Genomic DNA, 56,953 nt, shown 5'->3' on the forward strand with positions numbered 1-56,953 from the left:
GTTGCCGGCTCCAAGGTGTCGACCAAGCTCGACGTTCTGAACAGCCTGAGCCAGATCTGCGACCAGCTGATCGTCGGTGGCGGTATCGCCAACACCTTCCTTGCCGCCGCAGGTTTCCCTGTAGGCAAGTCGCTGTACGAGGCTGATCTGGTTGAGGCCGCCAAGGCCATCGCCGCCAAGGTCAGCGTGCCGCTGCCGGTTGACGTGGTCGTCGCCAAAGCCTTCGCTGAAGACGCCGAAGCCACCGTCAAGCTGGTGGCTGATGTGGCTGAAGACGACATGATTCTAGATATCGGCCCGCAAACTGCCGCGCAGTTTGCCGAGTTGCTGAAATCCTCGAAAACCATCCTGTGGAACGGCCCGGTCGGGGTGTTCGAGTTCGACCAGTTCGGCAACGGCACCAAGGTGCTGGCCCAGGCCATCGCCGAAAGCCCGGCGTTCTCCATCGCCGGTGGCGGCGACACCCTGGCGGCCATCGACAAATACAGTGTTGGCGCTCAGATCAGCTATATCTCCACTGGTGGCGGCGCCTTCCTCGAGTTCGTCGAGGGCAAGGTATTGCCGGCTGTTGAAGTGCTGGAACAACGCGCTAAGGCATAAGCAGCCTGATCATGGAGCGAGCCCCGATGATGAAGCGGATTACCCTGCTGACGTTGCTCAGCCTGCTTGGCGCCTGCGCCAGTCAGCCGGCACCGTCGGATAACTGGACGCGCTGGGTGTGCGACAGCCAAACCGAAGTGCTCTGGCGTTTTGCCGACAGCAGCCGTGAGTCCGTTGATGTGCGTTTGGGCGGTGGCGATATCGTCTATCGCCTGACCCAGGAGCCTGCCGGTTCGGGTGCGTTGTACAGCGACGGCCTGTTGTCCTTTCATACCAAGGGCGAAGAAGGGCTGGTCTACTGGACGGCCAAGGATGACCTGATCGGCCGCGGCTGCAAGGCACCCTGACAATGACTTGAACACAGGCCGGGTTCACCCCCGGTCTTAATGACTTGAATAGCGCCTGCCCCTGCGGCAGGCTTGCACGATTAACGAGCCCCACCGGGAGAAAGAACACCATGGCACTTATCAGCATGCGCCAGATGCTCGACCACGCCGCCGAATTCGGCTACGGCGTGCCGGCCTTCAACGTCAACAACCTCGAGCAGATGCGCGCGATCATGGAAGCGGCCGACAAGACCGATTCTCCGGTGATCGTCCAGGCTTCCGCCGGTGCCCGCAAATACGCCGGTGCGCCGTTCCTGCGCCACCTGATCCTGGCGGCTATCGAAGAATTCCCGCATATCCCGGTGTGCATGCACCAGGACCACGGCACCAGCCCCGACGTGTGCCAGCGTTCGATCCAACTAGGTTTCAGCTCGGTGATGATGGACGGCTCGCTGAAGGAAGACGGCAAGACCCCGGCCGACTACGACTACAACGTGCGCGTCACCCAGCAGACTGTGGCGTTTGCCCACGCCTGCGGCGTGTCGGTGGAAGGTGAGCTGGGTTGCCTGGGCAGCCTGGAAACCGGCATGGCCGGCGAAGAAGACGGCGTCGGCGCCGAAGGCGTGCTGGATCACAGCCAGATGCTCACCGACCCGGAAGAAGCCGCCGACTTCGTCAAGCGCACCCAGGTCGATGCCCTGGCCATCGCCATCGGCACCAGCCACGGCGCCTACAAGTTCACCAAGCCGCCGACCGGTGACATCCTCGCCATCGACCGCATCAAGGAAATCCACAAGCGCATCCCCAACACCCACCTGGTGATGCACGGCTCGAGCTCGGTGCCGCAAGAGTGGCTGGCGATCATCAACCAGTACGGCGGCGACATCAAAGAAACCTACGGCGTGCCGGTCGAGGAAATCGTCGAAGGCATCAAGTACGGTGTGCGCAAGGTCAACATCGACACCGACCTGCGCCTGGCGTCCACCGGTGCCATGCGCCGCCTGATGGCCACCAACCCGAGCGAGTTCGACCCGCGCAAGTTCTTCGGCGCCACCGTTACCGCCATGCGCGACATCTGCATCGCCCGTTACGAAGCCTTCGGCACCGCCGGTAATGCCTCGAAGATCAAACCGATCTCCCTGGAAGGCATGTTCCAGCGTTATGCCAAGGGTGAGCTGGCCGCCAAGGTCAATTAACCCCAGACGATCAGCTGCGCGTCGGCGCTACGGCGTTGAAAGCAGCCTCGGAATGCTCATGTACAACTCGTACACTCCGCTTCCTCGGCTGCTTTCGCCTTGTATCGCTCTAGCTCGCAAGATCGTGCGTAATTTGTACTGAGAGCCCCGCCGATGCGGGGCTTTTTGTTATTCGGGGGGAGATTCATGACGAGGTTGATCGCGCTGTTGGTCGTACTCATGGCATTAGCCGGCTGTGCCAGCCAGCCGCCGGTGAACGAGCCGACTGCGCCAGTGGTTGTGCCGAGTGATCCGCAGCAATGCCTTACTCGCGCGGAGTGCACCACCAAGCTGTCGCGCACGCTGCTGTTCATCTTCGACTACGCCGCAGCTGGCGCGCCGCTGGTGCAGCGCGAGGGGCGGTTGCTGTTTACCCCGGCCGATGCGCCGGTCAGCGACTGGCCGGCGTTGTATGTCCGCCTGGCCGAAGCCGAGCGGAGCGCCTTTGCCTTCAATGCGCAGTGCCGGACAACGGCTTGTCGCCTGACGGCCGCGCAGCTCTTGCAGGTTTACCGCAGTTATTTGCGTGGGCAACCCTGTGAGTTTCATGCCGATGCTCGGCCTTGTGTCAATAAAGCGAAGTAACCCGAGGCAGATGCCTCAAGGGTTGCGGCACGAACGAGTTGGCAGTTGAGTTGCGAGCAGTTGCGCAAATTCGGGATTTAACTGGTAAAAGCCGGCTAAGTTGCAGGCAACGTGCGGTGATTGGCGTCTTCGCAGTAGGGGGGTAGATAGAATCCGCGCCCCTTACTATTCATCAAGATGATGACGCTATGTTCAGAAAAATAATCAGAAAAGACCTGTACGTCTGCGCGCTAGCCCTGGCTTTGACCCCGCTGAGCGCGGCGGTTGCTGAGGTCAACCAGGCCCCTGAAGTGCGTGGCCACAGTGAGCACATCGCAGCTGGCAAAGTGAATGCCAGCTGGATCTGGGCACGCGATGCAGAAGGCGACCGGATCACTTTTGCGATTACCAAGCAGCCCAAGTACGGCCGTATCCAGCTGGACTGGAACACTGGGCGTTATGAGTATCAGCCGACGGCCAACGCTACTGGCCATTACGACGAGTTTGAATACCGCGCCACCGATGGCAAGAGCTGGTCGGCACCTGCCGTGGTGCAACTTAACCTGTTGCCTGTTGCCTGTTGCCTGCTGACGGCGGGGCCGGTAACCGTGCCCCAGAGGCCACCAGTCAGGTTCTAGCAGTGAACGCGGGTACGCTGTTTGAAGCGACTTTGCTGGGCCGCGATGCGGACCGCGATCCGCTGACGTTCAGCATCATTGATTACCCACGCTTGGGTAGCCTAAAACTGGATGCTAAAACCGGTCGTTATAGCTATCGGGCCTATCGTGATCAGAGCGCCCAGGACAGCTTCAGCTACCAGATCAGGGACAGCAAGCATGCCCACTCCGGCATTACCAAGGTTCGCCTGGAACTGCGTAGCGCCGCGCAACCGCCTGTTACGCCTCCCGTTACACCACCAGTGCAACCCCCTATAGAGCCGCCTGTTGTACCGCAACCACCGGTGCAGCCAACGCTGCCGCCGCTGGACCCCTTGCTGCGGACTAAAGCGGATTTCTCGCCAATGGTCCGTGAGGTGCTGGATAACGAGTTCTTCGTCGAGCATTTCCAGCATGCCAAGGCTGGTCGTCTGGAGGCGGTATTGGCTTCCATCGACTTTCTGGCCCGCCAGCAACAGATTCAGGACCCTGACCTGAACAAGCTTCTGTACTACGTGCGTGCCTATAACTACTTCCTGGGTTTCAGCAAGGCCACGCCGACGCAGTTGAGCATGCTGGAACACGCCCTGTTCCAGGTAGCGAACATGCGTGAGTTGCTGACCTACCAGAAAGCTTCCGGGCAAGTGATAGAGGGCTATGTTGTCGGTCTTGGTGCGCTGATGGCCACGCCGCAATCCAGTGCCAGCATCGTGCGGCACCTGCCGCGCTTGCAGTCGCTATTGCAGCATTTCAGCAACACCGCACAGCTGAGCAAGGAGCGCAGTTACGGTGATGCGGTATTCGAAACCCTGAACCTGTTTGACCGTTTTGGCTGGGCTGAAGGCGCATTGCGCAGTGCCTTGATCCAGGACAACCGCTTTGCCGATGCCATCGCCGAACTGGCCAGCAGCCGCAATGCGCTGTGGCTCAATCGCGATGGCTTTGTCGTGATGAACGCGATTGAGGCCTTGGGCAAACTTGCCCAGTTGAGTGATGGCGTCTGGCGCGAGGGCAACAACCGTGCCGTGCGTCAGGTGATGCAGGCGCACCTTGGACAAGGGGTGCTGGATGATTTGGAGCTGAAGAGCAACTTCCGCAGTTATTACGTGGACTACGCCTACCGCGCAGATGTCGACGGTGCCTGTAGCAGTCTGTTCAACGGGCTGTGCTACAAGTTTGAAGTTGCTCAGGTGTTGCCACAAACGCACGTTTGCGGTCCCACGCTTAAGGTGCGCTCGCAGCCATTGAGCCAGACGCAAATGCTGGAAATCTGCCAGAGCCTGGGCAGGCAGGAGCAGGACTTCCATCGCATCATGCAGACCAACTGGACGCCGGTAGCCGATGACCTCAATGCGACGTTGGAGCTGGTGATCTTCTCCAGTCGCGAGCAGTACCAGAAGTTCGGTGGGCTGCTGTATGGCTTCAGCACCGACAATGGCGGCATGTACCTGGAAGGTAGCCCGTGGCTGGCGGGTAATCAGCCACGTTTCTTCGCGTATGTGCAGGCGGGGCAGGTGTGGAACCTGAATCATGAGTACGTCCACTACCTGGACGGTCGCTTCAATCAATACGGCGCCTTTGGCCACTATCCATTGAATCTGACCACCTGGTGGGCAGAAGGGTTGGCAGAATACCTGGCCTGGGGAAGCCACTTCGAGCGTGGCATGAATGACATCAGTCGAGTGGCAGCCGCTCAGCGCCCGAGCCTTGAGGCTATTACCAAGCTGAGTTACGAGAGTGGCAGCAGCATGGTCTATCACTGGTCCTACACCCTGCATCGCTACCTGCAGGAGCGCGATCCAGCACGCCATCTGGCACTGGCTGCGCACCTGCGCCGCAATGACCTGGCTGCTTATCGGTTGGCGCTGGATGAGCTGAATCGGTCGCATGGCGCCCAGTATCCGCAGTGGCGCGACCAGCTACTTGCCAGCTGGCAGCAGCAACCGCGCAGTGCCGCGCAGCTGAGTGACGTGCAGGATATGCCTGAGCATGCCACGGCGCATCAGCGTCAGCTGGACACGCGTGCCAGCTTGGCTCGCCCGCCGCGTGACTGAAGCGCAGCTGGCATAAGGCCTATGGTTTGATCGGTAACGCATGCCCGTATCCTTGGATCGGGCATTTTTTATGGGCTTGGTTGCAGCTGGGCCGCGTTGTGCGCCGGTAATGACGCCGCACTTGGCAAGGCTTTTAGGAACTGCATGATCGCCAGGCTTACCCGTACGGTGTCTCTTGGCGAAAGGATGTCGCCGGCCAGCACGTGGTGTGACGGATCCTGGGTATCCTTGAGGGCGATCAATTGCTTGTGCGCCGAGCCGAAGCGGGTGAATGCGGCCTTGATCTCGTCTGGGCTGACCACCTGATCGTCCGCTGAATAAATAGTGAGAATCGGCGCGCTGATCTGCTCCAGCGGCTGCTCGCGTACGTATTTCACCAGCGCCATCATCGGCAGCAGCGCCTGTACCGGGTAGCGGTGAGTCCAGAAACGCGCCTGTTCGGCGTTGCGCGGTTGCCATTGATGTTCCGGGCCCAGCAGCAAGGGCACAAAGTGCGTGGCCCAGGGCCAGGTGAGCACAGTGGCGGCCGGGTTTTTGGGGGCAAAGTTCGGTGACACCATGACATAGGCCAGCACCTGCGGGTTATCACCCTGCAAGGCCAGCCAGGTGGCGAGGGTAGCGCCGGTCGAGGTGCCGATCACCAGCACCTGTTTACCCAAACGCTGACCGATCTGCAGAGCCTCCTGGCTGTCCTGCAGCCAGTCGTGCACGCTCGCTTCGGCCATCGCGGCGCCACTGCGGCCGTGACCGTTAAGGCGGGTGTAGAACAGGTTGGCGCCCAGTTGCTTTGCCAGCTGGCTGCTAAGCGGCGCAGTTTCCTGGCGGGTAGCCGAGTAGCCGTGGAGGTAGATGATCGCGAGATCGGTCTGGCGCTGATCTGGATGGGCCCAGACGACGGTCTTTTCCGCGCCGGGAGTGATGTCCGGATAGCGCGCTTCTGTCTCGGCCAGGTATCGGTCGAGGTCAGCAGGCAGCTGGATCGGCGTGAGTTGCGTATCGACTGTCGGTACGGGGCCGAGGCTGAATGCTACGGCTAACAACGCCAGAGTCAGTGCGCAGAAGGGCAGGGCTTTTCTCATCGTGCGGTTCTTGTATGGGTTTTTGTCGGCAGGATGGCTGCTGGCATTCTGCTACAGCGCTTTGATTGCGCCTATCGCCCATTTGTGGGCTTGGTAAAACCATGTAAAACACCGGCCACATGCAGCGCGGCGCGCTGGTCCATACTCGGGCCACCGCCGTCTCTGGATATCTGTCTGCATGCCAAGCAAATTGCGCACTCTGTTGTACTTCTTTCTGGCTGTGCTGCTGGCGAGTGTGATGGGCACTGTGCTGCAGACCCAGTTCAATCTGGCCAACCTGCAGGCTCTTGGCGCGCCCATGCCGCTTGGCGTCCGGGTGCAGACTACCTGCCTCGACCTGCTGGGCTTTAGCCCGACCTTCGCGGTGCTGGTGATCCTCGGTTTTACCTTCGCCTTGCCGGCGGCTAGCCTGCTGGCGCGTGTCTGGCCAATGGGGCGCTGGCTGCTGTTTATCCTGGCCGGAGCCATCGCGGTGCTGGCGGCGATGGCGCTGGCCAATGCGCTGCTGCCGATGCCGACGCTGATCGGCGCCAACCGCAGCCTGGCCGGCACCCTCGGGCTGATGGCCTGCGGCAGCCTGGGCGCGCTGTTATTTGCTGTGCTGGTGCGGCGCTCATCGCCTGCGCAATCCTGATTTATCCCTCTGCAAGCAAAAGGCCCGAACCATGTTGAATACATCCCGCGCCCTGTTGTTGCTTGGTCTGCTTGGCAGCAGCCTGGCGCACGCCATGGATTACCGCATCGAAACCGTGACCGCAGGCCTGGAGCATCCCTGGTCGCTGGCCTTCCTGCCGGATGGCCGCATGCTGGTCACCGAACGAGTCGGTCGCCTGCGCATCATCGAGCAGGACGGCAGTCTGAACCCGCAACCTGTCGGCGGAGTGCCCGAGGGGTTTGTCGCGGCCCAGGCCGGGCTGATGGAGGTGCTGCTTGACCCTGAGTTCGCCAGCAATCAGCAGCTTTATCTGAGTTACGCCTACGGCACTGCCCAGGCCAATAACACCCGTCTGAGCAAGGCGCGGCTGGTCGATGGCCAGCTGCAGGACGTGCAGGTGATGTTCAGCGCACAGCCGGCCAAGTCCGGTGCCGCGCATTACGGTGGGCGCATGGCCTGGCTGCCGGACAACAGCCTGGTGCTGACCCTGGGGGATGGTTTCGACTGGCGCGAGCAGGCCCAAGATCCGAGCAACCACCTCGGCAAGATCGTGCGCCTCAACCGTGATGGCAGTATTCCCAAGGACAACCCGCTGGTGGGCCAGGCCGGCGCGGCGGCGGAGATCTACAGCCTGGGCCATCGCAACGTGCAGGGCATCGTCTATGACGCCGCATTGCCGCGTCTATACAGTCATGAGCACGGCCCACGCGGAGGCGACGAGCTGAACCTGATCGAGCCCGGTAACAACTATGGCTGGCCGCTGATTACCTTCGGTGTGGATTACACCGGTGCGCAGATTTCGCCCTACACCGAGCTGCCCGGCTTGCAGCAGCCCTTGCTGCAATGGACGCCCTCGGTCGCACCGTCGAGCCTGACCCAGTACCGCGGTGCATTGTTCCCCGAGTGGCAGGGTGACCTGTTCGCTTCGACCCTGGCCGAACGCAGCGTGCGTCGCATTCGACTGCAGGACGGTAAGCTGGCGGGTGAAGAAATACTGTTCGAGGAACTCGAGGAGCGTATTCGCGACGTGCGCGCCGGCCCGGATGGTGCGCTGTACCTGCTCACCGACAGTGCTGATGGTCGCCTGCTACGGGTGCTGCCGAGCCAGTAACCGCTCCGCCGAATGGCGCTATAAGCCGCACCCCGTTGCGTGCGGCTTGCGGCATAATCCACGGCCTTATCGTGCCCACGCCATTCGACCATGACCCCGCTTAAATACCTGCAAGGTTACCCGGCCCAGCTGCAAGACAAGATTCGCCAGCTGATTGCCGAGCAGCGCCTGGGTGATTATCTGGCGCGTTCCTACAGCGGCAAGCACGCGATTCAGAGTGACAAGGCGCTGTACGCCTATATCCACGGGTTCAAACAGGAGCACCTGCGCAATGCCCCGGCCATCGACAAGGTGCTCTACGACAATCGCCTCGACCTGACCCACCGTGCCCTTGGTCTGCACACGGCGATTTCGCGGGTGCAGGGCGGCAAGCTCAAGGCGAAGAAGGAAATCCGCGTGGCTTCATTGTTCCGTGAGGCCGCGCCGGAGTTTCTGCAGATGATCGTGGTGCACGAGCTGGCGCACCTGAAAGAGGCCGAGCACAACAAGGCCTTCTACAAGCTTTGTGAGTATATGCTGCCAGGCTATCACCAGCTGGAGTTCGACCTGCGGGTGTACCTGACCTGGCGCGAACTGCCGGGCTCTGCCGGCGCGCTGTCAGCCCCGCAGCAGTAGGTTGAGCTGGTCGACCACCTCGGCCCAGTCAGCATCTTCAAGAATTTCTTCGTACAGAAAGGCTGCTTGCGCCTTGTCCCAGAACGGCGCGTCGGCCAACCGGCAGCCTTCCGGTAAAGGCGAGTGCTGTTTGATAAAACGGTCGATGCTGGCCTGGTCATGGTCCAGGCCAAGTTGTTTGAACAGTGACGGCAGGCTGTGGGTATGTGCTTGCATGGGGGCTCCTGAGGTTGGATGGCGAAGGAATACACTGACTATCAAGTGATAGCAGCTTTATCGACAGGCAGGCACTCGAACCGCTGCATGCTGGTGTTTTACCAAACGGGCTTGGGCATTGCTGCGTGCATCGGGGCTGACCTGCTAGTGAATTGTCTGTAAAATTCGTTAATCCAATGCCGGGCCAGTATACTGCGCGCTCTATCGTCATGAATTGAGCTCCCATATGGCCCGGCCAGCAGCCCCATTCTTCTTGAGTCCCAGTGATGCCGACATGCTGCAAGGCTGGTTACGCATGGGATCGCTGCCTCAGAGCATCGGCCAGCGGGCCAGAATTCTGTTGCTGCTGGCCAACGGTCTCACGCCCAAGGAGATCAGCGAGCAGCTGCAAGTCTCTGCGCCAGTGGTCTTCAAATGGCGTAAACGCTACCAGGAGACCGGTCTGGAGGGGCTGAGTGACCTGCGGCGCAGTGGAGCGCCTCGCAAGCTCAACGAAGCGAAGATCAAGGAAATCCTGACGCTGACGACCCAGCGAGTCCCGCGCGAAGCTACCCACTGGAGCCTACGGTTGATGGCCAAGTACGCTGGGGTCAGCATCTGGCAGGTCGCACAGGTGTGGGCTGCTGCCGACCTCAAGCCGCACCGGTTGAAAACCTTCAAGATCAGTAACGACCCGCACTTTGCAGACAAAGTGGTCGATGTCGTCGGACTCTATTTGAATCCGCCCGACAACGCCCTGGTGCTATCTGTTGACGAAAAAACACAGATCCAGGCGCTGGACCGCACACAGCCCATGCTGCCGCTCAAGCCCGGGCAGATTGAGCGGCGGACGCATGACTATAAGCGCCACGGTACGGCCAGTCTGTACGCAGCCTTTGACATCCTGACGGGTAAGGTCATCGGCCGTATCACCCAGCGGCACAGGGCCAAGGAGTTTTTGGAGTTCCTTCGACAGATCGACCGCAGCACCCCCGCCGAGCTGGACCTGCATGTAATTCTGGACAACAGCTCGACTCACAAGACCGCTGCCGTCAGGGAATGGCTGGAGAAGCATCCCCGTTTCAAGCTGCACTTCACACCGACCAGCGCCTCGTGGCTGAACGCCGTGGAGGGCTGGTTTGCGCAACTGGAAAGACGGGCGCTTTATCGTGATGCCTTCAGCAGCGTGGCTGACCTGAGAGCGGCGATACGTCGCTTCATTGAGGCTCATAACGAACATTCGGCTAAGCCGTTCCGCTGGAGCAAAACGGCTGAGTCGATTATCAGCTCCGTGCATCGAGCAAAGCTGGCTGTAATTCGGAATGAGTTATTGGATTAACCAGACAGGCCACTAGGCTGGCAGATACCGCCATCCCATGGCTGAGGCCACTCCCCCCATGTGTTCGAGTTTTCTGCGCAGGCTGTCGCTTGCATGTTGCTGCGTGCTGCTGATCGCGCCTCTGGCGGCGCGCGAGTTGTTGGCTGTCGGCAGCAATTTTCCCGGTGTATTCGAGCAGCACGGCAGCGGCCATAGCGGCCTTGCCACAAGCGTGTTGCGTCAGACACTGGAGCCGTTGGGCTATCAGGTTCGTTTCGAATTGCATCCCTGGGCTCGCGCGCAGCACATGGTGGCGCGCGGGGAGGGCGATATCCTTATCGGGCCCTATAAGAACGCCGCGCGTGAGCAACTCTTTGCCTTCTCTGCTCGGCCTTTTTACCGCGACCACATCGTCTTCTACTGTCAACGCGGCAGCGTGTTGCGCTGGCGCGGCGACTATCAGCAGTTGCTCGGTCGGCGCATCGGGGTGGTACGTGCCTGGGCTTATGGGGCGCATTTCGACAGCCGGCGTGAACAGCTCGAGTTGGTCACCGTGGAAAGGGTCGAGAATGGCCTGAAGATGCTCGTCGCCGGCCGCCTGGATCTTCTGGCCAGCAATCAGCGCAATACCCAGCCGGAGCTTTTGGCGCTGGGGCTGGCTGACAAGCTTGAGCAGCTAGCAACGCCGATCGACCTGCAGGACGGCTACTTCGCCTTCCCCCGTGATGAGCGTTACCGGCCTTTGCGTGAGGAGTTCGATCGGGCGCTGCAGCAGATGATTGAACAGGGCCGGCTGGCGCAGTTGGCTGCCGACTGGCAGGTGGAAATTCCTTAAACGACTCGCACAATTTCCAACAGCTGTGCGCCACTTGCCAGCCGCAGGGTCACTTCGTCGCCGACGCTCTTGCCAAGCAGGATCTGCCCGAGAGGTGCTTGCGGGCCAATCACCTGCACGGCCTGGCCATCCTGCAGCAGTTTCATCGCCGCGCCGTCCGGGCCGAGGAACAGGCATTGGCGGCGCTCTTCATCGTCTCTCAACTCAATCAGTGCGCCGAGCTGGATGCCCAGTAGTGGGTCAAAAGTGCGTAACACCAGCTGCTTCCAGTTGGCCAGGGTCTGACGAATGGCGGCGGCGCGACGGGCCTGCCCTGTAGCCAGGTAGGACGCCTCCAGGCCGAGGGTGTCGTATTTGTTTTCGGCGATATTTTCTTCATGGGTCGCCGCTTCATAGGCGGTCAACGCCGCCTGCTGGGCCTGCAGCAGATCATCTTCGAGGCGGGCGATTACCTGTTGCAGCAGCTGGGCTTTGTTCATGTTTGCTTCTTCAGTAGATGCGCCGCCAGGGTGCGCAGTGCCCCGAGCTGGCGGCAGATCAGCGCCAGCTGGGTTTGTACCAGCCGCTGCGAGTCATCCAGGTCGTCGCTGAGGCGTTCAAGCGCGGCTGCCAGTTGCTCTTCGGCGTCACTGTGGATGGCCACCGGGCGCTCGTCGTCGAGGCAGCTGGCAATCTCGTCCAGGCTGGCGGCCAACTGGCTGGCGCTGGCCAGCAGTGGGTTGTCGCTGCCACTCAGGCTGGTTTCGCCACGGTGTGCGCCAAGGCCCGAGAGGTAGCTCAAGAGAGTGTGCGAGAGCACCAGAAAGCGAAAGCCGATATCCGCTTCCTTACGAAAGTGCCCCGGCTCCATCAGCATATTGCCCAGGGTGGTCGAGAGTGTGGCGTCAGCGTTGTGTGCGTTACGCCGGGCCAGGCGATAGGCCAGGTCGTCACGCTTGCCGCTGGCGTACTGGGCAATGATCTGTTGCAGGTAGCGGCTGTTGCAGCTCAGGGTGCTGGCCAGCAGGCGATTCAGGCGGCGGCCCTGCCAGTCCGGCAGGATTAGCAATACGGCCAGGCCGGCGATCAGGCTGCCGAACAAGGTGTCGACCAGGCGTGGAATAAACAGCCCGTAGCCATCGCCGACCTGGTTGAAGCAGAACAGCACCAGCAGGGTGATGGCGGCGGTGGCCAAGGTGTAGCGGCTGCTGCGCAGGGCAAAGAACACCACCCCGGCGACCACCGCGAACAGCGCTTGCACCAGTGGATTGGGGAACAGGTCGAACAGCGCCCAGCCGAGCAGCAGGCCGAGCACGGTGCCGCTGATACGCTGCACCAGCTTGATCCGTGTGGCGCCGTAGTTGGGCTGGCAGACAAACAGGGTGGTCAGCAGAATCCAGTAGCCTTGGGTCGGGTGAATCCAGTGCAGCACGCCGTAACCCGCCGCCAACGCCAGGGACAGGCGCAGTGCGTGGCGAAACAGCAGCGAGGTGGGCGTCAGTTGCAGGCGCACACGCTCCCACACCTCGCGCAGCGACTGCGGCTCACGGTCGAGCAGGCTGTTGTCCTGCTGCTCCGCCATGGCGTCGGGGTTGCTGGCGTTGCCCAGCAGCGCATCCAGGCTGCGCAGGTTGCCAGCCAGGGCACCGAGCGAGCGCAATAGATGACGCCAAGCCGGGTTGCTCTGCACGCGCAGGTGTTCGAGGGAGTCGTGCAGGTCGTCCAGCGCCTGGCGGCACAGCTCGCGGTACTCGAAGGGCTGGCGTAGCTCGATGGCCTGGGCCAGACGCTGACAGGCTTCGCCATGCAGGCGCAGCAGACGCTGGCAGCGGAACAACACATCGCTGTGAAAGAACGCCTCGGCCAGCTCGTTGTAGGGGTAGTGCGAGGAGCTGGCGCGTTCGTGAATGTCCTGGGCGAGAAAGTACCGTTTCAGGTAGCGGCTGACCTTCGGCCCCGGCCGGCCATTGCCGACCCGGTGCAGAATGATTTCCTTGGCCGCATTCAGCGCGGCCACTACGCGACCGTTCTGTTTGGCCAGGGCCAGGCGGCGTTCTTCCACATCCAGCTGACGCAGCGGTTCTAACAGTGCGGCCTTGAGCTTGAGGTACTGGCCCAGCTCGCGAAACAGCCGCGCCAGGCTGTGCTGTACCGGCTGGTTGGCGAACAGCGCATTCCACAGCACCGACAGCAGGCCATACCAGGCCGCGCCGGCCACCAGCAGCAACGGCTCTTGCCACAGCCCGGCCGCGCCGCCGCGCTGCTCCACGCCGATCATGCTGTACACCGCGAGAATCAGCGTGGCCGCACCGAGGGTGGCGTAGCGTTCGCCCAGTGCGCCGAGCATGGTCAGGGCAAAGCTCGATAGCGCCAGGGCGCAGACGAACAGCCAGGGGTAGGGGAAGAGGAATTCCACCGCATAGGCCGCCACGCTGAAGCAGCCGAGGGTGACCAGCAGCGCGATCACGCGGCCCTGCCAGCCGTCGTCGGTTTCCGCCAGGGCGCTGGCGATGACGCCGAGAAACAGTGGAATCAGCGCATGCATCCAGCCCTGCGACCAGCACAGCAGCAGCGCCCCGCTCAGGGCGATAAACACCCGCAGGCTGTAGCTGAATTTGTCCTGGGCCCAGAGGCAACGAAACGAGTGGCGCAGCGCAGTGGACGGCATAGCCCGACCTTGATCAACCGTAACAGGTAGCAGCCTAACGGAGTCTGTGTCGACTTGGCAGCAGCAAGCGGCGCTCGAGCCGATTAAAATGTCGCTCTGATCGGTTGCGTGATGTGAATCACTGCGACCGGGCTACGCTAAAGCTATCTGCTCATTAGCGAGGCATCGGCCATGTTGTTCACTTGTGTGCGTGGACTGTTCCCGCTGTTGTTTGTCAGCCTGCTGTGCGTGAGCCTGCAGGCCCAGCCGTTACGCCTGTATACCGAAGAATACCCACCCATCAACTTCAGCAAGAACGGCGAGCCGACTGGCCTGGCCACCGAAGTGGTGCAAGCAATCATGCAGCGTACCGGGCAAAGTGTGCCGATTAGTGTGGTGCCCTGGGCACGGGGTTATCAGCTTGCTCTGACGCGCGCCAATACTGGGCTGTTCGTGACCATGCGCACTCGTGAGCGTGAGCAGCTGTTCAAGTGGGTCGGGCCGATTACCCGCAATGTCACCAGCTTCTATGCGCTGCGCCGTTCTTTTCTGTCGATCAAGAGTCTGGACGATGCCCGCGAGTATGGCGAAATTGCTGTGCCGCGCGACTGGTACAGCCACCAGCGCCTTCTGGCCGAGGGCTTTAGCAACCTTGCCCCGGTCACCGGGCCTGCGCAGATGGTGAGCATGCTCAAGCGCGGGCGGGTCAAGCTGATGGTGCTGGATAACCTCAGCCTCAATGCACTGCTGGCGCAGGGCGATATCCAGGCCGACGAGGTGCAGTTGCTGTTCAACTACATGCACAGCGACAGCTATATCGCCTTTTCCCAACAGACCGATGATGCGCTGATCAGCCGCTGGCAGCGTGAGCTCGATACTATGAAGATCGATGGCAGTTTTGCCGCGATCCACCAGAAATGGCTACCAGGCGTGCCTTTGCCACCGCTGGCGCCGGGGCCGGGGCCGGAGCTTTGACGTTTCAGGCGAATTGCGCCGCCGCATAGCCAGAAGCCCAGGCCCACTGGAAGTTGAAGCCGCCCAGGTGGCCCGTCACATCCAGCACTTCACCGACAAAATACAGCCCCGGCGATTTCAGCGACTCCATGGTTTTTGACGACACCTCGCGGGTGTCCACGCCGCCCAAGGTGACCTCGGCCGTGCGGTAGCCTTCTGTGCCCGCTGGCACCAGTTGCCAATCACCGAGCTGCTCGGCAATCGTCTTGAGTTCGGCATGGGTGTATTGCTTCATGGGTTTGGAGACAAACCAGTTGTCGGCCAGAAAACCGGCCATCTTCTTGGTGAACAGCTCGGCGAGCAGGGTCTTCAGCTCGCTGTTGGGCCGTTCGCGCTGCTGCTCGGCCAGCCACTCGGGCAGGTCAATATGCGGCAGTAGGTTAATGCTGATGGCGTCGCCCGGTTGCCAGAACGAGGAAATCTGCAAAATCGCCGGCCCGCTTAAGCCGCGGTGGGTAAACAGGATGTTTTCCTTGAAGCTTTGCCCATTGCAGCTCACCACGCAGTCTTCCACCGAGGTGCCGGACAGCTCGCTGCACAGCGCCTTGAGTTGTGGATCGGTGATGGTAAATGGCACCAGGCCGGCGCGGGTCGGCAGCAGGGTATGACCGAACTGCTTGGCTATCTGATAGCCAAAGCCCGTGGCGCCGAGGGTCGGAATCGACAGGCCGCCGGTGGCGATCACCAGCGATTCGCAGCGTACCAAGCCTGCGCTGGTTTGCAGCTGGTAGCCGCTGTCCAGTTTGCTGATCTCGCTGACCGATGTATCCAGGCGCAGCGTCACGCCGGCTTCATCGCACTCGCTGAGCAACAGGCCGAGGATGTCGCTGGCCTTGTTATCGCAGAACAGCTGGCCGAGTTTCTTCTCGTGGTAGGGCGCGCCGTGTTTGGCCACCAGGCCGATAAAGTCCCACTGGGTATAGCGTGCCAGGGCGGATTTGCAGAAGTGCGGGTTTTCCGAGAGAAAGTTGCCCGGCTCGCAGTACATATTGGTGAAATTGCAGCGTCCGCCGCCCGACATAAGGATTTTCTTGCCGGCCTTATTGGCGTGATCCAGCAACAGCACCTGACGGCCGCGCGCGGCAGCCGTCAATGCGCACATAAGCCCGGCGGCTCCGGCGCCAATAATCACGACCTGGGGTGTAAGCACAGCCATTTCCTCAACCTGCGACACGCGCCAAGGCTGGCGCAAAACAGCGCGCATCTTAACTGCAAGTTGTCGGGTGCGCTTGCGGACGGGACGTGAGGTCGTAGGTCATGACCTGCATGCCGATTTCGAACAGGTCAGTGCTGAATGGGATTTCGCCGCAGGCATGGAAACCGAAGCGTGAGTAGAAGGCTTGTGCCGCTCGATTGCTCTTTAGAACATCCAGCCACAGCCGCTGTTGTTGGCGTGCTGCAGCACGCTCACAGATAGCCCTCAGTAACTGCGTGCCATAGCCTTTACCGGTCGCGGACTTGAGCAGGTAGATCTTCTGCAGTTCTGCGCCCACTGCGTTATGCAGTGGCATGCGGCTGTTCCAGTTGAGTTTGGCAAAGCCCTGAGTATTGCCGGCCCCGTCCTTGGCCAGCAGCCATAGATGCTGGTTCGTTGCCGCGAGCGAGCTGGCTAGGTTCTCGCTTGAGAAATCATCGGAAAGAAAACGCTGCATCCCCGCGCGCGTCCAGATTCCACTGAAATGCTCACGGTAGGTATCGCAGCCGATGCGCTGCAAGGCCTCTAGGTCAGCATGTGTGGCATCGTGAATGCATAGGGATTGTTGTGGCGCCATGTGGCGGAACTCCTGTTTGCCGTGCTGAGTTGTTGTGTGCACAGAATAGCTTTCGCTGTGTTCGCTGCTATGAGCACGCTGTCAAAAAGCGCTGTGGCAGCTAGGATTAGTTTTCTGCTTTCTCTGGAATTGCCGTTGATGAATGGACTGCGTGCCTGCCTGCTGTCGTGGCTGCTGATGGCGCCCCTGTATGGCTATGCTGCAGAGACCTTGCGTCTGGTGGCGGACCCTTGGCCGCCGTTCAATGACCAGTTGCTGCTAAACAACGGCGTAGCTTCCGACCTGGTGATCATTGCCCTGACGCGCGCCGGCTACTCCACCAATTACACTCAGGTACCTTGGGAGCGCGCGGTGCGGGGGTTGCAGCAGGGCATCTATGACGTGGCGGTCAGCGCCTGGTACACCGATGAGCGGGCGGTGTTTGGCCATTACTCACAGCCTTACCTGATCAACCGCATCCGTTTTCTGCAACGCAAGGGCAGCCAGATCAAGTTCACCCAGTTGCCCGACCTGTACCCCTACAGCATTGCCGTGGTGCGCGGTTATGCCTATTCCAGCGAGTTTGATCAGGACAGCCGGCTGACCAAGGTCGGCGTGGTCGGCTTTGAAGTGGGCGCGCGTATGCTGCAGGCGCGGCGGGTGCAACTGACCCTGGAAGATGAGCTGGTGGCGCGCTTTCACCTGAGCCGTAGCCTGGCCGGGATTCGTGATCAGTTGGAGTTTTTGCCGCAACCCTTGAGCGAGAACGGCCTGCATATTCTGGTCAGCCGCAAACATCCGCAGCATCAGCAGATTGCCGATGCCTTCAACAAGGCGATTGAGGAAATGCGCGCCGATGGCAGCTATGCGCAGATTTTTCAGCGTCACGGGCTCTAGGGATCCTCTGAAGTAGCCATGCATTTCTGGCTGACGTCAGCCTCTGCTGATTTCGAAAGTGATAAATCGATCAAAAACGATCAGATTACCGGCTCATTTCTGTGTTTTTAGCCGCCGCGAGCACCTCGCGGCAGCCATTTCCAGCATTACGGGCGCACCTCTCCTGCATTCGTCAGTAAATGTCGGCGCGCCATCCACAGATTTGACAGCGCGAATAAAGTCACCAGTTGCGCCGTGTTTTTGACCAGGCCACGGAAGCGCGTCTTCACATAACCGAACTGACGCTTGATCACCCGAAACGGATGCTCGACCTTGGCTCGCACTTGGGCCTTGGCCTTCTCGATTTTGCGCTTGGCTTTGTACAGCGCGCTGCGCTTACCGAGTTTCTTGTAAGTGCTACGCCGTGCTGCAACCTGCCAGATCACTTGACGGCCCTCATGCTCGGGGCGCTTCTCGACACCGGTATATCCGGCATCGGCCCCCACCATGTTTTCCTCGCCGTGCAGCAGCTTATCGACCTGGGTGACATCCGCCACGTTGGCGGCAGTACCCACCACGCTGTGCACCAAGCCAGACTCGTCATCCACCCCGATGTGCGCCTTCATGCCGAAGTAATACTGATTGCCTTTCTTGGTTGAGTGCATCTCAGGGTCACGCTTACCGTTCTTGTTCTTGGTTGAACTCGGCGCGTTGATCAGCGTGGCATCGACGATGGTGCCTTGGCGCAGCGACAAACCACGGTCACCCAGGTAGCCATTGATCACGGCCAGGATGCCGGCAGCCAGTTCGTGTTTTTCCAGCAAGCGGCGGAAGTTGAGGATGGTGGTTTCGTCAGGAATGCGCTCCAGAGTCAGCCCGGCAAACTGGCGTAGGATGGTGGTCTCGTACAGCGCCTCTTCCATCGCCGGATCGCTGTAACCGAACCAGTTTTGCATCAGATGCACTCGCAGCATCGCCATCAGCGGATAGGACGGTCGGCCGCCTTCACCCTTTGGATAATGCGGCTCGATCAAAGCGATCAACCCTTTCCATGGCACTACCCGATCCATCTCGATCAGGAACAATTCTTTGCGGGTCTGCTTGCGCTTGCCGGCGTACTCGGCGTCGGCGAAGGTCATCTGCTTCATCGGAAAACTCGGCGGGTGGAGTGCGGATATTTTGCCAAAATCAGGAAGTCTTTTTCAGACCATCCTTAGAGGCGTCGATGATGCATCGTCAGTCAGCGCTGGCTATTGCCAGCAGTTACGCCCGCGGCCCTGATTTTTGGCCTGATACAAGCGCAGGTCGGCCTGGTGCAGCAGGCTTTCCAGATCATCCGGGGCGCCGTTGTAGATACCGGCGCTGAAGGACAGCGGTGGTGCGCCGATGGCGTACTTCAAGGTAGCGCAATGGCTGCGTAGCTGGTCGAGGGTGTCGCTTAAGGTCGCAGCATCCTGCTGGCTGACCATGGCGAACTCTTCACCGCCCAGGCGGCCGAGCAGGGCGTCGGGGAAGGCGGCGGAAAACGCGCGGGAGAAGGCAATCAGTGCCGCGTCGCCGCTGGCATGGCCGTGTTCGTCGTTGATTCGCTTGAAGAAGTCCAGATCGAGCATCGCCACGCTGAGGTCGCGCCCGCCGGAGCGGGCCTGCTGGAACAGCTGCTGGCCGTGCTCATAAAAGGCGCGGCGGTTGTTCAGGCCGGTGAGGGCATCGAACTGCGCGGCCTGCTTGAGGGCGCGTAGCAGGTCGCGGCGCTCCAGGGTCGACATCACCCGACAGTTGAGTTCTTCCGGGCAGAAGGGTTTGCGCAGGAAGTCATCGGCACCGTGCTTGATGAACTTGGCGCTGAGCGAGCCCTTGGTGTCGGCGGACAGGCCGAGAATGATCAGCTCGTGGCGCTTCATCGCGGCGTCAGTACGTGGCGGATGTAATGGCGGGTGGCGTCGGAGTCCTCGGCAATAAGGATTTTCACCTCGCTGTTACTTTCCAGGCGGTGCAGCAGGCGGAAGGCGTACTCGTAGGAGTGCTGACTTTCCTTGAGCACGTAGTCGACCACGCCTTTGAGCCGCATCTGATCGCGGCGCTGCTCGTTGTAGGTGCCGCTGAGCACGATGCAGGGCAGGTGATAGCTCATCACCACGTCGACAATCTCACCGTCCGGGGCGTCCGGCAGGTTGAGGTCGACGATGGCGGCGAAGAACAGCTCGGCCGAGGTTTCCAGCATCACCTGGGCTTCGCCCATGGAGGCGCAGAAGATCGGCTGAAAGCCGGTCTCCTTGCGAAACAGATGTTCGAGAATTTTCAGCACCAGTGGGCTGTCTTCGATCACCAGAATATTGCGCAAGGGGGGGACTCCTCTGTCGCTGGCAGCGTTAGCGCGCCGTCTATTTAGCTCGTGCGATTAGGCAACTATAGGGTACGAATACGCAGTGAGCGGCCCTTGATCTTGCCTTCGCTGAGGCACTTGAGCGCCTGCATGGCCACGCTGCGCTCAACGGCCACATAGGCCTGGAAGTCGAAGATAGCGATCTTGCCGACCTGCGCGCCAGGGATGCCAGCCTCGCCAGTCAGGGCGCCGAGAATATCGCCGGGGCGCAGCTTGTCTTTGCGCCCGGCACCGATGCACAGGGTAATCATCGGTGGCTGCAGTGGTGCGCCGCCCTGGTGTTTGAGGCTGCTCAGTGGATGCCAGTTGAGCGGCGCCCTTTGCAGGGTTTCGATGGCCTGGGCGCGATGGCCTTCGGCAGGGGCTACCAGGCTCATGGCCAGCCCCTTTTCACCGGCACGACCGGTGCGGCCGACGCGGTGAATGTGAATTTCCGAGTCGCGCGCCAGTTCCACGTTGATCACCATGTCCAGCGCATCGATATCCAAGCCGCGGGCGGCGACATCGGTGGCCACCAGTACCGACAGGCTGCGGTTGGCAAACATCGCCAGCACCTGGTCACGGTCGCGTTGTTCCAGGTCACCATGCAGTGCGGCGGCCGAGATGCCTTTGGCGGTCAGGTGGTCGACCACGTCCTGGCACTGCTGCTTGGTAAAGCAGAAGGCCACGCAGGACTGCGGGCGGAAGCTGTTGAGTAGCTTGACCACGGCGTCCAGGCGCTCTTCCGGAGCGATTTCGTAGAAGCGCTGCTCGATCTGCGTGTCGTCGTGCAGGGCCTCGGCCTTGACCTGCTGCGGGTCGCGCATAAAGGCCGCGGCCAGTTGCTTGATCCCGGCCGGGTAGGTGGCGGAGAACAGCAGGGTCTGCCGACGGCTCGGGGTCTGCCCGATGATATCGGCGATGCTGTCGTAGAAGCCCATGTCGAGCATGCGGTCGGCTTCGTCGAGTACCAGGGTATTCAGGCCGTCGAGCTTCAGGGTGCCCTTGCTCAGGTGCTGCTGGATGCGCCCCGGGGTGCCGACGATGATCTGCGCGCCGTGTTCCAGTGAGCCGATCTGCGGGCCGAACGGCACACCGCCGCACAGGGTGAGAATCTTGATGTTGTCTGCCGAGCGCGCCAGGCGGCGCAGTTCCTTGGCCACCTGGTCGGCCAGCTCGCGGGTCGGGCACAGCACCAGCGCCTGACAGCCGAAGTAGCGTGGGTTGAGCGGGTTGAGCAGGCCGATGCCGAAGGCCGCGGTCTTGCCGCTGCCAGTCTTGGCCTGGGCAATCAGATCCATGCCCTTGAGCATTACCGGCAGGCTCTGCGCCTGGATCGGGGTCATCTCGGTATAACCGAGGGACTCGAGGTTGGCCAGCATGGCGGCGGAAAGCGGCAGAGAAGAGAAAGCGGTGTGGGTCACGGTACAGGCCTGCTAAACGAAATGGCGTGCAGTGTAACAGGCTAGCTGCTGCGGCTTAGCTCTAACGGTCAGCCGGTCTTTGCAATGTGTAGAAGCTGTTTCTAACGCGGCAGGGCCGACACGCAGCAGATCGTTATGGATCCTCTGAAGTAGCCATGCATTTCTGGCTGACGTCAGCCTCTGCTGATTTCGAAAGTGATAAATCGATCAAAAACGATCAGATTACCGGCTCATTTCTGTGTTTTTAGCCGCCGCGAGCACCTCGCGGCAGCCATTTCCAGCATTACGGGCGCACCTCTCCTGCATTCGTCAGTAAATGTCGGCGCGCCATCCACAGATTTGACAGCGCGAATAAAGTCACCAGTTGCGCCGTGTTTTTGACCAGGCCACGGAAGCGCGTCTTCACATAACCGAACTGACGCTTGATCACCCGAAACGGATGCTCGACCTTGGCTCGCACTTGGGCCTTGGCCTTCTCGATTTTGCGCTTGGCTTTGTACAGCGCGCTGCGCTTACCGAGTTTCTTGTAAGTGCTACGCCGTGCTGCAACCTGCCAGATCACTTGACGGCCCTCATGCTCGGGGCGCTTCTCGACACCGGTATATCCGGCATCGGCCCCCACCATGTTTTCCTCGCCGTGCAGCAGCTTATCGACCTGGGTGACATCCGCCACGTTGGCGGCAGTACCCACCACGCTGTGCACCAAGCCAGACTCGTCATCCACCCCGATGTGCGCCTTCATGCCGAAGTAATACTGATTGCCTTTCTTGGTTGAGTGCATCTCAGGGTCACGCTTACCGTTCTTGTTCTTGGTTGAACTCGGCGCGTTGATCAGCGTGGCATCGACGATGGTGCCTTGGCGCAGCGACAAACCACGGTCACCCAGGTAGCCATTGATCACGGCCAGGATGCCGGCAGCCAGTTCGTGTTTTTCCAGCAAGCGGCGGAAGTTGAGGATGGTGGTTTCGTCAGGAATGCGCTCCAGAGTCAGCCCGGCAAACTGGCGTAGGATGGTGGTCTCGTACAGCGCCTCTTCCATCGCCGGATCGCTGTAACCGAACCAGTTTTGCATCAGATGCACTCGCAGCATCGCCATCAGCGGATAGGACGGTCGGCCGCCTTCACCCTTTGGATAATGCGGCTCGATCAAAGCGATCAACCCTTTCCACGGCACTACCCGATCCATCTCGATCAGGAACAATTCTTTGCGGGTCTGCTTGCGCTTGCCGGCGTACTCGGCGTCGGCGAAGGTCATCTGCTTCATCGGAAAACTCGGCGGGTGGAGTGCGGATATTTTGCCAAAATCAGGAAGTCTTTTTCAGACCATCCTTATAGGCTCTAGAACAGGTCGATGGGATCTACGTCCAATGACCAGCGTACTGCGCGGCCGCTGGGCATCTGTTCCAGGGCGTGCATCCAGGTGTTGAGCAGGCGGTGCAGCGGCGCGCGGGCGTTGGCTTGCACCAGCAACTGCGCGCGGTAACGACCGGCACGGCGCTCCATCGGTGCGGGGACCGGGCCGAGTAGTTCGATGCCGCTGAGTTTCAGCTCGTTCAGCAACAGCTCGGCTTCCGTGCAGGCGTCGTCGAGAAAGCCTTCGGCCTGGCCGGGTTTGTGCGCTTCGGCGCGCAGCAGGGCCAGGTGGCAGAATGGCGGCAGGCCGGCGCTGCGGCGCTCGCTCAGGGCCTGTTCGGCGAAGGCGAAGTAGCCCTGCTCGGTCAGCTGCACCAATAAAGGATGGTCGGCCAGGTGGCTCTGGATAATCACCTTGCCCGGTTCCTCGGCGCGGCCGGCGCGCCCGGCCACCTGCACAATCAGCTGAGCCATGCGCTCGCTGGCACGGAAGTCGGCGGAAAACAGACCGCCATCGGCATCGAGAATCGCCACCAGGGTCACGCGGGGGAAGTGGTGACCCTTGGCGAGCATCTGTGTGCCGACCAGGATGCACGGCTCGCCGCGCTGCACGGTGTTGAACAGGGTGGTCATGGCCTCCTTGCGCGAGGTGCTGTCGCGGTCGACGCGCAAGACCGGCACGTCGGGGAAGAGAATCTCCAGGCGTTCTTCGGCGCGCTCGGTGCCGGCGCCGACCGGGCGTAGGTCGACGTTATTGCACTTCGGGCAGTTGCTCGGCTGGCGCTCGACGTGGCCGCAGTGGTGGCAGCGCAGCTCGCGTGAGCGCTGGTGCACGGTCATCCGCGCGTCGCAGCGCGGACACTCGGATAGCCAGCCGCAGTCGTGGCAGAGCAGGGTCGGGGCAAAGCCGCGGCGGTTGAGGAACACCAGCACCTGCTGGCCGGCCTGCAGGGTTTGGGCGATCGCCTGTTGCATGGGGCCGGAGATGCCAGAATCCAGCGGTCGGCTTTTCACATCCAGGCGCAGAAAGCGCGGCTGCTTGGCGCCGCCGGCGCGTTCATGCAGATGCAGCAGGGCGTAACGGCCGTTGTGGGCGTTGTGCAGGCTTTCCAGCGAGGGCGTGGCCGAGCCCAGCACGATCGGGATGTTTTCCTGATGCGCGCGCACCACCGCCAGGTCGCGGGCGTGGTAGCGCAGGCCTTCCTGTTGTTTATAGGAGGCGTCGTGTTCCTCGTCGATAATGATCAGCCCCGGCCGCTGCATCGGGGTGAACAGTGCCGAGCGGGTGCCGATGATGATGTCGGCCTCGCCATCACGCGCCGCCAGCCAGGCGTCCAGGCGTTCGCGGTCATTGACCGCCGAGTGCAGCAGGGCAATGCGGGCGTTGAAGCGTTGCTCGAAGCGCGCCAAGGTCTGCGGCCCAAGGTTGATCTCCGGGATCAGCACCAGGGCCTGCTTGCCGGCCTCCAGGGTTTCGCGAATCAGCTGCAGGTACACCTCGGTCTTGCCGCTGCCGGTCACCCCGGCGAGAAGAAAAGCGTTGAAACTGCCGAAACCTGAGCGGATCGTTTCGCTGGCCGTGCGCTGTTCGGCATTCAGTGGCAGTTCCGGCTGCGCCAGCCAGTTGGCGTGGCGCTCGCTTGGCGCATGGCGGCGCACGTCAATCTGCACCAGGCCCTTTTCCAGCAGCAGGTCGAGGCTGTCCTTGTTCAGCTGCAGTTTGCTCAGCAGTGCATGGGCAACGCCGTGGGGGTGCTGGGCCAGGGTTTTCAGGGCGTCGCGCTGGCGCGGTGCGCGGCTCAGGCGTGGATCGTCCAGTTGTGCGCCGGGTGTGACCGACCAGAAGCGCTGCTGGCGCACTTCCGCCGGCTCGCCCTGGCGCAGCAGTACCGGCAGCGCCCAGCTCAGGGTGTCGCCCAGGCTGTGCTGGTAATACTGCGCGGTCCACAGGCACAGCTTGAACAGTGCGGGCGGCAGTGGCGACTGGGCGTCAAGCAACTGCAGGGCGGGCTTGAGTTTGTCGGCCGGCACGTCGCTGTGCTCGGTCAGCTCGATCAGGATGCCGATCATTTCGCGTCGGCCAAACGGCACGCGCAGTCGCGCGCCGGGTTGCAAGGCGCTGCGCGGCACACCGGGCGGGGCGCGGTAGTCGAACAGGCGGCGCAGCGGCGAGGGCAAGGCGAGGCGCAAAATAACGTCGGGCAAACGATAGGCTCCTGGTTGCAGGGCGCGATCTTAGCATGCGGCCAGTCGACGGCCGGCCTTGCGTCGCGGCGGTGCTCTGGTATTATCGCCGGCCTATTTCCGTGCGGTACCTGACAATAGTGTCTGGTGGCGGCACGACAGCCCTGAGGAATCATCATGAAAGCCGATATCCACCCGAACTATGTAGCCGTCACCGCCACTTGCAGCTGTGGCAACGTGATCGAAACTCGCTCCACCCTGGCCAAGCCACTGAGCCTGGACGTGTGCAACGAGTGCCACCCGTTCTACACCGGCAAGCAGAAAATGCTGGATACCGGCGGCCGTGTTGATCGCTTCAAGCAGCGTTTCGGCATGTTCGGCGCCAAGCAGTAAGCTTGCGCGCAGCGATGCAGACCCGCATGGGTTGCACCGCGCTACTGAAAAAGGCGTCCCTTGTGGGCGCCTTTTTCGTTTTCGGCGTTTATGCCGGCGGTGCTCTGGCGTTCTGTCCGACACCGGGCAACTTGCCCAGCGCCAAGGTGCAGCGGGTGGTGGACGGCGACACTCTGCGTCTGGTCGATGGCCGCACAGTGCGTTTGATCGGCTTGAATAGCCCGGAGATGGGCCGGCAGGGGCGTTCCGCCGAGCCTTTTGCCGAGGCAGCGCGCAAGCGCCTGCAGGCGCTGGTAGCGGCCAGTTATGACCGGGTGACCTTGCAGCTTGGTCGGCAGGCCAAGGACCACTACGGGCGTACCCTGGCGCATGCCTATGACAGCCGTGGCCGCAATCTGGAGGCGCAGTTGCTGGCCGAAGGCTTGGGCTATCAGGTGGCGGTTGCGCCTAATCTGGCGCTGGTGCAGTGCCAGCAAGCCGCCGAACAGTTGAAAAGCGGCGGCTTTGCTCTGCTGCAAGGCCAGGTTGAACGTGTCGAGCGCAATGGCGGCGGCCTGTGGCTGGAAATGGGCGATTCGCTGGTGCTGCATATCGCTCCCCGGGGGTTGAGCAATTTTGATCTGCGTGCTGTCGAAAACCTTGAAGGTCGCCAGGTCGAGGTTCGCGGCTGGGTCATCGACCGTTCCAGGCGTGGCGGCTTGCGTGCGGGGCAGGCGCGCTGGATGCTGCCATTGACCGATCAGGCCATGTTGGAGGTGTTGCCATGATCCTGCGCGTACTGATGCTGTTTGTCCTGCTGATGCAGCTGGCAGGTTGTGCGGTCAATCCGGCTACCGGTCGCAGTGACTTCGTGATGATGAGCGAGCAACAGGATCTCGACCTCGGCCGTCGTTACAACCAGCAGATCCTCAAGGAAAATCCGCGTTACGCCGACGAAAAGTTGCAGGCTTATGTGCAGCAGATCGGTGAGCGGGTGGCGAAGAACAGCCACCGTAACCAGTTGGCCTATCAGTTCACCGTGGTCGATAGCCCGGACATCAACGCCTTTGCCTTGCCGGGCGGCTATATCTATATCCATCGCGGGCTGCTGGCCTATCTCAGCTCGGAAGCCGAACTGGCCGCAGTGCTTGGTCACGAGGTGGGCCACGTCACCGCGCGGCACAGCGTGCAGCAGCAAAGCCAGTCCACTGCCTGGGGCTTGCTCGGCCAGGCCGTGGCGGTTGGCACTGGCGTGGGTGCCGCTGCCGATGTCACCAGCGTACTGGGTAGCGCTTTTGTCCGTGGCTATGGCCGCGATATGGAGCTGGAGGCTGATGGCCTCGGCGCGCAGTACCTGGCGCGAAGCGGCTATGACCCGCAGGCGATGATTGAAGTGGTCAAGGTGCTGAAGAGTCAGGAAAACTTTGCCCGTGACCAGGCTGCCGCGCGCGGTGAGGCGCAGCCTGCGGGTGGTTACCACGGGCTGTTTGATACCCATCCGGATAACGATCGGCGCTTGCAGCAGGTGCTGGGGCCGGCGCGGGCCTTGGCTACCGGGCAGCAGGAGGTCAATCGCGATGCTTTTCTCAAGCACCTGGACGGTTTGCCCTTTGGCGATTCCGCCGAAACCGGTGTGCGTCGCGGCCAGCGGTTCTACCATGCTGATCTGAACTTTACTCTTGTGTTTCCCCAAGGCTGGGATCTGGTCAACCGCCCAGATGCGCTGATCGGTCATACCGCCGACCAGCAGGCATTTATCGCGATGACCCTGGAAGACAATCCGCAAAATCTGACGCCGGCTGAGCTGTTGCGCCAGCGCGTCGGCGGTCAGAGGTTGGTGGCTGGCGTCGAGTTGCAGCAGGCCGGCCTCAAGGGCTATAGCGCGGTGCTTCCAGGCAATGCCGCCAAGCGCGTGGCGGTTATTCAGCATGGCCCACGGCTTTACCTGTTTGTCGCTGCGGTGCGTGGTCGCGCCTCGCTGGAAAGCCAGGATGAGCAGTTTCTCCGCGTGATCAAAAGCTTTCGGCCGATGACCCGTGCCGAGTACCAGCAGGCGCAGCCGCTGCGTTTGCAGATGGTCAAGGCCAAGCCGGGACAAACCATCGAGGCGCTGGCCAAGGGCAGCAAGTTGCCGGGGGATGCGCTGAAGACCCTGCGCCTGCTGAATAACCTTTACCCGTCAGGTCAGCCGCGTGCTGGCGACTGGCTGAAGGTCGTGCGCTAGGGCCTGCGTGCGCATACGGACTTGCCAGTCTTGTGCAGCTGTATACAACTTGCGTATCCTCGGCCGCCTGCCTGTTCAACAGCCCAAAGCGGAAATGCCAACATGTCTGATTTGAAAACAGCCGCTCTCGAATATCACGCCAATCCCCGTCCGGGTAAGCTGAGTGTCGAGCTAACCAAGCCCACCGCAACCGCACGCGATCTGTCCCTGGCCTACAGCCCGGGCGTCGCTGAGCCTGTGCGCGAAATCGCGCGTGATCCGGAACTGGCGTACCGCTACACCGGCAAAGGCAATCTGGTGGCAGTCATTTCTGACGGTACCGCTATTCTCGGTCTCGGCGATCTCGGCCCGCTGGCTTCCAAGCCTGTGATGGAAGGTAAAGGCGTGCTGTTCAAGCGCTTTGCTGGTATCGACGTATTCGACATCGAAGTCGAGTCCGAAAGCCCGCAGGCCTTTATCGACACCGTACGTCGTATCTCGATCACCTTTGGTGGCATCAACCTGGAAGACATCAAGGCCCCTGAGTGCTTTGAAATTGAACGCACGCTGATCGAACAGTGCGACATTCCGGTGTTCCACGATGACCAGCACGGCACCGCTATCGTCACCGCGGCTGGCATGCTCAACGCCTTGGAAATCGCCGGCAAGACTCTGCCAGATGCCAAGATCGTCTGCCTGGGTGCTGGTGCTGCCGCAATCTCCTGCATGAAGCTGCTGGTGAGCATGGGCGCCAAGGTCGAGAACATCTTTATGATCGACCGCAAAGGCGTGATCCACGCCGGTCGTGATGACCTCAATCAGTACAAGGCGGTATTTGCCAGCGAAACCGATAAGCGCACCCTGTCTGATGCCCTGGAGGGTGCTGATGTATTCGTCGGTCTGTCGGGTGCCAACCTGTTGGCCCCTGAAGACCTCAAGCGTATGGCGGCTAATCCGATCGTGTTCGCCTGCTCCAACCCGGATCCGGAAATCAAGCCAGAACTGGCTCATGAAGTACGTAACGACGTGATCATGGCCACCGGTCGTTCCGACTACCCGAACCAGGTCAACAACGTGCTGGGCTTCCCGTTCATCTTCCGTGGTGCGCTGGACGTTCGCGCGACCCGCATCAACGAAGAAATGAAGATCGCTGCTGCCCTGGCTCTGCGTGACCTGGCCAAACTGCCGGTGCCGCAGGAAGTCTGTGATGCCTACGGCGGCATTGCCTTGTCGTTCGGTCGCGAGTACATCATTCCGAAGCCGATGGATCCACGCCTGATCACTGTGGTTTGCGATGCCGTGGCCAAGGCCGCAATTGAAAGCGGTGTGGCGACTCTGCCGTATCCGAAGCATTACCCGCTGCAGTCGGTCAACGACGTGTTCAACGGCTAATCGCTTAGCTCAAGAGCAATAAAAAACCCGCTTTGGCGGGTTTTTTATTGGGGCAATTTCCTGCTTGTAAGGCCGCCGCTATGGGCGGCGAGTTAGCTAGAACAGGTCGATGGGCGCCAATTCGTCGGCGGGCAGCGGGCTGCCAGGGATATACATGCCAGGTTCAAACTCGCCCATGGGGGGCGGCGAATCCTCACTCTTGAACAGCTCGAAATAAGCTTCTGGTGTATCCGGTGTGGCCGCGCGGCCGCTGTGTGGATCGATGCGCAGGGTCAGCAGACCTTCGGGCTCTGCCAGAAGATGGCTGGGCTTGTCCTTTAGAGCAGCGGCCATATAGCTCATCCAGATTGGCAGAGCCACTGTGCCGCCATACTCGTTGCGTCCAAGGCTTTCCGGCTGGTCGAAGCCGGCCCAGACGGTGGTGATGTAGTCGGCGTTGTAACCGGAGAACCAGCTGTCTTTCGACTCGTTGGTGGTGCCGGTTTTGCCTGCCAGGTCATCACGACCCAGGGCCATGGCACGGCGGCCAGTACCGCGCTTGATTACGTCCTGGAGCATGCTGGTCATGATGTACGCGGTGCGCTCATCGATGATCTGCTCGGCCAGCACCGGCTCAGGTGGCAGGGGCTGGTCGCCGACACTGAGTTGCACGGCGCTGCTCTGCTCTGCGCGCAGGGCAATGCCGGTTGGGGGTTGTGCGGGGTTGGCGTTGAACAGCTGTTTGCCGGTGCGGTCCTCAATCCGTTCAATCAGGTAAGGCTCGGTCTTGTAGCCGCCGCTGGCGAATACACTCCAGCCTTCGGCGATTTCCATTGGTGTCAGGCTCGCCGTGCCTAGTGCCAAAGACAGATTGGGCGGCAGGTCTTTCTTTTCAAAACCAAAGCGCTCGATATAGCTCAGTGTGCCGTCGATACCGAGGTCCTGCAGCAGGCGAATGGAAACCAGGTTGCGTGAACGGTACAAGGCCTCGCGCAGGCGGATCGGTCCGAGGAAGGTGTTGTTGTCATTCTTCGGCCGCCATACCTGCGACAGCGCATCGTCGGCAAACACGATCGGCGCGTCATTGACCAATGTGGCGGCGGTATAGCCTTTATCCAACGCAGCACTGTAAACGAAGGGCTTGAAGCTTGAGCCCGGCTGACGTTTGGCTTGTGCGGCGCGGTTGTAGTTGCTCTGCTCAAATGAGAAACCGCCGACCAGGGCGCGAATGGCGCCGCTATTCGGATCCAGCGATACCAGAGCGCTCTGCGCCGCGGGCAGTTGAACGAAGCGCAGGCTGCCGTCTTCCTGGCGTTGCACGCGGATCAGGTCGCCAATCTGGCTGACGTCAGCGGGTTGCTGTGGCCGTGGGCCGAGACTGTTGGTGTTCAGAAATGGCCGTGCCCATTTCATGCTGTCCCAGGCCACTGCATGCTCTTCACCGTTGCGCAGCAGGACCATGATTCCGCTTTTTTCCACGCCAGTGACAATGGCTGGTTCCAAGCCGCCGAGAGCGGTTTGCTTGCTCAGTTCGGCTTGCCAGTTTTCCTTGGTCATACCTGGTAGGCGGCTTTCCGGGCCGCGATAGCCGTGGCGCTGATCGTAGGTAATCAGGCCTTCGCGTACGGCAGTGTTGGCCGCCAGCTGCAGGTCGCTGGGCACTGTGGTGGTGACGTTAAAGCCTTCGGTGTACGCCTCGCTGCCATAGCGCCCAACCATCTCGGCGCGCGCCATCTCAGCAATATAGGGAGCTACCAGTTCAGGCGTTGGAACGTGGTAACTGACGTTGATCGGCTCGGCCAGGGCTTCTTCATAACGCTGCTGGTCGATACGGCCAAGGCTGTGCATGCGCCCGAGAATCCAGTCGCGGCGTTCCAGAGCGCGGGTCGGGTTGACCAGCGGGTTGAAGCGCGAAGGCGCTTTCGGCAGGCCGGCAATCATCGCCATTTGCGAAAGGCTGACGTCACGAATGGATTTGCCGTAATAAACCTGCGCGGCCGCTTCAATACCGTAAGCGCGATTTCCGAGGTAAATCTTGTTCACATAAAGTTCAAGAATCTCGTTCTTACTGAGCTCCCGTTCAATTTGCAGAGCCAGAAGTATCTCGTTGATCTTGCGCGAGAAACTTCTCTCGCTGGTAAGGAAGAAGTTCTTCGCGACCTGCATGGTAATGGTGCTGCCGCCCGTTTGAATCTGCCCGCTTTTCAAGATTTGCGTTGCAGCGCGCATCAGGCTGGTAAGGTCGACGCCATAATGATTGGCAAAATTGTCGTCCTCAGCTGCCAGCAAGGCGCTGATGAAGTCTTGGGGGATGTCCGCGAAGGCGATTGGCGAGCGGCGCATTTCACCGAATTCGGCAATCAGCTTGGCGTCGCTACTGTAAACACGCAGAGGAATCTGCAGTTGAATACTGCGCAAAGATTCGACGGATGGGAGGCTGGGGCTAAGATAGAGGAAGGCCCCGCTGAAACTGAGTACCAGGCCACAAAAAGCGGTGAGGCCAGACCAGCAGAAAAAACGCAAAAGACGCATCAAGATTTTTGGATTTCCAGATATAAAGAACGAGTTAAGCGGGACACAAGGTTAAAAGAGAAAAACTGATCACATTATAAGCGGTTTTTTTGCTGGGTAGCCATTTGCGCTTCTGTCAAGACTGTTATTTAATGTGAAAAAACATAAATAGTCCGTAAGTCGCGGATGCCAATAGGAAATCGGTCGTGCTAGGGCTCTTCAATAAGAAAGCGAATACGCTACTCGGGATCGATATCAGTTCGACCTCCGTCAAGCTCCTCGAATTGAGCCGCTCCGGAAGCCGCTACAAGGTAGAGGCTTACGCAGTCGAGCCGCTCCCACCAAATGCGGTGGTCGAAAAGAACATCGCCGAACTGGAAGGGGTGGGTCAGGCGCTTTCGCGCGTACTTGCTAAAGCCAAAAGCGGCGTGAAAACCGTTGCAGTGGCGGTGGCAGGCTCGGCAGTGATTACCAAGACCATCGAAATGGAAGCTGGGCTTTCCGATGATGAGCTTGAAAATCAGCTGAAGATCGAAGCCGACCAGTACATTCCCTATCCGCTGGAAGAAGTCGCAATCGACTTTGAGGTGCAAGGCGCATCACCGCGCAATGCCGATCGCGTTGAAGTGCTGCTTGCAGCGTGCCGCAAGGAAAACGTCGAAGTGCGCGAAGCGGCGTTGGCGCTGGCCGGTTTAACCGCCAAGGTTGTCGACGTTGAAGCCTATGCCCTTGAGCGTGCATACGGTCTGTTGATCGAGCAGCTTGGCGGTGGTCGCGATGAGCTGACAGTTGCCATTGTCGATATCGGTGCCACCATGACCACGCTGAGCGTGTTGCGCAATGGTCGCACTATCTATACCCGTGAGCAGCTGTTTGGCGGTAAGCAACTCACCGAAGAAATTCAGCGTCGTTATGGTCTGTCTGTTGAAGAAGCTGGGCTGGCCAAGAAGCAAGGCGGCTTGCCGGACGACTATGACAGTGAGGTGTTGCAGCCATTCAAAGAGGCTGTAGTTCAGCAGGTGGCTCGTTCGCTACAGTTCTTCTTCGCTGCTGGTCAGTTCAATGATGTTGACTACATCTTGCTGGCTGGCGGCACCGCGTCGATTCCCGATCTTGATCGTTTGATTCAGCAAAAAATAGGCACCCAGACATTGGTCGCCAATCCATTCGCTGAAATGGCGCTGAGTGGCAAGGTCAACGCAGGTGCGCTCGCCGGTGATGCGCCTGCCTTGATGATTGCCTGTGGGCTGGCGATGAGGAGTTTCGACTAATGGCGCGGATTAACCTTCTACCCTGGCGCGAGCAGCTGCGCGAAGAGCGCAAGCAGCGATTTTTAGTAACGCTTGCGGGGGTTTTTGTTGTTGCTGCAGGCGCTGTATTTCTCGGGGATCAGTATCTCAATGGTGCAATTGAGCAGCAGGATGCCCGGAATGAGTTCGTCCGTAAGGAAATTGCTGTTCTGGATGCTCGGATTAAAGAAATCAGTGAATTGAAAACCCGTCGCCAACAACTTCTTGAACGGATGAAAATTATTCAGGATTTGCAAGGTAACCGGCCGGTCATTGGTCGTGTCTTTGATCAGTTAGTTAGAACATTGCCTGATGGTGTTTATTTTACTGGCGTAAAAATGACCGCAAAAAATATCGCTATTGTTGGCGCTGCTGAGTCGAACAATCGTGTTTCGAACCTGATGCGGAATTTAGACGCATCGGAATGGCTGACTGCGCCAAATCTTACTGAGGTTAAGTCTGTGACGGCGGGTGCGGTTGATCAGGCTAATGTGTTTCAGCTAAGTGTGCAGCAGACACAGCCGGTGCTTGCGGTAGAGGGGGCTAAGCAATGAGTCTTAATGATTCTTTAGAAAGCCTGAGGCAAATTGATTTAAATGATCTTGATTTTAATAATGTTGGTTCTTGGCCGGCAGCGGTAAAGTTTATTTCGGGTGTTTTGCTGCTGCTTGCAGTTGTTGCATTGGGTTACAATTTTCACCTTAAGGATCTGCAGATTCAGTTAGATGGGAAAAAGGCTGAAGAAATTGCCCTAAAAGAACAGTTTTCAAGTAAGGCTTTTCAGGCTGCAAACCTTGATGCCTACAAAGATCAAATGCAAGAAATGGAGGTTTCATTTGGCGCGCTTTTGAAGCAGCTACCAAGTGATACTGAAGTCCCTGGGCTGCTGGAGGACATAACGAGGACGGGGCTTGGTAGTGGCTTGGAGTTTGAAGGGATTAAGTTGTTGCCTGAGGCTGCTCAGCAGTTTTATATAGAGCTGCCTATTCAAATAACTGTTGTGGGGGCATACCATGATTTGGCTACCTTTGTCAGTGGTGTTGCAAGCCTTCCACGAATTGTTACGTTACATGACTTTGATCTTGTGCCGGCTAGTGCTGATGGTTCGTCTAAGTTGCGCATGAGCATATTGGCCAAAACTTATCGTTACAATGATAAGGGGGGCGCACAATGATGTTCTTCAGGTCTGTACTTGTGCTTTCAATTTTGGCTGTCTCCGGGTGCGGCGGTGGTGATTTTTCAGATATCCAAACGTATATGGATGAGGTGCGTGCGCGTCCTAAAGGTGAAGTTGAACCGTTGCCAAAATTTCAACCTTATGAAAGCTTTGCGTATAGCGCTGCTGCGTTGAGAAGTCCATTTCAACCTCCAGTCAAGTTGGAGATGGTGGATCGGCAGAAAGGTTCTAAAGACATAAAGCCCGATGAAACACGCACTAAGCAATTTCTTGAAGGTTTCAATATAGAAGCCTTTGTAATGGTCGGCACCTTGGCTAATGATGCTGGCACTTTTGCGTTGGTGAGTGGTGCTGGGGGGTTCATCGGGTTCGGGTGGGTGATTATCTCGGCCGAAACCATGGGCGAATACTTGCTATAGATGAATCTAAAATTGATGTAATCGAAATCGTTCCGGATGGTGAGGGCGGTTGGTTAGAACGGCCGCGTAGCCTGTCTCTAAAGGAGCGCTCTTAACTAGGGCGGAATGAATATGAAAAAGAATAACCGATCTGCTCAGTGGAATATGATTATGAACATATCCCCTTCTTTTATTGGTCTCCCTCTTCTTGCCGCGCTTCTTTCTCCGTCGTTGATGGCTGCTGATTTAATGGCGCTTGATGTTGCGGCTTTGCCGGGGGATCGCGTTGAGTTGAAGTTGACTTTTGATGAGCCTGTGCTTGCCCCTCGTGGTTATACAATCGAGCAGCCTGCACGTATTGCGCTTGACTTGCCTGGTGTTTCGAGCAAGTTAGGTGTGAAAAATAAAGAGCTCGGTGTTGGTAGCGCTCGTAGTGTCACCGTGGTTGAGGCGAAAGATCGTACTCGGCTTGTAATTAACCTATCGAGTCTTTCTCCGTACCACGCTCGCGCAGAGGGCAACAGTCTCTTTGTTGTGGTGGGCGAGAGCTCTAAAATTCAGGCTGCGGCGACCGGTTCTGCTGCTAAGCCCGTTGTTTCCGCGAAGAAATACTCTCCACAAGTGAGGGGAATTAACAATATAGATTTTCAGCGTGGCGAGCAGGGCGAGGGGAATGTGGTTATAACCTTGTCTGATGCGTCCATAAGTCCTGATATACAAGATCAAGGTGGTAAAATTCGCTTAGATTTTGCCAAGACACAGTTGCCGGAGTCTCTTCGTGTGAAGCTTGACGTGAGGGACTTTGCTACTCCAGTACATTATGTAAGTACTACTAGTACGTCTGATAAGGTTACTGTTGTCATTGAATCGTCTGGTGTTTATGACTACTTGGCATACCAGACGGATAATAAGTTAACTTTAAGTGTTAAGCCGTTGACTCAGTCTGAGGCTGAGAAGCGTAAAGCCGACAGCTTTGCTTATGCCGGTGAGAAACTTTCCCTTAACTTTCAAGATGTCGATGTTCGATCAGTTTTGCAGTTAATTGCGGATTTCACCGACTTGAACTTGGTTGCTAGTGATACTGTTACTGGAAATATTACACTTCGGTTGCAGAATGTTCCGTGGGATCAGGCTTTGGATCTTGTCCTAAAAACGAAAGGTTTAGATAAGCGGAAAATAGGTAACGTGCTTCTTGTAGCTCCTGCGGATGAAATAGCTGCGCGTGAGAGGCAGGAGCTTGAATCGCAAAAGCAAATTGCTGAGCTGGCGCCTTTGCGTCGTGAGCTGATTCAGGTGAATTATGCCAAGGCATCCGATATGGCAAAGCTTTTTCAGTCCGTAACAAGTGCAGATGGCACTGCGGATGATCGCGGATCCATAACGGTTGATGATAGAACTAACAGCATTATTGCCTATCAAACACAAGCCCGTTTAGATGAGCTCCGTCGTATAGTTTCCCAGTTGGATGTCGCTGTTCGTCAGGTAATGATTGAGGCAAGAATTGTTGAGGCGAACGTTGATTACGATAAGGCCCTTGGTGTTAATTGGCGTGGTGCGCGCGTAGGTAACAGTAATTTTGTGGTTGGCGGTAGTGGTGGTAATCGCGTTGGTGCTCCTGGCTATGGTCAGAACCCAGGCGTTCAGAATCCTGCGCCATCTCTTGGTAATTTTGTGGACCTTGGCGTTGAAGGTGCTAGTTCTGGGATTGGCATTGGCTTTATAACAGATAATACTATTTTGGATCTTGAGCTCTCTGCCATGGAAAAAACTGGTAACGGTGAAATCGTCTCTCAGCCTAAAGTGGTGACTTCTGACAAGGAAACGGCCAAGATTCTAAAAGGCTCAGAGATTCCTTATCAAGAGGCTAGTTCTAGTGGCGCCAGTACTACATCTTTCAAAGAGGCAGCGCTTTCACTGGAGGTTACGCCTCAGATTACGCCTGACAATCGTATAATTATGGAAGTAAAAGTAACAAAAGATGCGCCTAATTTTGATCGGGCGCTAAACGGAGTCCCGCCCATAGATAAGAATGAGGTGAATGCGAAGGTTTTGGTTAGTGATGGTGAGACCATTGTTATTGGTGGTGTTTTCTCTAATACGCAGGCAAAGTCTGTAGATAAAGTTCCTTTCTTGGGTGAGTTGCCTTATTTGGGCAGGTTGTTCAGGCGCGATACTGTTAAAGAGCAAAAGTCTGAACTACTTGTTTTCCTGACGCCGCGCATCATGAACAATCAAGCCGTTGCGGTGAGTCGTTGATTCAGTGCGGAACTTGATCCTTGTAGGTCCGATGGGCGCTGGTAAAAGCACCATCGGACGCTTGCTTGCTAAAGAGTTACGGTTGCCGTTCAAAGACTCTGATAAAGAGATTGAGCAGCGCACGGGCGCGGATATTCCCTGGATCTTTGATGTTGAAGGCGAGCAGGGTTTTCGTGAGCGCGAGCAGGCGGTAATTGCAGAGCTTTGTGATGTTGACGGTATGGTCTTGGCAACCGGTGGTGGGGCGGTAATGCGCGCCGAAAATCGTGTTGCGCTAAGGCGTGGCGGTCATGTGGTCTACTTACATGCTTCTGTGGAGCAGCAGGTGGATCGCACTTCGCGTGATCGCAATCGACCGCTGTTGCGTTCGGCGGATCCGGGTAAGGTTCTAGCTGAGTTATTGGCGGTTCGTGATCCGCTTTACCGTGAAATCGCCGACGTTGTGGTTGAAACCGACGAGCGTCCGCCTCGTCTGGTTGTGCAAGAGATTCTTGAGCGTCTTGAGGCGCTTTCTCCCCGTTAAAGCGCAGGCTGAACTGCGCTATCCTAGGCCCCTTTGTAACCTGGGGGCTTTATGCAGACTCTAAATGTCGATCTTGGTGAACGCAGCTACCCGATCTATATCGGTGCCGAGCTGTTGGCTCGTGCGGATTTGTTGGCTACCCATATAGTGGGCCGGCAAGTCGCGATAGTGACCAACGAGACAGTTGCCCCCCTTTATCTTGCTGCGCTTGAGCGTTCGCTCGCGGGTTATTCCATTACCTCCGTAGTTTTGCCCGATGGTGAGAGTTATAAAACCTGGGAAACCCTGCAGCTGGTTTTTGATGGGTTGCTGGGTGCGCGGCATGATCGGCGCACGACTGTCATCGCTTTGGGTGGCGGTGTAATTGGTGATATGGCGGGGTTTGCCGCGTCGTGTTACCAGCGCGGTGTGAATTTTATCCAGGTGCCAACCACGCTGTTGTCGCAGGTTGACTCATCGGTCGGCGGCAAGACCGGGATCAACCATCCGTTGGGTAAGAATATGGTCGGTGCCTTCTACCAGCCGCAAGCCGTGTTGATCGATACCGCTACGCTGGCCACTTTGCCTGCGCGTGAGTTATCTGCTGGTTTGGCTGAGGTGATCAAGTACGGTCTGATCTGTGACGAGCTGTTCCTGTCCTGGCTCGAAGAGAATATGCCTGCGCTGCGTGCGCTTGATCAGGCTGCATTGACGACGGCAATTGCCCGCTCCTGTGCGGCCAAGGCTCGGGTGGTGGCGGCGGATGAGCGTGAGTCTGGCGTGCGGGCAACCCTGAACCTGGGTCATACCTTTGGCCATGCCATCGAAACGCACATGGGCTACGGTGTTTGGCTGCATGGCGAGGCTGTTGCAGCCGGTACGGTGATGGCGCTGGATATGTCTGAGCGGTTGGGCTGGATTAGCGCGGCCGAGCGTGAGCGTGCCGTTAGGTTGTTTATTGCTGCGGGCTTACCGGTTGCTCCACCTGAGGAAATGACACCTGAAGACTTTATGGAGCATATGGCGGTCGACAAGAAAGTGCTTGATGGCAAGCTGCGCCTTGTGTTGCTGCGCAGCTTGGGTGAGGCGGTTGTAACCGGTGATTTTCCCCGGGAAATTTTGAATGCCGCGCTGAGCGCAGACTATGCGGTGCAGCTGGCTCAGCTTAAAAATTAACGAGTGTCCCATGACAAGTCTGCATGCTGATGAGGCGTTTCTCGATCATTACCACTTCACTCATGACCCCTTTGCTGCGCGGGTACCGGGGTTCAAGTTTTTTCCAGCGCAGCGTAAGCCGGTACTTGGTCAGTTGCACCATTTGGCGCGCTATAGCCAGTTGTTGCTGGTGGTCAGTGGGCCGGATGGCAGTGGTAAAACCTTGCTGCGCCAGGCGTTGGTAGCCAGTACCAATAAACAGGCAGTGCAGAGTGTTGTTGTTTCCGCCAAGGGCGCTTCGGATCCGGCGAGTATTTTGCGTCAAGTCGCGCAGGGGCTGCAGGTGCAGCGGCCAGAGTTGCCGGCCATTCTGGCGCAGGTTGGGCAATTAGCGCTGACCGGGCAGGAAGTCTATGTGCTGGTTGATGATGCTGAGGATCTCAGTGATGCGGCGTTGAGCAGCTTGCTGAGTCTGGCGGTTGGCAGTACGGAAGGGCGTCCGCATGTTTTTCTGTTTGCTGATTCGCAGTTGCTGCCGCGTCTCGAACGTGTGGCGGCTGGCGATGAGTGCTTTCATGTCATCGAGTTGCAGCCTTATAGCGAGGATGAGACGCGCGAATATCTGGCTCAGCGTCTTGAGGGGGCGGGGCAGGCTATTGAGGTGCTGAGCGATGACCAGATTGCAGATATTCATGAGCAATCTTTCGGCTGGCCGGGCGTAATCAATCAGGTTGCGCGCGAGTCGCTGGTTGAGGCGATGTTGGCGCAGCGCGGTGCGGCGAGCCGTGGCAGTTTTTCTTTCAGTTTACCGCGCAAGCATTTGCTGGCTCTCTGTGTGGTGGCGATCGGAGTGTTGGCTGCCTGGTTTATGCAGGGGCGAGTGGTTGAGGATGTAGGTGTGCCGGTGATTGCGCAGTTGCCACTCGGTGAAACTCCTCCGCCTGCTGTGGTTGTGGAGCCGGGCGCGCCGAGTGCTTCTGCGGTTGCACCATCGATTCAGTTTGAGGGTGCCAATCAGCCGCTCCCGCTGCCTTTGGTAGGTGAGGCGCAGCCGGTTATCCGTGAACCTTTGGCGCAGGCGGCAGGTTTGAGTGACGCGGAAAAGGCTGACGCTGCGAGTGCGTCAAGTGCTGCGGATATCGCGCCTGAGGCGGCTGTATCGACGAGTGTTCCGGTGGCGCCTATGGTGTCTGAACCAGTTAAGGTAGCACCTGTGGTTGCTCCGCCTGCTGCGCCGGTGGTCAAGCCGGTTGCGCCAGTGACGGCTGCTGTGCCGCCGACAATTAAGCCGCAAGCTCCGGTCGCTGCGGTCAAGCCCGCTGCTGGTGGTGATTGGTATGCCGCGCAGGCGGGTTCGCGTTATACCCTGCAGATCCTTGGGGCTCGGTTGGAAAGTGGTGCGCAGGCTTTTGTAAAAGCCAATGGCGCGGATTACCACTATTTCAAAAAGCAGCATCAGGGCAAGCCGCTCTATGTGGTTACCTATGGCAGCTTTGCCACGCGTGATGCGGCGCAGGCTGCCTTGCGTACCCTGCCTGCAAAAGTGCAGGCTGGTAAGCCGTGGCCGCGCAACTTTGCTGGCATTCAGCAAGAGATTGCTCAGGCGCGCTAGCTGATTCCCTTCAGCGCTTGCGCTGACCGGTCGGTCGCTACCACGACCTCCCGGTCTTATCCTTCGTTTTAGCGACATATTTTTTCAAGGCTTCGTCACTAAGATTTGTGACGGCCTAGGTGGGTATGTACAATGACTGCCCTTTCGCCTGCGCAAAGCTGGGGGTTTAGTCCTGCGCGCATGGTAAGTGGTTGAATTAGAAAGTAATTGCCTTGTGATAGGCCGTCTGGTGAGAGTCCCTATGAAAGCAGGTTTGTACCGTCCTGATGAGTTCAAGGATAACTGCGGCTTCGGCCTTATCGCCCATATGCAGGGTGAGGCTAGCCATCACCTGCTGCAGACCGCGATTGAAGCCCTGACATGCATGACCCACCGTGGCGGGATCAACGCCGACGGTAAGACCGGTGACGGTTGCGGTCTGCTGATCCAGAAGCCTGATGCTTTCCTACGGGCCATGGCCCAGCAGCACTTTGCCGTCGAGTTGCCCAAGCAGTACGCCGTTGGCATGGTGTTCCTCAACCAGGACCCGGTTAAAGCCGAAGCGGCCCGCGAAAACATGAATCGCGAGATTCTCGCTGCCGGCCTGAGCCTGGTTGGCTGGCGCAAAGTGCCAATCGACAGCAGCGTGCTCGGTCGCCTGGCGCTTGAGCGTCTGCCGCAGATCGAGCAGGTGTTTATCGGCGGTGAAGGCCTGTCCGATCAGGAATTTGCCATCAAGCTGTTCAGCGCTCGTCGCCGTTCCTCGGTGGCCAACGCCGCTGACAGCGATCACTACATCTGCAGCTTTTCGCACAAGACCATCATCTACAAAGGCCTGATGATGCCGGCCGACCTGCAGCAGTTCTACCCGGACCTGGGTGACGAGCGCCTGCAAACCGCCATTTGCGTGTTCCACCAGCGCTTCTCAACCAACACCCTGCCGAAGTGGCCGCTGGCTCAGCCGTTCCGCTTCCTCGCGCACAACGGTGAAATCAACACCATCACCGGTAACCGCAACTGGGCGCAGGCGCGTCGCCTGAAGTTCGCCAACGACCAGATCTTTGATCTCGAAGAGCTCGGCCCGCTGGTCAACCGCGTGGGTTCCGACTCCTCGAGCATGGACAACATGCTTGAGCTGATGGTCACCGGCGGCATCGACCTGTTCCGTGGCGTGCGGATGATCATTCCGCCAGCCTGGCAGAACGTCGAAACCATGGACGCCGACCTGCGCGCGTTCTACGAATACAACTCCATGCACATGGAGCCTTGGGATGGTCCGGCCGGTGTGGTACTCACCGATGGCCGCCATGCCGTGTGCCTGCTCGACCGTAACGGTCTGCGTCCGGCGCGCTGGGTCACTACCAAGAATGGTTACATCACCCTGGCCTCGGAAATCGGCGTGTGGAACTACGCACCCGAGGACGTGTTGGCCAAGGGCCGCGTCGGCCCGGGGCAGATTCTTGCGGTGGACACCGAAACCGGGCAGATCCTCGGCAGCGACGACATCGACAACCGTCTGAAGTCGCGTCATCCCTACAAGCAGTGGATGCGCAAGAGTGCCCAGCGCATTCAGGCGACCCTGGAAGACCGTGACCACGGTTCGGCGTTTTACGACGTCGACCAGCTCAAGCAGTACATGAAGATGTACCAGGTCACCTTCGAAGAGCGTGATCAGGTGCTGCGTCCGCTGGGCGAACAAGGCCAGGAAGCGGTCGGCTCCATGGGCGATGACACGCCAATGGCCGTGCTCAGCCAGCGCGTGCGCTCGCCGTACGACTATTTTCGCCAGCAGTTCGCTCAGGTCACCAATCCGCCGATCGACCCGCTGCGTGAAGCCATCGTCATGTCGCTGGAGATCTGCCTCGGTGCCGAGCGCAACATCTTCGAAGAGTCGCCTGAGCACGCCGCACGGGTGATTCTCAGCAGTCCGGTGATCTCGCCGGCCAAGTGGCGCGCCTTGATGAACCTGGATCGTCCGGGCTTCGAGCGTCAGCTGATCGACATGAACTACGATGAGTCGATTGGCCTGGAAGCCGCCGTGCGCAACATGGCCGATCAGGCTGAAGAAGCGGTGCGTGCCGGCAAGGTGCTGCTGGTTCTGTCTGACCGTCATATCGCCCCGGGCAAGCTGCCGGCTCACGCCTCGCTGGTCACTGGTGCGATTCACCACCGTCTGACCGAAAAAGGCCTGCGCTGCGACTGCAACATCCTGGTCGAGACCGCAACTGCCCGCGATCCGCATCACTATGCTGTGCTGCTCGGCTTCGGCGCGTCGGCGGTGTATCCGTTCCTCGCTTACGAAGTGCTGGGCGACCTGATCCGCACCGGCGAAGTGCTGGGCGATCTGTACGAAGTGTTCAAGCACTACCGCAAAGGCATCTCCAAGGGCCTGCTGAAGATCCTGTCGAAGATGGGCATCTCCACCGTGGCGTCCTACCGTGGTGCGCAGCTGTTTGAAGCGGTCGGCCTGGCCGATGACGTCACCGAGCTGTGCTTCCGTGGTGTGGCCAGCCGCATCAAGGGCGCGCGCTTCGTCGATATCGAAAACGAGCAGAAGCTGCTGGCGGCCGAAGCCTGGAACGCGCGCAAATCGATCCAGCAAGGTGGCCTGCTCAAGTTCGTCTACGGCGGTGAGTACCACGCCTACAACCCGGATGTGGTCAACACCCTGCAGGCGGCTGTGCAGCAGGGCAGCTACGAGAAATTCAAGGAATACACCACGCTGGTCGACACCCGTCCGGTGTCGATGCTGCGCGACCTGTTGCAACTGAAACTGGTCGATCAGCCATTGGCGCTGGATCAGGTTGAGCCGCTGGGCGAGATTCTCAAGCGCTTCGACTCGGCTGGTATCTCGCTGGGTGCATTGTCGCCGGAGGCTCACGAAGCGATTGCCGAGGCGATGAACCGCCTGGGCGCGCGCTCCAACTCCGGTGAGGGTGGTGAAGATCCCGCCCGTTACGGCACCGTGCGCAGCTCGAAGATCAAGCAGGTGGCCACTGGCCGTTTCGGCGTGACGCCGGAGTATCTGGTCAACGCCGAAGTGCTGCAGATCAAGGTGGCACAGGGCGCCAAGCCCGGTGAGGGCGGCCAGCTGCCGGGCGGTAAGGTCAACGGTCTGATCGCCAAACTGCGTTATGCAGTGCCGGGCGTGACCCTGATTTCGCCGCCGCCGCACCACGACATCTATTCCATCGAAGACCTGGCGCAGCTGATCTATGACCTCAAGCAGGTCAACCCGGCTGCACTGGTGTCGGTCAAGCTGGTGGCGGAAGCCGGTGTCGGCACCATCGCCGCCGGTGTGGCCAAGGCCTACGCCGACCTGATCACCATTTCCGGTTACGACGGTGGTACCGGCGCATCGCCGCTGACCTCAATCAAGTACGCCGGTGCGCCGTGGGAACTCGGCCTGGCCGAAACCCACCAGACCCTGCGCGGCAACGACCTGCGCGGCAAGGTACGGGTGCAGACCGACGGCGGCCTGAAGACCGGCCTGGACGTGATCAAGGCTGCCATCCTCGGCGCCGAAAGCTTCGGCTTCGGTACTGCGCCGATGATCGCTCTGGGCTGCAAATACCTGCGTATCTGTCACCTGAACAACTGCGCCACCGGCGTGGCCACGCAGAACGACAAGCTGCGCAAGGACCACTTCATCGGCACCGTCGAAATGGTGATGAACTTCTTCACCTACGTCGCCGAAGAAACCCGCGAGTGGTTGGCCAAGCTGGGCGTACGCAGCCTGGAAGAGTTGATCGGGCGTACCGATCTGCTGGAAATGCTGCCGGGCGAAACAGCTAAGCAGGGTCATCTGGATCTGACGCCGTTGCTCGGCAGCGACCACATTCCGGCGGACAAGCCGCAGTTTTGCCTGGTCGAGAAGAACCCGCCGTTCGACGAAGGTCTGCTGGCCGAGAAGATGGTCGAGTTGGCCAAACCGGCGATTGAGGCTGCCAGCGGTGCTGAAATTGATCTGGAAATCTGCAACTGCGACCGTTCCATTGGTGCCCGTGTTTCCGGCGAAATCGCCCGCAAACACGGCAACCAGGGCATGGCCAAGGCGCCGATCACCTTCCGCTTCAAGGGCACTGCGGGCCAGAGCTTCGGTGTGTGGAACGCCGGTGGTCTGAACCTGTATCTGGAAGGCGACGCCAACGACTACGTCGGCAAGGGCATGACCGGCGGCAAGCTGGTGATTACTCCGCCGCAAGGCAGCCCGTTCAAAGCCCAGGACAGCGCCATTATCGGCAACACCTGCCTGTACGGTGCCACCGGTGGCAAGCTGTTCGCAGCGGGTACTGCGGGCGAGCGTTTCGCCGTGCGTAACTCCGGTGCCCACACCGTAGTGGAAGGCACGGGCGACCATTGCTGCGAATACATGACCGGTGGTTTCGTCTGCGTGCTGGGCAAGACCGGCTACAACTTCGGCTCGGGCATGACCGGCGGTTTCGCCTACGTGCTCGACCTGGATAACAGTTTCTACGACCGCGTTAACCACGAGTTGGTGGAGATTCAGCGGATCAACAATGAGTCGATGGAGGCGTACCGTAGCCACCTGGGGCGCGTACTCACCGAGTACGTCCAGGAAACATCGAGTGAGTGGGGCATCAACCTGCTGGAAAACCTGGACGACTACCTGCGCAAGTTCTGGCTGGTCAAACCGAAGGCGGCAAGCCTGAAGTCGTTGCTCTCCAGCACCCGTGCCAACCCGCAATAAGAATGCGCCTGAAGTGGTTTGATGAGGTATTGCAATGACTGAACGTCTGAATAACGACTTCCAGTTCATCGAAGTCGGGCGCAAAGACCCGAAGAAGAAACTGTTGCGTCAGCGTAAGAAAGAGTTCGTCGAGATTTACGACAACTTCAAGCCTGCGCAAGCGGCCGACCAGGCACACCGTTGCCTGGGCTGCGGCAACCCCTATTGCGAATGGAAGTGCCCGGTGCACAACTTCATTCCCAACTGGCTCAAGCTGGTGTCCGAGGGCAACATCCTCGCCGCCGCTGAATTGTCGCACCAGACCAACACCCTGCCGGAAGTCTGCGGCCGCGTGTGTCCGCAGGACCGCCTGTGCGAGGGTGCCTGCACCCTGAATGACGGCTTCGGTGCGGTGACCATCGGTTCGGTGGAGAAGTACATCACCGATACGGCGTTCGCCATGGGCTGGCGCCCGGACATGTCGCGTGTGGTACCGACTTGCAAGCGCGTTGCCGTGATCGGTGCCGGTCCTGCTGGCCTGGGCTGCGCCGACGTCCTGGTGCGCAACGGCGTGACCCCGGTAGTGTTCGACAAGAACCCGGAAATCGGCGGTCTGCTGACCTTCGGCATCCCCGAGTTCAAGCTGGAGAAGAGCGTGCTGAGCAATCGCCGCGAAGTCTTCACCGGCATGGGCGTCGAGTTCCGCCTGAACACCGAAATCGGTACAGACATCACCATGCAGCAGCTGCTGGATGAGTACGATGCCGTGTTTATGGGCATGGGCACCTACACCTACATGAAGGGCGGCTTCCCCGGTGAAGACCTGCCAGGCGTTACCGATGCGCTGGATTTCCTGATCGCCAACGTCAACCGCAACCTCGGTTTCGAGAAGAACGCGGAAGACTTTATCGACATGAAGGGCAAGCGCATCGTCGTCCTCGGCGGCGGCGACACCGCGATGGACTGCAACCGTACCTCGATTCGCCAGGGCGCCAAGTCGGTCACCTGTGCCTATCGCCGCGACGAAGAAAACATGCCGGGCTCGCGCAAGGAAGTGAAGAACGCCAAGGAAGAAGGGGTGAAATTCCTCTTTAACCGTCAGCCCATCGCCATCGTTGGTGAAGACAAGGTTGAAGGCGTCAAGGTGGTCGAGACCCGTCTCGGCGAGCCGGATGCCCGTGGCCGTCGCAGCCCCGAGCCGATTCCGGGCTCCGAGGAAATCATCCCGGCGGAAGCCGTGCTGATCGCCTTCGGTTTCCGTCCAAGCCCAGCTGCGTGGTTCAGCGATTTCGAGATCGAAACCGACAGCCAGGGCCGCGTGGTCGCGCCAGAGCAGAGCCAGTTCAAGCACCAGACCAGCAACCCGAAGATCTTCGCCGGTGGCGATATGGTTCGCGGTTCCGATTTGGTGGTGACGGCGATCTTCGAAGGTCGCAATGCCGCCGAAGGCATTTTGGATTATCTCGGCGTCTAAGCTACTGCGCTGTACCTGTGGGAGTGGCTTTAGCCGCGAGTTTTAAATCAGCTGCATCGCGGCTGAAGCCCCTCCCACAAAAGTGTTTTCCCGCGACAAATTGACTCGATAGACAAAAGGCACGGCACTCGCCGTGCCTTTTGTTTTTGGGTCTGCGAAAATGCCCGCACTTTTTCTGCGCCACGGTGCGCGGTGCGCGGTGCGCCAGCGATCCGGGAACCCGCCCGGAGGAGGGGGCGCCGCATGGCGGCGGTCCGCATACTTTCCGCCGTGAAGTTTCCCTGCTGATTTCCAGGAGCCCTGCCATGTCCACCCTGAAGAATGACCGCTTCCTCCGTGCTCTGCTCAAGCAACCTGTCGACGTCACTCCGGTATGGATGATGCGTCAGGCCGGTCGTTATCTGCCGGAGTACCGCGCCACCCGCGCCAAGGCCGGTGATTTCGTCAGCCTGATGAAGAACCCGGAGCTGGCCTGTGAGGTCACCATCCAGCCGCTGGATCGTTACCCGCAGCTGGACGCAGCGATTCTGTTCTCGGACATCCTGACCATCCCCGATGCCATGGGCCAGGGCCTGTATTTTGAAACCGGCGAAGGCCCGCGTTTCAAGAAAGTCATCAGCTCCATGGCCGATATCGAAGCGCTGCCGATCCCCGATCCGGAGCAGGACCTGGGTTATGTGATGGACGCCGTGCGTACCATTCGCCGTGAGCTGAATGGCCGCGTACCACTGATCGGCTTCACCGGCAGCCCCTGGACGCTGGCCACCTATATGGTCGAAGGGGGCTCGTCGAAGGATTTCCGCAAGTCCAAGGCCATGCTTTACGGCAACCCGCAGGCCATGCATGCGCTGCTCGACAAGCTGGCGCAGTCGGTGACCGCCTACCTCAATGGGCAGATCAAGGCCGGTGCGCAGGCCGTGCAGATTTTCGACTCCTGGGGCGGCAGCCTGTCGGCGGCGGCGTATCAGGAGTTCTCCCTGGCTTATATGCAGAAGATCATCGACGGCCTGATTCGCGAGCACGATGGGCGCCGTGTGCCGGTGATCCTGTTCACCAAGGGTGGCGGTCTGTGGCTGGAATCCATGGCCGACAGCGGTGCCGAGGCCCTGGGCCTGGACTGGACCTGTGACATTGGCAGCGCCCGTGCCCGCGTTGGCAGCAAGGTGGCGCTGCAGGGCAATATGGACCCGAGCGTGCTGTACGCCAACCCGGCGGCGATCCGCGCCGAAGTCGGGCGCATTCTCGCGGCTTACGGGCATGGCAGCGGTCAGGTGTTCAACCTTGGCCACGGCATCACTCCGGAAGTCGACCCGGCTCACGCTGGCGCGTTTTTCGAAGCGGTGCATGAGTTGTCCGCGCAGTACCATCAATAAAACCTGCACAAAACAAAGGCCGCATTAGCGGCCTGTGTTTTATCCACGACTTGTTCAGGGCTTACGCAAATCGCGCACGGCCCGTAGCAGCGCCAGTTGCTCGGCTTCGCTGAGCTTGTCGGCGTAGCCGGGCATGGCGCCTGGGCCTTCCTGAATGGCTTCGAGAATATCGCTGTCGCTGTTGTTGTCCTGCCACTTGGCTTTGCTCAGGTTCTGCGCAAAGTACAACCAGCCGCGCAGGGTGTTGGCGCGGCCGTCTTCGGCGTGGCATTTGGCGCAGTGCTGGCGGTACAGCTGCTGGCCGTCCACTTCAGCCTGCGCGGGCAGGCTGACGAGCAGAGTCAGCGCGCCAAGCAGGCCAAGCAGCGCCGGCTTATTTGACATTGGCCAGGTTTCCCTTGAGGGCGACGCCCGCCATCACCGCACCGGCGTGGCATTCGTACTTCTGGCTGTCCTTGTACTCGACGTTCTTGTAGTTGCTGGCCAGGTCGACCACGGCATTGGCGCCGGCAGCCTTGGCGGCCTTTTGGAAGCGGATCAGCGCGGACTGCAGGGCCCAGCTGCAGGCAGCTTCATCGCTCTTGTTGAAGGCGTTGGTCTTCTGACTGGTGGTCACTCCGGATTTGATCACGCTGACCGAACCGGCCGGTTTGTTACCCGCCAGGTAGAACTTCACGCTGCCGTCAAGGCGGCCGGCATTCAGGGCTTCCTGCACGGCGGCCTCGAAGGGCAGGAAGTGGGCGGTGTCGCGGGCCTGGCTGATGCTCGGCAGTGCCGCGAAGCACGCAACAGCAACGAGTAGGTGGCGCAATTTCATGGTGACCTCCATGGTTCTTATGTTTATGAGTTGCTTGGCTCAGGGGTGACAGACAGTTTCATATAGTGCTGGGTCAAGCCGTGCAAGCGTTTCAGCAGCGCGTTGTAGCGCTTGTGAATCTTGCCGTCTGCATAGCGTAGCTTTTCGCTGTCGCGATACAGAATGTCATAACGGGTTGCACTGTAATTAAGGGTAATTGAGGCGCTGTGACCCCGGAAGTCGATGCGCGCCAGGATCTGTTGCGGCCTGTCTTCTTCGACTACCCATTTGCCGTGTGCCAGTGCTTTCAGCAGGATTTGATGAAAGTCGCCGTTGTAGTTGGCGAGCGGCACGGGTTGATGAATTTCGCGGATCGGTTGCACCCGGCTGCAGGCCAGCAAAGAAACGATAGCGAGGCTGACCAGTAGCAGTTTGCTCAAGCGGTACATGGTGGACTCCTTGTCCTGTGGTTTAGGTCCAGCGTTTAAAGATCAGCGAGGTGTTGACCCCGCCAAAGGCGAAGTTGTTGTTCATCACGTACTGGTGGCTCATCTGGCGGAACTCACCGCGCAGGTAGTCGAGTTCGCCGCAGGCCGGGTCGACCGTATCCAGGTTCAGGGTCGGCACATAGCTGTTCGCGTTCATCATTTCGATGCTGAACCAGGACTCCAGCGCGCCACAGGCGCCCAGGGTGTGGCCGAAGTAGCTCTTCTGCGAGCTGATCGGCATCTGGCTGCCGAACAGTTCCTGGGTCGCCAGGGTCTCGGCGACGTCGCCCTGGTCGGTGGCGGTGCCATGGCCGTTGACGTAACCGATGGCGGAAGGCGCCAGGCCGGCATCCTGCAGCGCCAGCTCCATCGCCCCGCGCATGGTCGCCTGCACCGGTTTGGTGGCGTGCTGGCCGTCGGCGTTGCAGCCAAAACCGACAATCTCGGCGTGGATGGTCGCGCCCCGTGCCAGTGCATGTTCCAGCTCTTCCAGCACCAGAATGCCGGCGCCTTCCCCGATCACCAGACCATCGCGGCCGCTGTCGTAGGGGCGCGGCGAGGTGTGCGGCGCATCGTTCTTCAGGCTGGTGGCGTACAGCGCATCGAAGACCATGGCCTCGGTCGGGCAGAGTTCCTCGGCACCACCGGCGAGCATCATGGGCAGGCGGCCGAACTTGATCGCCTCATAGGCGTAGCCGATGCCTTGGCTGCCGCTGGTGCAGGCGCTGGAGGTAGGGATCAGGCGGCCCTTGAGGCCGAAGAAAATGCTGATATTGGCCGCTGTGGTATGCGGCATCATGCGGATATAGGAGTTGGCGTTAAGGCCATCGGCCACCGAGTTGAGCAGCATATTGCCGAACGCCTTGATCTCGTCGGTACTGCCGGTGGAGGAACCACAGGCCACGCCCATCCGGCCGTCCTTGATCGACTCGTCGCCGAGCAGGCCGGCATGTTCCAGGGCGCGCTCGGCGGCGTACACCACCAGTTTCGAGACCCGGCCCATGCTGCGGGTCTGCTTGCGGTTCCAGTGCTTGGGTTGCACAAAGTCATCCACTGGGCCGCCGAGGCGGGTGTTCAGCTCGCTGAATCTGTCCCACTCGTGCATATAGCGGATACCGCTCTTGCCGGCCTTGAAATTCGCCTCAATCGTCGGCCAGTCGCTGCCCAGCGAGGTCACCCCGGCCATGCCGGTGACTACAACCCGTTTGCATCCGTTCATCAGCACAACCCACCGTTCACCGCGAGGACCTGGCGGGTAATGTAGGCCGCCTCCTCGGACATCAGAAAATTCACCGCGCCGGCCACTTCTTCCGGGGTGCCCATGCGAGCGGCCGGGACCATCTTGAGGATTTCCTCGATGGGTACATCGGCATCGAGAATCTCAGTATCGATCAGCCCCGGCGCCACGCAGTTGACCGTGATCTTGCGCTTGCCCAGCTCGATCGCCAAGGCCTTGGCCGCACCGATAATGCCGGCCTTGGAGGCGCTGTAGTTGACCTGGCCGCGGTTGCCGATCAGCCCGGATACGGAGGTGATGCAGACAATGCGCCCGGCCTTGCGCCGCCGGATCATCGGCATGGTCAGCGGATGCAGCACGTTATAGAAACCGTCCAGATTGGTGCGCATGACGATGTCCCAGTCCTCCTCGCTCAGCGCCGGGAAGGCGCCGTCGCGGGTCAGACCGGCGTTGCACACTACGCCGTAATAGGCGCCGTGCTGCTCGACATCGGCCTCCAGCGCCGCGCGGCAGGCAGCGCGGTCGGACACGTCGAACTGCAGAATGCGCGCCTGCTGGCCCAGCTCAAGAATCTGCGCCTGCACCGCTTCGGCTTCCTCGCGGCGGGCGCGGCAGTGCAGCACGATGTCATAGCCGCCCTTGGCCAGACGCAGGGCAATCGCCCGGCCGATACCACGGCTGGAGCCGGTGACCAGAATGGTTTCGCTTATGGCTGCTTGTTCGCTCATGACTGAGAGCCCTCGAATTCTTCCTGAAGATAGCTGGCCACCTGGGGTGGACGGAATACGTTAAGCCTGGCCAGGGCCTCAATGCCCGGGCCGCGTAGCTGACATTCGAATACGCCCATGCCGTTGTCATCCTGCAGCGAGCGGCTCGCATGGATATGCAGCTCGGCTCCGGCCGGGAAACGTTCGACATTGCATTCGTACTTGCGCGTGCCGAGCAGAAAGCCCAGCTCCACGGGTTCGCCGCGCAGACGTGCCTGGCAGCCGGCGTAGGCCGCCACGCTCTGCGCCATCAGCTCAATGCCAACCCAGGCCGGCAGGCTGCCGTCCTCCAGGCTGAATAGGCCGCCGTCACGCACGCTGAGCTGGGTTTCGATGTCCTCGTCGCCAAAGCGCAGCACCCGGTCGATCAGGATCATGTCAGCGGCGTGGGGAATCAGTTCGGCGATTGGCCATTGGCTCATGGGTGTTCTCCTGCTTTGCCCAAATCTTCACCCAAGAGCAGGCTGATATTGTTGCCACCAAAGGCGAAGGAATTGCTCATCAGCCGGCGTGGCCGGTTGCCGCTCAGCGGTGCTCCGGGCGCCACCAGATTCAGCGCCGGCAAGGCCGGATCAGCCTGGCCGTCCCACAGGTGTGGGGGCAGCAGTCGCTCTGGGTTGTATTCGCTTAAGGTCAACCAGCAGAAAGCCGCTTCCAGAGCCCCAGCCGCGCCGAGTGTATGACCGACCATGGGTTTGCTCGATGAACAGGGCACACCATGGGGGAAGACAGCCTGTACGGCCTGGCTTTCCATGGCGTCATTGTGGGTGGTGGCGGTGCCATGCAGGTTAAGGTAGTCGACCTGCTCAGCGCTGATCTCGGCTGTAACCAGGGCCTTGCGCATCGCGGCCTGGGCGCCGAGGCCGTCGGGCTGAGGGGCGGAAATATGGTGGGCGTCCGAGCAGGCGCCGCCGCCAAGCAGGGCGATTGATACGGCACTCCGTGCTGCACTGCCAGGCAGCGCTTCTCTGGTCATCGGCTCTTTAGTCATTAAGAACAGCGCCGCCGCCTCGCCGATATTGATGCCATGGCGATTGACCGAGAACGGGTTGCAGCGCTCGGCCGAGACCGCTTCCAAGGCGGAAAAGCCATTCAAGGTCAGACGGCACAGGCTGTCCACGCCGCCGCAGATCACCGCATCGCACAGGCCGAGGTTGAGCAGACGCTGCGCGCTCAGCAGTGCGCGGGCGCCCGAGGTACAGGCGGTGGAAATACTGAAGCACGGCCCGCTGAGGCCCAGCCAGTCACTGAGGAAGTTCGCCGGTTCAGCCAGCTCCTGTTGCGCATAGTGATAATGCGCCGGCAACTCGCCCTCTTTGAGGTAGGTGGCGATGCCCCGGCTGGCTTCTTCGATGCCTGAGGTGCTGGTGCCGAGTACCACGGCGATACGCTCGGCACCGAAGCGGCTGATGGCGGCGCGCAGCTCTGGCTCGATTTCCTGCGCGGCGGCCAGTAGCAGCTGGTTATTGCGGCTCGGCGGATGGCCCGGCAGCTTGGGCAATTCAGGTAAATCGCCGGGCACGGCGCCGACGGTCAGCGCGCGCTCGGCCACCCAGCCGCTTTGCGCCTGCATGCCGCTGCTATCGCCGGCAAACAGCGCTGTCGCCACCGCCTGCTTGCCTTGGCCGAGGGCGCAGTTAAGGCCCAGTGCGTTGAGGTAGACCGGCATCAGGGAATCTCTTCGTCGGCGAGGGCATAGACCCGGTAACTCAGTTCCGGGCCCTGGCTCAGGGTGAAATCCAGCGGCGCGTGGTAGTCGACCAGCCAGTGCGGATTAAGCCGGCGCTGACCGTCGGCCAGTTGCTGCCAAGTGTCCGGCGCATAGCTGGCGGGCAGCTTGTCGAGAGGTGTAAGGGCGAACAACAGGGCGGCGAACAGCTCTTGGGCTTCGCTATTGGGCGGTAGCAGGCCATCGGCGCGCCACTTGCCATCTTCCAGCAGTTGCCGCGCCAGGGGGATGCCAAGGGGATCGAACAGCGACCAGCGCAGTGCCGATTGTTCTGCCTGCACCACCAGCCACCAGGTCTGCTGATCCGCACCTTGCTGGCGTTCGACGCGCAGCGATGCGGGCAGTGGCGTGTCGAAGGTCGGTGCGCTTAGCGGTAGCGGCGTGTGGGCGGCGCAGGCGCTGAGCAGCAGGCCAAGGCCAAGCAGGAGGAGGCGTTTCATGCCTGCGTTGCCTCCAGCGGCTTGCGTGCCACCACGTTGACCAGGGTTTCGTTGCGTTGGCCAACCGGCTTGGCTTTCATCAGGCCCCAGCGTTCCAGCAAGCCGAAGTCTTTGGAGCGGCTCCACCACAGATAGGGGGAGGAGATATTTTCGGCGGCAAATTCGAAGCCCTGGCTGCGCAACATGGCCAGATAGCCCTCGGCGCTTTTCTGTACATGCATCGGGTGGCGGAACAGCCAGCGGATCACCCAGGTATCGATGTAGTACTGGGTCGACTCGGCAAACAGCAGGTAACCACCCGGCTTGAGCACGCGCCAGAACTCGGCCAGGGCCTGCTCCTGCTCGACCAGATGATGGAAGGTCTGGTGACAGAACAGCAGGTCAACGCTGGCATCCGGCAGGTCGATGGCCGCGCAGTCGCTGGTGAGCAGTTGCACATCCAGACCCAGGCGCTCGGCCTCGGCGCGCGAGCAGTCGAGGCTGTGCGGGTCGGCGTCCAGACCGATTATTCGCGTCGGTTTGAACGCCTCGGCGAGCAGGCCGAAGGATTTGCCCTGGCCGCAGCCGGCATCCAGCAGTACCGGCGCGTCCGGCAGCGGAGCGGCGAACAGGCCGCGCAGGTCATTGATCGCCACGCGCAGCACATGGTGCTGCCAGACGTGGCTCTGCAAGAACCAGAAGCCGAAGCGGGTTTCCTCGACGTAGGTGGGTGAAGCAGGGGTGGCTTCGTGCATCGACTGTCCTTAGTTGAACCTCTTTACGAGCTTGCGAGCTAGAGCCATACAAGGCGCTACGTTAGTAACAGCCTCCGGCTGGTCAAGCAGGCGAGCAAAGCGATGAGCATAACTCGCTTCGCTCGCCCTTCGGGCCGTCCTGCGGACGTTCAGTGACGAGTCACTGTCCGAGCCTGTTTTTAATGCAGTAGGGCCGACGCGCAGCTGATCGTAATAGGTTCTCAGTTAATGGCGCAGAGTTCGGCGAGTACCCGCAGGCGGCGGCGCGGTTCGGCGACATAGGGGTTTTCCTGATCCCAGGCGTAGCCGGCGAGGATCGAGCTGATCATCCGGCGGATTTCCGGCTGGGCCTTCTCGAAATAGATCACGTCCTGGAAGCTGCCGTCGTACCAGCCTTCGACATACACGCGGAAGGTGTCGACGCCGCGCTTGAGCGGGATGGCAAAGTCCAGCTCCCAGTCCACCGTCTCGCCGCTGAGCTGACGGTGCAACAGGCCAGCGGCCATGCTCGCCGAACGCATGGCGATGGTCACCCCGGAGCTGAACACCGGGTCGAGGAACTCCGCCGCGTTGCCGGGCAGGGCAACGCCTGGACCGTGCAGGGTTTTCACGTTGGCCGAGTAGCCACCAATGGTGCGCGCCGGGGTGTCCCACACGGCATTTTTCAGCACCTTGTGCAGACTGGGGGTCTCTTCGATAAATTGCTTGAGGCAGGCATCCAGGTCTGTCGGGCGACCCTGATAGCGGGTGGCATCGGCGACCACGCCCACCGAGCAGCGGCCGTTGCTGAACGGGATGGTCCAGAACCATACGTCGCGCAGGGTCGGGTGGGTGGTTATGAGAATCTTCTCGCGGTCGAAACCCGTACCCTCGCTGCGGTCTTCGACATGGGTAAACACCGCCTGGCGCACCGGGAAGTTCGACGGTGTATCGAGGTCGAGCAGACGCGGCAGCACGCGGCCATAGCCGCTGCCATCGAGGACGAAGGCGCACTCGACCTGGTACTCATGGCCGTCGGCGAGACGGCGTACCGAGAGACGCGGGCAGTCGCCGCTGAAATCGACGGCGAAGATTTCTTCTTCATAACGGATTTCCACACCCTGCAGCTCGGCCTGATCGGCCAGCAGCTTGTCGAAATCGGCGCGCAGCACCTGGTAGGTCGAACCCTGACCCTGGGTGAAGGTGTCGCGGAAATCGAACTCGGTGTAACGCTCGCCCCAGCCAAAGGCCGCGCCATGCTTGGTCTGGAAGCCGGCCGCGCGCACCGCGTCGAGCATCCCGGCTTCTTCGACGAAGTCCAGGCAATGCGACAGCAGGCTCTCGCCAATCGAGAAGCGCGGGAAGCGCTGGCGCTCCAGCACTAGCACGTCATGGCCATTGCGCTTGAGCAGCGCCCCGGCAATCGCCCCGGATGGGCCGGCACCAATGACCACGACTTGGCGTTGTTCGACTTCAAGAGACTTCATAGCGGCTTCTTGCCTCATGCTTGGCGGCGTGTGGGTAAGCACCGGCGAGGGCCGGTAACAGGGTCGAGATCAGGCCCATCAGCATCAGGGCGAAATACAATGCTGGGCTGATTATCTGCTGTTGCAGCAGCAGATTGAGAAAGATGATTTCAGTCAGACCGCGGGTATTCAACAGCAGGCTTTCGCGCCACTGCCCCGCATGGGCGCGTAGCTGACCAGCGGCCCAGCTCAGACCCAGCCAGTTGCCGGCCAGTTTGCTGATGATTGGCAGCAGCAACAGCGCGCCGAACTGCCAGGCCGAATATTCCTGCCAGGCGTCGTGCCAGCTGATCTGCAGCAGGCCATAGGCCAGAATCAGCGGCACCGCCAGCCAGGTTTGCAGCCAGCGCAGCAGTCCGGCAGACAGTGGCAGGCGTAAAGGCAGGCGCAGGGCGGTGAGCAGCAGCAGGTAGGCGATGCCAAACACCAGGGCATTCAGCTGCAGTTGCTGCATCACCAGCAGCAGGATGAGAAAGCAGCTGCCATTGAGCCACGCCGAGCGCAGCGGCAGCCGCTTCAACAGCAGTGGCAGGCTGGCGGCCAGTAGCGGCCAGAGCAGGGTCGCCGGTTCGCTGCTGCCCTGGACCAGGCCGAAGATCAGCCAGCACAGCACGTCCATGATGATCGCCGCTTGCAGCAGCTGGCGGATCTTGGCCTGCGGGTAGCCGATGTGCTGCAGGTAGAGAAACAGCACCGGAATGGCGGTCAGGGCAAACAGCAGGCCCACGGCAATATCGGCCAGCAGGCCTTGCTCCGGTAGCAACCAGACTGCGCAGGCCAGGCCGCAGAAGAACGGCACAAAGAAACTCGGCAAGGCGATCTGCAGGCTGCCGGGCTCCAGTTGCAGATCGACCACATCACTGAGGATATGCCCCAGCAGCAGACAGAAGGCCAGGCCATACAGCGGCTCCAGCCAGGCCGGCGCGAGCAGCTCGCTGGCGCCGAAGCCCAGTGGCGTACTCCACAGCATCAGCAGCGGCAGGCCCAGAGTGGCCAGCAGCAATTGGTTGACAATCGGGATCAGGCGCAGGTGTTTGCCTAGCCAGGTCACCAGGGCAAATAACGCGAGCAACGCCAGCCAGGCCAGGGCGATGGTCATGCCGTCTGGCTCCGGTGAGCGGGGGCGTGCTGAGTGCCGGCCCAGGGCGCGAGCAGAAAGCAGAACAGCAGGCCAAGGCTGATCGCCAGGCCGAAGTTGGCAATCGCCGGGGTGTCGCTGATCAGCAGCAGGCCGAACGACAGCCAGCTGGTCAGCGCCGAAAGCAGGGTGCCGAGCAGGCTGACCGCTGGCCCACCGATGTTTTCGCGCATGAGGATGGCGTAATCGACGCCGATGGCAGTGATCAACAGCAGGCCGAACAGGCTGAACAGGGTCAGCGGCTGGCCCAGCCAGCCGAGACAGGCCAATGCCGCCATGGCTGCCAGCAGCGGCAGGCAGACCACCCGCAATGCGCCGCCGAGGCCGAACGGCAGGCACAGCAGTAACAGGATGGCGATGGAGGACAGCAGCTTCAGCTCGGCGGCGCTAAGTTGGGTGGCGCTGAACAGTGCGTTGAGCTCGCCGATCCGGTCCACCAGTTGCACCCCCGGCAGGCCCTCGACCAGCGAGTTGAGGCTGGTGCTGTTGCTCAGCCCTTGCAGGCTGACCAGCCCGGCCACACCCTCGGCGCCGTTCTTGCTGTGAGCGCCCAGCCATAGCGGGCGCCAGGCCTCGCCCAGCGGGCTGGCCAGGGCTTGCTCAAGGCTGGCCTGATTGTTCTGTTGCAGTTCCAGCAGTTCGTTATGCAGCGCGGCCGGCGGGATGCCCAGGTCGAGCAGCGGCTGCCAGTGCTGCGGCAGTGCACCGAGCGCCGCGCGTAGTTTCTGCAGTTGGCTGTCGGGGGCGACCAGTTGGCTCAGGGCGCGGTAGCCACGCAACTGACCGTTGTGTACCGCCTGATCCAGACGCTGGCTCAGCGCCGCCTGGCGCTCCAGCAACTGTTGCGGATTCGCGGCGCGCACCAGAAAGAACTGGCTGGTGGGCTGTTGGCCGGTCAGCTCGGCAATGCGCTGGGCCTCG

The 56,953-nt window shown here is 60.1% G+C and carries 50 protein-coding genes and 2 pseudogenes (2 of these 52 running past the window's edge); 28 read left to right on the forward strand and 24 right to left on the reverse strand.

Annotation, left to right across the window (positions count from 1 at the left end):
- The 6 genes from BLW24_RS11265 to BLW24_RS11290 all read left to right on the forward strand — a co-directional run.
- Positions 1 to 600, forward strand: partial view of a phosphoglycerate kinase gene (locus BLW24_RS11265; protein ID WP_090380500.1) — the 3' portion only. The gene continues 564 nt to the left of window position 1, outside the view; the window shows 600 of its 1,164 coding nt (coding positions 565–1,164); the start codon falls outside the window, past its left edge; it ends in the stop codon at positions 598 to 600.
- Positions 601 to 629: 29 nt separating this feature from the next.
- Positions 630 to 947 carry an MliC family protein gene (locus tag BLW24_RS11270; RefSeq protein ID WP_090387702.1) on the forward strand — a complete coding sequence of 106 codons (318 nt, stop codon included), beginning with the start codon at positions 630 to 632 and terminating at the stop codon, positions 945 to 947.
- Positions 948 to 1,057: 110 nt separating this feature from the next.
- Positions 1,058 to 2,122: a class II fructose-bisphosphate aldolase gene (gene fba, locus BLW24_RS11275; RefSeq protein ID WP_090380503.1), complete on the forward strand. Its 1,065-nt coding sequence runs from the start codon at positions 1,058 to 1,060 to the stop codon at positions 2,120 to 2,122.
- A 186-nt stretch (positions 2,123 to 2,308) separates the two neighbouring features.
- Positions 2,309 to 2,746, forward strand: a complete 438-nt coding sequence (locus BLW24_RS11280) for a hypothetical protein (protein WP_090380506.1) — start codon at positions 2,309 to 2,311, stop codon at positions 2,744 to 2,746.
- Between the two features lie 188 nt (positions 2,747 to 2,934).
- Positions 2,935 to 3,363, forward strand: a complete 429-nt coding sequence (locus tag BLW24_RS11285) for an Ig-like domain-containing protein (RefSeq protein ID WP_139272659.1) — start codon at positions 2,935 to 2,937, stop codon at positions 3,361 to 3,363.
- 2 nt (positions 3,364 to 3,365) lie between these two features.
- Entirely contained in the window at positions 3,366 to 5,435 is a 2,070-nt protein-coding gene (locus tag BLW24_RS11290) for a collagenase (protein WP_090380512.1), read from the forward strand.
- Between the two features lie 68 nt (positions 5,436 to 5,503).
- Here the strand turns inward: BLW24_RS11290 and BLW24_RS11295 are convergent, their stop codons facing one another.
- Complete coding sequence (locus BLW24_RS11295) at positions 5,504 to 6,514, reverse strand: alpha/beta hydrolase (protein WP_090380515.1); 1,011 nt, start codon at positions 6,512 to 6,514, stop codon at positions 5,504 to 5,506.
- A gap of 178 nt (positions 6,515 to 6,692) precedes the next feature.
- On the opposite strand from BLW24_RS11295, the gene BLW24_RS11300 reads away from it, so the two are divergent.
- From BLW24_RS11300 to BLW24_RS11310, 3 genes are all read left to right on the forward strand, one after another.
- Complete coding sequence (locus tag BLW24_RS11300; protein ID WP_090380518.1) at positions 6,693 to 7,148, forward strand: hypothetical protein; 456 nt, start codon at positions 6,693 to 6,695, stop codon at positions 7,146 to 7,148.
- Positions 7,149 to 7,179: 31 nt separating this feature from the next.
- On the forward strand, positions 7,180 to 8,280 hold the full coding sequence (locus BLW24_RS11305) for a PQQ-dependent sugar dehydrogenase (RefSeq protein ID WP_090380521.1): 1,101 nt from the start codon (positions 7,180 to 7,182) through the stop codon (positions 8,278 to 8,280).
- Positions 8,281 to 8,370: 90 nt separating this feature from the next.
- On the forward strand, positions 8,371 to 8,895 hold the full coding sequence (locus tag BLW24_RS11310) for a YgjP-like metallopeptidase domain-containing protein (protein WP_090380523.1): 525 nt from the start codon (positions 8,371 to 8,373) through the stop codon (positions 8,893 to 8,895).
- Here BLW24_RS11310 and BLW24_RS11315 read toward each other — a convergent pair.
- Positions 8,878 to 9,111, reverse strand: coding sequence for a DUF2789 domain-containing protein (locus BLW24_RS11315; protein WP_090380526.1), 234 nt, complete (start codon positions 9,109 to 9,111; stop codon positions 8,878 to 8,880). The genes BLW24_RS11310 and BLW24_RS11315 overlap by 18 nt on opposite strands.
- A 226-nt stretch (positions 9,112 to 9,337) precedes the next feature.
- On the opposite strand from BLW24_RS11315, the gene BLW24_RS11320 reads away from it, so the two are divergent.
- Positions 9,338 to 10,429: an IS630 family transposase gene (locus tag BLW24_RS11320; RefSeq protein ID WP_090375546.1), complete on the forward strand. Its 1,092-nt coding sequence runs from the start codon at positions 9,338 to 9,340 to the stop codon at positions 10,427 to 10,429.
- Between the two features lie 103 nt (positions 10,430 to 10,532).
- Positions 10,533 to 11,243 (forward strand): substrate-binding periplasmic protein, encoded by a 711-nt coding sequence (locus BLW24_RS11325; protein ID WP_167360355.1) that lies wholly within the window; start codon positions 10,533 to 10,535, stop codon positions 11,241 to 11,243.
- On the opposite strand, the gene BLW24_RS11330 is transcribed toward BLW24_RS11325, so the two are convergent.
- Together BLW24_RS11330 and yccS are read right to left on the reverse strand one after the other, a co-directional pair.
- Positions 11,240 to 11,722 (reverse strand): GreA/GreB family elongation factor, encoded by a 483-nt coding sequence (locus BLW24_RS11330; RefSeq protein WP_090380530.1) that lies wholly within the window; start codon positions 11,720 to 11,722, stop codon positions 11,240 to 11,242. The two genes, BLW24_RS11325 and BLW24_RS11330, sit on opposite strands and share 4 nt — an antisense overlap.
- Positions 11,719 to 13,890: a YccS family putative transporter gene (yccS, locus tag BLW24_RS11335; RefSeq protein ID WP_090380533.1), complete on the reverse strand. Its 2,172-nt coding sequence runs from the start codon at positions 13,888 to 13,890 to the stop codon at positions 11,719 to 11,721. Before yccS ends, BLW24_RS11330 begins: the two co-directional genes overlap by 4 nt.
- A gap of 171 nt (positions 13,891 to 14,061) precedes the next feature.
- Between yccS and BLW24_RS11340 the strand changes: the two genes are divergently transcribed.
- A complete protein-coding gene (locus BLW24_RS11340; RefSeq protein ID WP_244161145.1) occupies positions 14,062 to 14,844 on the forward strand; it encodes a substrate-binding periplasmic protein in 783 nt (260 codons plus the stop codon).
- 4 nt (positions 14,845 to 14,848) lie between these two features.
- On the opposite strand, the gene BLW24_RS11345 is transcribed toward BLW24_RS11340, so the two are convergent.
- Together BLW24_RS11345 and BLW24_RS11350 are read right to left on the reverse strand one after the other, a co-directional pair.
- On the reverse strand, positions 14,849 to 16,039 hold the full coding sequence (locus tag BLW24_RS11345) for a BaiN/RdsA family NAD(P)/FAD-dependent oxidoreductase (RefSeq protein WP_420875036.1): 1,191 nt from the start codon (positions 16,037 to 16,039) through the stop codon (positions 14,849 to 14,851).
- A gap of 49 nt (positions 16,040 to 16,088) precedes the next feature.
- Complete coding sequence (locus tag BLW24_RS11350) at positions 16,089 to 16,655, reverse strand: GNAT family N-acetyltransferase (RefSeq protein ID WP_090380536.1); 567 nt, start codon at positions 16,653 to 16,655, stop codon at positions 16,089 to 16,091.
- A 138-nt stretch (positions 16,656 to 16,793) separates the two neighbouring features.
- On the opposite strand from BLW24_RS11350, the gene BLW24_RS11355 reads away from it, so the two are divergent.
- Entirely contained in the window at positions 16,794 to 17,531 is a 738-nt protein-coding gene (locus tag BLW24_RS11355) for a substrate-binding periplasmic protein (protein WP_090380539.1), read from the forward strand.
- Positions 17,532 to 17,677: 146 nt separating this feature from the next.
- On the opposite strand, the gene BLW24_RS11360 is transcribed toward BLW24_RS11355, so the two are convergent.
- From BLW24_RS11360 to BLW24_RS11380, 5 genes and pseudogenes are all read right to left on the reverse strand, one after another.
- The gene (locus BLW24_RS11360; RefSeq protein WP_090375326.1) at positions 17,678 to 18,658 is read right to left on the reverse strand and encodes an IS5 family transposase; all 981 of its coding nucleotides are present in this window, start codon (positions 18,656 to 18,658) and stop codon (positions 17,678 to 17,680) included.
- Positions 18,659 to 18,760: 102 nt separating this feature from the next.
- Positions 18,761 to 19,854, reverse strand: a pseudogene (locus BLW24_RS11365) (diguanylate cyclase domain-containing protein).
- Positions 19,855 to 19,919: 65 nt separating this feature from the next.
- Positions 19,920 to 21,299 carry an ATP-dependent RNA helicase DbpA gene (gene dbpA, locus BLW24_RS11370; protein WP_090380542.1) on the reverse strand — a complete coding sequence of 460 codons (1,380 nt, stop codon included), beginning with the start codon at positions 21,297 to 21,299 and terminating at the stop codon, positions 19,920 to 19,922.
- A 283-nt stretch (positions 21,300 to 21,582) separates the two neighbouring features.
- Positions 21,583 to 22,563 (reverse strand): IS5 family transposase, encoded by a 981-nt coding sequence (locus tag BLW24_RS11375; RefSeq protein ID WP_090375326.1) that lies wholly within the window; start codon positions 22,561 to 22,563, stop codon positions 21,583 to 21,585.
- A gap of 74 nt (positions 22,564 to 22,637) precedes the next feature.
- Positions 22,638 to 24,857, reverse strand: coding sequence for a primosomal protein N' (locus BLW24_RS11380; RefSeq protein WP_090380545.1), 2,220 nt, complete (start codon positions 24,855 to 24,857; stop codon positions 22,638 to 22,640).
- Positions 24,858 to 25,013: 156 nt separating this feature from the next.
- Between BLW24_RS11380 and rpmE the strand changes: the two genes are divergently transcribed.
- From rpmE to BLW24_RS11400, 4 genes are all read left to right on the forward strand, one after another.
- Positions 25,014 to 25,229 (forward strand): 50S ribosomal protein L31, encoded by a 216-nt coding sequence (rpmE, locus tag BLW24_RS11385; RefSeq protein WP_090249983.1) that lies wholly within the window; start codon positions 25,014 to 25,016, stop codon positions 25,227 to 25,229.
- Between the two features lie 26 nt (positions 25,230 to 25,255).
- Positions 25,256 to 25,996: a thermonuclease family protein gene (locus BLW24_RS11390; RefSeq protein WP_090387705.1), complete on the forward strand. Its 741-nt coding sequence runs from the start codon at positions 25,256 to 25,258 to the stop codon at positions 25,994 to 25,996.
- On the forward strand, positions 25,993 to 27,432 hold the full coding sequence (locus BLW24_RS11395; RefSeq protein WP_090380549.1) for a M48 family metalloprotease: 1,440 nt from the start codon (positions 25,993 to 25,995) through the stop codon (positions 27,430 to 27,432). Before BLW24_RS11390 ends, BLW24_RS11395 begins: the two co-directional genes overlap by 4 nt.
- A 102-nt stretch (positions 27,433 to 27,534) precedes the next feature.
- Positions 27,535 to 28,803 carry a malic enzyme-like NAD(P)-binding protein gene (locus BLW24_RS11400; protein WP_090380552.1) on the forward strand — a complete coding sequence of 423 codons (1,269 nt, stop codon included), beginning with the start codon at positions 27,535 to 27,537 and terminating at the stop codon, positions 28,801 to 28,803.
- A gap of 96 nt (positions 28,804 to 28,899) precedes the next feature.
- Here BLW24_RS11400 and BLW24_RS11405 read toward each other — a convergent pair whose 3' ends face one another.
- Entirely contained in the window at positions 28,900 to 31,314 is a 2,415-nt protein-coding gene (locus tag BLW24_RS11405) for a penicillin-binding protein 1A (protein ID WP_420874988.1), read from the reverse strand.
- A gap of 185 nt (positions 31,315 to 31,499) precedes the next feature.
- On the opposite strand from BLW24_RS11405, the gene BLW24_RS11410 reads away from it, so the two are divergent.
- The 11 genes and pseudogenes from BLW24_RS11410 to hemE all read left to right on the forward strand — a co-directional run bounded on the left by BLW24_RS11410 (position 31,500) and on the right by hemE (position 47,198).
- Positions 31,500 to 32,564: a pilus assembly protein PilM gene (locus BLW24_RS11410; protein ID WP_090380558.1), complete on the forward strand. Its 1,065-nt coding sequence runs from the start codon at positions 31,500 to 31,502 to the stop codon at positions 32,562 to 32,564.
- Positions 32,564 to 33,136, forward strand: coding sequence for a type 4a pilus biogenesis protein PilN (gene pilN, locus BLW24_RS11415; protein ID WP_090380561.1), 573 nt, complete (start codon positions 32,564 to 32,566; stop codon positions 33,134 to 33,136). Before BLW24_RS11410 ends, pilN begins: the two co-directional genes overlap by 1 nt.
- Positions 33,133 to 33,756 carry a type 4a pilus biogenesis protein PilO gene (gene pilO, locus BLW24_RS11420; RefSeq protein WP_090380564.1) on the forward strand — a complete coding sequence of 208 codons (624 nt, stop codon included), beginning with the start codon at positions 33,133 to 33,135 and terminating at the stop codon, positions 33,754 to 33,756. The genes pilN and pilO overlap by 4 nt, the downstream gene beginning before the upstream one ends.
- Positions 33,753 to 34,273: pseudogene (pilP, locus tag BLW24_RS11425) on the forward strand (type 4a pilus biogenesis lipoprotein PilP). Before pilO ends, pilP begins: the two are co-directional and overlap by 4 nt.
- Positions 34,274 to 34,328: 55 nt before the next feature.
- Positions 34,329 to 36,413, forward strand: coding sequence for a type IV pilus secretin PilQ (locus BLW24_RS11430; RefSeq protein WP_090387706.1), 2,085 nt, complete (start codon positions 34,329 to 34,331; stop codon positions 36,411 to 36,413).
- A gap of 4 nt (positions 36,414 to 36,417) precedes the next feature.
- Positions 36,418 to 36,936 (forward strand): shikimate kinase AroK, encoded by a 519-nt coding sequence (gene aroK, locus BLW24_RS11435; protein ID WP_090380567.1) that lies wholly within the window; start codon positions 36,418 to 36,420, stop codon positions 36,934 to 36,936.
- 51 nt (positions 36,937 to 36,987) lie between these two features.
- On the forward strand, positions 36,988 to 38,091 hold the full coding sequence (aroB, locus tag BLW24_RS11440) for a 3-dehydroquinate synthase (protein WP_090380570.1): 1,104 nt from the start codon (positions 36,988 to 36,990) through the stop codon (positions 38,089 to 38,091).
- A 10-nt stretch (positions 38,092 to 38,101) separates the two neighbouring features.
- A complete protein-coding gene (locus BLW24_RS11445) occupies positions 38,102 to 39,682 on the forward strand; it encodes an SPOR domain-containing protein (protein ID WP_090380573.1) in 1,581 nt (526 codons plus the stop codon).
- A 241-nt stretch (positions 39,683 to 39,923) separates the two neighbouring features.
- Positions 39,924 to 44,372, forward strand: a complete 4,449-nt coding sequence (gene gltB / locus BLW24_RS11450) for a glutamate synthase large subunit (protein WP_090380576.1) — start codon at positions 39,924 to 39,926, stop codon at positions 44,370 to 44,372.
- 34 nt (positions 44,373 to 44,406) lie between these two features.
- Entirely contained in the window at positions 44,407 to 45,825 is a 1,419-nt protein-coding gene (locus tag BLW24_RS11455; protein ID WP_090380580.1) for an FAD-dependent oxidoreductase, read from the forward strand.
- A gap of 305 nt (positions 45,826 to 46,130) precedes the next feature.
- On the forward strand, positions 46,131 to 47,198 hold the full coding sequence (gene hemE / locus BLW24_RS11460) for a uroporphyrinogen decarboxylase (protein ID WP_090380584.1): 1,068 nt from the start codon (positions 46,131 to 46,133) through the stop codon (positions 47,196 to 47,198).
- Positions 47,199 to 47,252: 54 nt separating this feature from the next.
- Here hemE and BLW24_RS11465 read toward each other — a convergent pair whose 3' ends face one another.
- From BLW24_RS11465 to BLW24_RS11520, 12 genes are all read right to left on the reverse strand, one after another.
- Complete coding sequence (locus BLW24_RS11465) at positions 47,253 to 47,582, reverse strand: c-type cytochrome (RefSeq protein ID WP_090380588.1); 330 nt, start codon at positions 47,580 to 47,582, stop codon at positions 47,253 to 47,255.
- Positions 47,572 to 48,015: an excinuclease gene (locus BLW24_RS11470; RefSeq protein WP_090380594.1), complete on the reverse strand. Its 444-nt coding sequence runs from the start codon at positions 48,013 to 48,015 to the stop codon at positions 47,572 to 47,574. The genes BLW24_RS11465 and BLW24_RS11470 overlap by 11 nt, the downstream gene beginning before the upstream one ends.
- Before the next feature lie 23 nt (positions 48,016 to 48,038).
- On the reverse strand, positions 48,039 to 48,443 hold the full coding sequence (locus BLW24_RS11475; RefSeq protein ID WP_090380597.1) for a hypothetical protein: 405 nt from the start codon (positions 48,441 to 48,443) through the stop codon (positions 48,039 to 48,041).
- Positions 48,444 to 48,465: 22 nt separating this feature from the next.
- Positions 48,466 to 49,701, reverse strand: coding sequence for a beta-ketoacyl-ACP synthase (locus BLW24_RS11480; protein ID WP_090387708.1), 1,236 nt, complete (start codon positions 49,699 to 49,701; stop codon positions 48,466 to 48,468).
- A complete protein-coding gene (gene fabG, locus BLW24_RS11485) occupies positions 49,701 to 50,429 on the reverse strand; it encodes a 3-oxoacyl-ACP reductase FabG (RefSeq protein WP_090387707.1) in 729 nt (242 codons plus the stop codon). The genes BLW24_RS11480 and fabG overlap by 1 nt, the downstream gene beginning before the upstream one ends.
- Before the next feature lie 14 nt (positions 50,430 to 50,443).
- The gene (locus BLW24_RS11490) at positions 50,444 to 50,908 is read right to left on the reverse strand and encodes a hotdog family protein (RefSeq protein ID WP_090380600.1); all 465 of its coding nucleotides are present in this window, start codon (positions 50,906 to 50,908) and stop codon (positions 50,444 to 50,446) included.
- Positions 50,905 to 52,155 carry a beta-ketoacyl-[acyl-carrier-protein] synthase family protein gene (locus tag BLW24_RS11495; RefSeq protein WP_090380603.1) on the reverse strand — a complete coding sequence of 417 codons (1,251 nt, stop codon included), beginning with the start codon at positions 52,153 to 52,155 and terminating at the stop codon, positions 50,905 to 50,907. The genes BLW24_RS11490 and BLW24_RS11495 overlap by 4 nt, the downstream gene beginning before the upstream one ends.
- Positions 52,155 to 52,655: a DUF3261 domain-containing protein gene (locus tag BLW24_RS11500; protein WP_090380606.1), complete on the reverse strand. Its 501-nt coding sequence runs from the start codon at positions 52,653 to 52,655 to the stop codon at positions 52,155 to 52,157. The genes BLW24_RS11495 and BLW24_RS11500 overlap by 1 nt, the downstream gene beginning before the upstream one ends.
- A complete protein-coding gene (locus BLW24_RS11505; protein WP_090380609.1) occupies positions 52,652 to 53,389 on the reverse strand; it encodes a class I SAM-dependent methyltransferase in 738 nt (245 codons plus the stop codon). The genes BLW24_RS11500 and BLW24_RS11505 overlap by 4 nt, the downstream gene beginning before the upstream one ends.
- 221 nt (positions 53,390 to 53,610) lie before the next feature.
- Positions 53,611 to 54,855, reverse strand: coding sequence for an NAD(P)/FAD-dependent oxidoreductase (locus tag BLW24_RS11510; RefSeq protein ID WP_090380612.1), 1,245 nt, complete (start codon positions 54,853 to 54,855; stop codon positions 53,611 to 53,613).
- A complete protein-coding gene (locus BLW24_RS11515; protein WP_090380616.1) occupies positions 54,842 to 55,993 on the reverse strand; it encodes a cation:proton antiporter in 1,152 nt (383 codons plus the stop codon). Before BLW24_RS11515 ends, BLW24_RS11510 begins: the two co-directional genes overlap by 14 nt.
- A protein-coding gene (locus BLW24_RS11520; RefSeq protein ID WP_090380621.1) for an MMPL family transporter crosses the window boundary here: on the reverse strand, positions 55,990 to 56,953 show its final stretch. Its footprint extends 1,397 nt past the window's final position; 964 of the gene's 2,361 nt are visible here — the last part of the coding sequence; its start codon lies off the right edge, out of view; the stop codon is at positions 55,990 to 55,992. Before BLW24_RS11520 ends, BLW24_RS11515 begins: the two co-directional genes overlap by 4 nt.

It is taken from the genome of Pseudomonas anguilliseptica, assembly GCF_900105355.1.
Taxonomy (GTDB): Bacteria; Pseudomonadota; Gammaproteobacteria; order Pseudomonadales; family Pseudomonadaceae; genus Aquipseudomonas; species Aquipseudomonas anguilliseptica.

Bases quoted from the DNA above. Each gene is read 5' to 3' on its own strand.
- BLW24_RS11270 (WP_090387702.1), top strand. From the start codon at position 630: ATGAAGCGGATTACCCTGCTGACGTTGCTCAGCCTGCTTGGCGCCTGC.
- fba (WP_090380503.1), top strand. From the start codon at position 1,058: ATGGCACTTATCAGCATGCGCCAGATGCTCGACCACGCCGCCGAATTC.
- BLW24_RS11280 (WP_090380506.1), top strand. From the start codon at position 2,309: ATGACGAGGTTGATCGCGCTGTTGGTCGTACTCATGGCATTAGCCGGC.
- BLW24_RS11285 (WP_139272659.1), top strand. From the start codon at position 2,935: ATGTTCAGAAAAATAATCAGAAAAGACCTGTACGTCTGCGCGCTAGCC.
- BLW24_RS11295 (WP_090380515.1), bottom strand. From the start codon at position 6,514: ATGAGAAAAGCCCTGCCCTTCTGCGCACTGACTCTGGCGTTGTTAGCC.
- BLW24_RS11300 (WP_090380518.1), top strand. From the start codon at position 6,693: ATGCCAAGCAAATTGCGCACTCTGTTGTACTTCTTTCTGGCTGTGCTG.
- BLW24_RS11305 (WP_090380521.1), top strand. From the start codon at position 7,180: ATGTTGAATACATCCCGCGCCCTGTTGTTGCTTGGTCTGCTTGGCAGC.
- BLW24_RS11310 (WP_090380523.1), top strand. From the start codon at position 8,371: ATGACCCCGCTTAAATACCTGCAAGGTTACCCGGCCCAGCTGCAAGAC.
- BLW24_RS11315 (WP_090380526.1), bottom strand. From the start codon at position 9,111: ATGCAAGCACATACCCACAGCCTGCCGTCACTGTTCAAACAACTTGGC.
- BLW24_RS11320 (WP_090375546.1), top strand. From the start codon at position 9,338: ATGGCCCGGCCAGCAGCCCCATTCTTCTTGAGTCCCAGTGATGCCGAC.
- BLW24_RS11330 (WP_090380530.1), bottom strand. From the start codon at position 11,722: ATGAACAAAGCCCAGCTGCTGCAACAGGTAATCGCCCGCCTCGAAGAT.
- yccS (WP_090380533.1), bottom strand. From the start codon at position 13,890: ATGCCGTCCACTGCGCTGCGCCACTCGTTTCGTTGCCTCTGGGCCCAG.
- BLW24_RS11340 (WP_244161145.1), top strand. From the start codon at position 14,062: ATGTTGTTCACTTGTGTGCGTGGACTGTTCCCGCTGTTGTTTGTCAGC.
- BLW24_RS11345 (WP_420875036.1), bottom strand. From the start codon at position 16,039: ATGGCTGTGCTTACACCCCAGGTCGTGATTATTGGCGCCGGAGCCGCC.
- BLW24_RS11350 (WP_090380536.1), bottom strand. From the start codon at position 16,655: ATGGCGCCACAACAATCCCTATGCATTCACGATGCCACACATGCTGAC.
- BLW24_RS11355 (WP_090380539.1), top strand. From the start codon at position 16,794: ATGAATGGACTGCGTGCCTGCCTGCTGTCGTGGCTGCTGATGGCGCCC.
- BLW24_RS11360 (WP_090375326.1), bottom strand. From the start codon at position 18,658: ATGAAGCAGATGACCTTCGCCGACGCCGAGTACGCCGGCAAGCGCAAG.
- BLW24_RS11375 (WP_090375326.1), bottom strand. From the start codon at position 22,563: ATGAAGCAGATGACCTTCGCCGACGCCGAGTACGCCGGCAAGCGCAAG.
- rpmE (WP_090249983.1), top strand. From the start codon at position 25,014: ATGAAAGCCGATATCCACCCGAACTATGTAGCCGTCACCGCCACTTGC.
- BLW24_RS11390 (WP_090387705.1), top strand. From the start codon at position 25,256: ATGGGTTGCACCGCGCTACTGAAAAAGGCGTCCCTTGTGGGCGCCTTT.
- BLW24_RS11395 (WP_090380549.1), top strand. From the start codon at position 25,993: ATGATCCTGCGCGTACTGATGCTGTTTGTCCTGCTGATGCAGCTGGCA.
- BLW24_RS11400 (WP_090380552.1), top strand. From the start codon at position 27,535: ATGTCTGATTTGAAAACAGCCGCTCTCGAATATCACGCCAATCCCCGT.
- BLW24_RS11405 (WP_420874988.1), bottom strand. From the start codon at position 31,314: ATGCGTCTTTTGCGTTTTTTCTGCTGGTCTGGCCTCACCGCTTTTTGT.
- pilN (WP_090380561.1), top strand. From the start codon at position 32,564: ATGGCGCGGATTAACCTTCTACCCTGGCGCGAGCAGCTGCGCGAAGAG.
- pilO (WP_090380564.1), top strand. From the start codon at position 33,133: ATGAGTCTTAATGATTCTTTAGAAAGCCTGAGGCAAATTGATTTAAAT.
- BLW24_RS11430 (WP_090387706.1), top strand. From the start codon at position 34,329: ATGAACATATCCCCTTCTTTTATTGGTCTCCCTCTTCTTGCCGCGCTT.
- aroB (WP_090380570.1), top strand. From the start codon at position 36,988: ATGCAGACTCTAAATGTCGATCTTGGTGAACGCAGCTACCCGATCTAT.
- BLW24_RS11445 (WP_090380573.1), top strand. From the start codon at position 38,102: ATGACAAGTCTGCATGCTGATGAGGCGTTTCTCGATCATTACCACTTC.
- gltB (WP_090380576.1), top strand. From the start codon at position 39,924: ATGAAAGCAGGTTTGTACCGTCCTGATGAGTTCAAGGATAACTGCGGC.
- BLW24_RS11455 (WP_090380580.1), top strand. From the start codon at position 44,407: ATGACTGAACGTCTGAATAACGACTTCCAGTTCATCGAAGTCGGGCGC.
- hemE (WP_090380584.1), top strand. From the start codon at position 46,131: ATGTCCACCCTGAAGAATGACCGCTTCCTCCGTGCTCTGCTCAAGCAA.
- BLW24_RS11465 (WP_090380588.1), bottom strand. From the start codon at position 47,582: ATGTCAAATAAGCCGGCGCTGCTTGGCCTGCTTGGCGCGCTGACTCTG.
- BLW24_RS11470 (WP_090380594.1), bottom strand. From the start codon at position 48,015: ATGAAATTGCGCCACCTACTCGTTGCTGTTGCGTGCTTCGCGGCACTG.
- BLW24_RS11475 (WP_090380597.1), bottom strand. From the start codon at position 48,443: ATGTACCGCTTGAGCAAACTGCTACTGGTCAGCCTCGCTATCGTTTCT.
- BLW24_RS11480 (WP_090387708.1), bottom strand. From the start codon at position 49,701: ATGAACGGATGCAAACGGGTTGTAGTCACCGGCATGGCCGGGGTGACC.
- BLW24_RS11490 (WP_090380600.1), bottom strand. From the start codon at position 50,908: ATGAGCCAATGGCCAATCGCCGAACTGATTCCCCACGCCGCTGACATG.
- BLW24_RS11495 (WP_090380603.1), bottom strand. From the start codon at position 52,155: ATGCCGGTCTACCTCAACGCACTGGGCCTTAACTGCGCCCTCGGCCAA.
- BLW24_RS11500 (WP_090380606.1), bottom strand. From the start codon at position 52,655: ATGAAACGCCTCCTCCTGCTTGGCCTTGGCCTGCTGCTCAGCGCCTGC.
- BLW24_RS11505 (WP_090380609.1), bottom strand. From the start codon at position 53,389: ATGCACGAAGCCACCCCTGCTTCACCCACCTACGTCGAGGAAACCCGC.
- BLW24_RS11510 (WP_090380612.1), bottom strand. From the start codon at position 54,855: ATGAAGTCTCTTGAAGTCGAACAACGCCAAGTCGTGGTCATTGGTGCC.
- BLW24_RS11515 (WP_090380616.1), bottom strand. From the start codon at position 55,993: ATGACCATCGCCCTGGCCTGGCTGGCGTTGCTCGCGTTATTTGCCCTG.